The following is a 44,343-nucleotide window of genomic DNA, read 5'->3' on the forward strand; positions in this document are numbered from 1 at the left end:
TCGGGAATAGGTGGATAAGCTGCCGCCTCCGGTCGCAAACGCCCGATTCAGAGTCGCTTAACCACCCCGAATATACTATATCTAGTGTCGCCACCCGGGCCCCATACCACATGCGCCCGGTGGCGATTTTTCGAGACAACGCGCCGCGCGAAGGGGTTTCCCTCGCCCGCTGGCGCGATTCGTTGCGGCAAACACGGAATAGACGAGGACCGTCATGGGCATGAAGATCGAACGCCGGTACACGAAGGCTGGCGAGAGCGCCTACCATTCGGTCGAGTTCCGCAAGGCGACGAGCGAGATCAAGAACCCCGACGGTTCGGTGGTCTTCCGCCTCGCCGGCATCGACGTGCCGGCCCAGTTCAGCCAGGTCGCCAGCGACATCCTGGCGCAGAAATATTTCCGCAAGGCGGGCGTGCCGAAGGCGCTGAAGAAGGTCGAGGAGAACGACGTTCCCTCCTTCCTCTGGCGCTCGGTCGCCGACGAGGAGGCGCTGGCCAAGCTGCCCGAGGCCGAGCGCACCGGCTCGGAGATGGACGCGCGGCAGGTCTTCGACCGGCTCGCCGGCACCTGGACCTACTGGGGATGGAAGGGCGGCTATTTCGCCTCGGAAGAGGACGCCGCCGCCTTCAAGGACGAGCTCGCCTACATGCTCGCCACCCAGAAGGTCGCGCCGAACTCGCCGCAGTGGTTCAACACCGGCCTGCACTGGGCCTACGGCATCGACGGTCCCGGCCAGGGCCATTACTACGTCGACTACCGCACCGGCGAACTGACTCGCTCGACGTCGTCCTACGAGCATCCGCAGCCGCATGCCTGCTTCATCCAGTCCGTCGCCGACGATCTGGTCAATGACGGCGGCATCATGGATCTGTGGGTCCGCGAGGCGCGCCTGTTCAAATACGGCTCCGGCACCGGCTCCAACTTCTCCTATCTGCGCGGCGAAGGCGAAACTCTGGCCGGCGGCGGCAAGTCGTCGGGCCTGATGAGCTTCCTGAAGATCGGCGACCGTGCGGCGGGCGCCATCAAGTCGGGCGGCACCACCCGCCGCGCCGCCAAGATGGTCGTCGTCGACATCGACCATCCCGATATCGAGAACTACATCTCGTGGAAGGTCCGCGAGGAGGAGAAGGTCGCCGCGCTCGTCACCGGCTCCAAGACCGTGTCCAAGCACCTCAAGGCGATCCTGTCGGCCTGCGTGAACTGCGAGGGTCCGGACGGCGACTGCTTCGAGCCGATGAAGAACCCGGCGCTCAAGCGCGCGGTCAAGGACGCCAAGCGCGCCCAGGTTCCGGAGAACTACGTCAAGCGCGTCATCCAGTTCGCGCGGCAGGGCTACACCGACATCGAATTCCCAGTCTACGACACCGACTGGGATTCCGAAGCCTATCTCACCGTCTCCGGCCAGAACTCCAACAATTCGGTCTCGCTGAAGGACGACTTCCTGCGCGCGGTTGAGGAGGACGGCACCTGGGACCTGATCCGTCGCACCGACGGCAAGGTCGCCAAGACCCTGAAGGCACGCGAGCTTTGGGACCAGATCGGCTACGCCGCCTGGGCCTCGGCCGATCCCGGCCTGCACTACAACACTACCATGAACGACTGGCACACCTGCCCGGCGGCCGGCCCGATCCGTGCCTCCAATCCGTGCTCGGAGTACATGTTCCTCGACGACACGGCCTGTAACCTGGCGTCGCTGAACCTTATCCAGTTCCGCGAGGAAGGCCTCGACGGCCCGGAGGGCATCAAGCGCTTCGATACCGACGCCTTCGAGCATGCCACCCGCCTGTGGACCGTCGTCCTCGAGATCTCGGTGATGATGGCGCAGTTCCCGTCCAAGGAGATCGCGCGGCTGTCCTACGACTACCGCACGCTGGGCCTCGGCTTCGCCAATATCGGCGGCCTGCTGATGACCGCTGGCATCCCCTATGATTCCGACGAGGGTCGGGCGATCTGCGGCGCCATCGCGGCGCTGATGACCGGCGTCGCCTACAAGACCTCGGCCGAGATGGCCGGGCATCTGGGCGCCTTCCCGGACTACGAGCGCAATTCCGAGCACATGCTGCGCGTCATGCGCAATCATGGCCGCGCCGCCCATGGCATCGCCAATGGCTATGAGGGCCTGTCGGTCGACCCGGTCCCGCTCGACCATGCCTCGCTGCCCGACAAGCGCCTCTCCGCCCGGGCCAAGACCGCCTGGACCGATGCCGTCGAACTCGGCAAGAAGAACGGCTACCGCAACGCCCAGGTCTCGGTGATCGCGCCCACCGGCACGATCGGCCTCGTCATGGATTGCGACACCACCGGCATCGAGCCCGACTTTGCGCTGGTGAAGTTCAAGAAGCTCGCCGGCGGCGGCTACTTCAAGATCATCAACCGCGCCGCGCCGGAGGCCCTGCGCTCGCTCGGCTACACCGAGGCCCAGATCGCTGAGATGGAGGCCTATGCGGTCGGCCACGGCAATCTGAACCAGGCACCGGCGATCAATCCGGGCTCGCTCAAGGCCAAGGGCTTCACCGACGAGCACATCGCCGCGCTGAACGCCGCGCTCGGCTCGGCCTTCGACATCAAGTTCGTCTTCAACAAATGGACCCTCGGCGAGGCGTTCATGAAGGAGACGCTGGGCGTCTCCGACGAGCAGCTCGCCGACTTCGCCTTCGAGCTCCTGCCGTTCCTCGGCTTCTCGAAGAAGGACATCGACGCGGCCAACGTCCATGTCTGCGGCGCCATGACGCTCGAGGGCGCGCCGCACCTCAAGCCCGAGCACTTGGCGGTGTTCGACTGCGCGACCCCCTGTGGACGCATCGGCAAGCGCTACCTGTCGGTGGAATCCCACATCCGCATGATGGCGGCGGCGCAGCCCTTCATCTCGGGCGCCATCTCCAAGACCATCAACATGCCGAACGAGGCGACGGTCGAGGATTGCAACGCGGCCTACATGCTGTCGTGGAAGCTGGCCCTGAAGGCGAACGCCCTCTACCGCGACGGCTCCAAGCTGTCGCAGCCGCTCAACGCCTCGCTGATCGCCGACGAGGACGACGAGGACGAGGACGCCGTCGAGATGGCGACCGCGGCGCTCGCCTCCGCGACCAAGCCGGCCCAGGCCGCGGAAGTCGCCGAGCGCATCGTCGAGCGGATCGTCGAGAAGGTCGTCCGGGACCGCGAGAAGCTGCCGAACCGGCGCAAGGGCTACACCCAGAAGGCCATCGTCGGCGGCCACAAGGTGTATCTGCGCACCGGCGAGTTCGATGACGGCCGCATCGGCGAGATCTTCATCGACATGCACAAGGAGGGCGCGGCCTTCCGGGCGATGATGAACAATTTCGCCATCGCCATCTCGCTGGGCCTGCAGTTCGGCGTGCCGCTGGACGAATATGTCGAGGCCTTCACCTTCACCCGCTTCGAGCCGGCGGGCATGGTGCAGGGCAACGAGGCGATCAAGAACGCCACGTCGATCCTCGACTACGTCTTCCGCGAGCTGGCGGTCTCCTATCTGGACCGGCACGATCTCGCCCATGTCCAGCCGGAGGATTTCGGCGCCTCGACCCTCGGTCGCGGTGTCGAGGGCGACAAGCCGCAGCCGCTGCCGGTCTCCCACGGCATGGTCCGCGGGCAGACGTCGAAATTCCGGCTGATCTCCTCGGCCGAGCCCCAGGGCAACGCAGCCAACGCCCCGGCCGGCACCAAGCCGGTGACCACGGCCGCGCGGACGGCGGCCAACACCGCCGGCGGATCCCCTGCCCGCGTCACCGCTCGTCCGGCAACGGCTGCCGCCACGGCCACGGCTTTGTCGCCGACGGCGCTCGGCACGCCGGCGGCCGCCTTCAAGCGCGATTACGAGCAGGCGCCGCTTGCCGATCCGGCCCCGACGTCGGACACGACGCCGGCCCAGGGCCTGTTCGATCAGCCGCTGGCCTATGAGGCGAGCGCGAAGGACACCGCCAATGTGGCGGCGGCACCGTCGACCGCCGAACGGCGCTCCATCGCCATGATGAAGGGCTACACCGGCGACAGCTGCACCGAATGCGGCAACTACTCGATGGTCCGCAATGGCACCTGCCTGAAATGCGACACCTGCGGCTCGACCAGCGGCTGCAGCTGATCCGATCCGATAGATGTTGGGAATACCAAATTTGTGGAATCGGAAGCAAAGTTGTGAGCGCCTTCGACAAGGTAGGAACTGAAACCTAGGTTCGCGACGTCCTGAAAACGACGCCAATAGAATGACTTAACCTGCGCGGCACCGCCGCGCAGGAATGCAAGCAGGAACAAACAGGGATCACGGAAGCGCTGTCGGGGGACCGGCGCCCTGATGCGTCACCGGATCTCGCTCAGCGTCGCATAGGTTCGCTCGTGATCGCATGAAGCCCGCTCACCCCGCCGCCGCGGGGTGAGCAGTCGAGCATTACCGTCGGAAAATCCGGTTCTTCTCGACCATCGAACTTGTCAACACGCTCGAACAGGAGAAGGCCAAGGGCAAGGCCGGCTAACTGTCCGAGACCCTTGCCCGTCTCAACCTCGTGATCCCCGACGAGATTGGATACCTGCCGGAAGTGCCTCCGAAGGCGCGCTGCTCTTCCATCTGCTGAGCATTCCGGTTCGGGCCGAAAGCCAACCGGCAGCTTTCTGGACGGTATGGCCGATAGCTGTCGTACCGCTCGCGACCCGTTGCTGTCGACAGGGCAGACTTGCCTCGTACCCATAAGCGAACGCGGCCCTAACTGTCACCGGATCATCTCAGAACGGGCGGGAGGCCGTATGTTCGAAGGCTTCGAGCTGGAGCGGATCCAGCTTTCTAATGCGACACTAAGAGTTCGCATGGGTGGCAGTGGTCCGCCGCTCCTCTTGCTTCATGGTCATCCGCGCACCCATGCAACATGGCATCGGGTCGCCCCAGTCCTGTCCGATCGCTTCACGGTGGTTTGCCCCGATCTCCGTGGGTTTGGCCAATCCTCAAAGCCACGGGACACGCCCGATCATTCCGGCTCTTCCAAACGGGCCAAAGCACAAGACTGCGTGGAACTCATGCACCACCTAGGCTTTGATCACTTCGGGCTCGTCGGCCACGACCGAGGCTCCTACACGGCGTTCCGCACAGCAATGGACCATCCCAACGTCGTCAGCCGTCTTGCGATCCTGGACGGCGTCCCCATTGCGGAAGCGCTCCATCGCTGCGACGCACGTTTTGCCACCGCCTGGTATCACTGGTTCTTCTTCGCGCAGCCCGAGAAGCCCGAACGCGCGATCCTGGCCGACCCGGACGCTTGGTATGGCGGGACTCCGACTGCTATGGGCGAACAAGCCTACGCGGACTTCCATGCAGCGATCCACGATCCTGCAACCGTTCACGGAATGATTGAGGACTACCGAGCTGGACTTGGTATTGACCGGGCTCATGACGAGGCCGATCAGACGGCGGGCCGCAGGCTGGCCTGTCCGCTTCTGGTTCTCTGGTCAGCACGCGATGACCTCGAAGAACTTCACGGCGACATTTTGGGCATCTGGCGAGGTTGGGCCGACGACGTGATGGGTCGCAGCCTCGACTGCGGCCACCACATGGCCGAGGAAGCGCCGGAGGAACTGGCTGTCGAGTTGGGAGCGTTTTTCAGCCACACGTAGCCGTGTCCGCTTTGGCTCTTTAGCGTCGTCAACCGGACTGGCAGCAGCCCACCCGGGTCGGAAATGATTTCCGATTCCGGTTCGGGCCGAAAGCCGACCGGCGGCTTTCTGGACGGTATGGCCTGTAGCTGTCGTACCGCTCACGACCCACGTCAGGCACTTAAGCTATCGCTGCAAAATCCCGATTGCTTTCATTTAATTCGGCCATCGTCATCTCGTTTGCGGTCTCCGGTGACATCCCAACAGCGGGGGCGACGTTACCGAATGCACCTAGGCTGATCAGGACGAGCGAACGGAGCATGCGGTCGATCAGAAGCCCTGACATATGTGCCGACAAGGGCTGGGAGCCCAAGCCCAAGAGTAGCAGATCGACTTGGTCATCCAGCCCGCCGTCGGCGGCAAACGAGGCTTTTTAGTTCAGAGGTGTAGGCTGTCATCCAGGCTAAGATAACCATGAGGATAGTTGGAATCCCCGGTGTCCGAACACGTGCCCGTGCGCATAAGGGAGCGGTTCCAGTCCAAGATCCTCGGGCAGCATAGCTGTAATGGCAACAGGCTCGTTATGCGGAATACATGGCACCCAAGGCTTCATAACAGCCCTCCTATATTCAGCGCACGCCAGTCACATGTACGATCTGACATTACCGCAGTAGCTTCCCGATCTCAGCCGCTAGCTGCGCTTGGGTATACGGCTTCCCGAGCCTCGGCAGCTCGATTTCAGAACCGGACGGCATCTCTGCGAATCCTGTGGCCAGAAGCATCGGCAGGCTTGGACGAAGCTCATGAACCGCACGGGCAAGCTGACCGCCGTTCATCCTCGGCATCGAAAAGTCCGTGATCATCAGGTCAAACTGCTCACCGGCGTTCAGAATCTCAAGCGCTTTCGCTCCAGAACCCGCCTCGACGACTTCGTGACCGAGATCTTCGAGCATGTCGACAGTGCTCATCAAAATCAGCGGATCGTCATCTACTATCAGGATCCGGGAACTGACGGTCACCGCCGAAATTTCGAGATCTGGCTCGGCAGCCTGTACTTCGCCTGCGCCGGCGGCGACCGGAAGCCAGAGCTCCGCACGCGTCCCTATGCCAACCGTGCTTGTCAGCCGCAGCGATCCCCCGAGTTGTTCGGCAAGACCCTGAATCATCGACAGCCCGAGACCGGTTCCCTTGCCGACGCCCTTTGTTGAATAGAAAGGCTCGGTCGCCCGCTTCAGCGTCTCCTCGCTCATACCAGAGCCAGTATCGGAGACTGAAAGTCGCACGTAGGTGCCCGATGGCAGCACCATCGCTTCGAACGTATCCGGCACGTCCACCTCGATCGTTAGGCTGCCGCCGTCCGGCATTGCATCACGTGCATTCACTGCGAGATTGAGCAGAGCCAGCTCGAGCTGATTGCCGTCGACGAAAGCCAGAGGCATGCCTTCTGGAAGTACGACATGCTGCTCGATTGTCGAGCCGAGAGATCGGTCCAAGAGGTCCGCCATTCCCCTCACGAGCTCGGAGAGGTTCGTCGGAGCGAGGGTGAGCTCCTGCCTTCTCGCGAATGCCAGAAGTCTCTGGGTGAGTGCGGCGCCACGCTGCGCGCCCTTCACAGCTCCGTCGACCAAGCGTTCAGCCTTCGCATCGAGCGTCATATGACGATGCAGAAGTTCGAGGTTTCCCAGGACCGCCATGAGCAAATTGTTGAAGTCGTGCGCGATGCCGCCCGTAAGCTGACCGATCATCTCCATCTTCTGCGCCTGCCTCAGAAGAATTTCCGTCCGCTCCCGCTGCTCAACCTCCATCACCAGTTTTTCGTGAGCCAACTGCATTTCCGCCGTCCGCTCGGCGACACGCGTCTCCAAAGTCTCGTTTGCCTGCCTGAGCTGATCGTCGCGCTCGTGCAATTCGACGATACGGGCACGAGCCTCGAACTGCCTTTCACGACTTCTCGAAGCGGTCTTCGCAAGACTGATGAACGTCGAGGGATGGAATGGACGCTCGAGGAAAGTCACGTTCCGCAGAAGTTCGGCAAGCTGCGTCGTCGCAGGATTTCGCTGCGAACTTTCCGAACGCCGCGTCAGAATGATGAAGGGGTAGTCCGACCACGCATTCTGTGTAGTAAGGCGGTCGTGCAATGGCTTGAGATCGACGCCCCGAAAGGATTCCTCGGTCACGATCGCGAAGCCGCTGCCGTCGCCGATCCGGCAGATCAGTTCCTGGCAGCTCTCACATACGACCGGCTGAAGGCCGACATCCTCTATGATTCGCGCGGCAATGGCAGCGTCCCTGCCGCCGGGCGACAAGATGAGGGCAATCAGTGCCGACATCCCTACAGCATGCCCTCTGGAACAGACCTCGGTCCGCCTTCCGAGGTGCCGATGAAAGTAGGTACACCGCGAAGCACGCCTTGGAACTCCTTCAGCGGCTGTCCGAGGACCAGGCCAGTCACTCCGATCTTGTACTCACGGATGGTATCCTCATGTAGACCCGTTCTCTTCTTGATTACGGAGACCGCCCGACGGACATTGCCGAGAGCTTCAAAATATCGGAGTAGGATGACGGTGTCCGCGATGTACGTCAGATCTACAGGGGACTTCATGTCGCCGACGAGACCATGCTGCGCGACCGTCAGGAAGGTGGTTGCCCCACGCCGGTTCAGGTATTGGAGCAACTCGTGGATGTGCAGCGTCAGGGAACCTTCAGCCGGCATCGCTGCTTGATATCCGTTGAGGCTGTCAATGACGACGGTTTTTGCATTCGAACTGTCGACGCGATCCCGGACACGGTGAGCAAATTCGCCAGGGGAAAGCTCTGCCGCATCGACCTGCTCGATCAGCAGCAGCCCTGCATCCCTCATCGCCTCGAGGTCCATCCCCAAGGCCTTCGTCCGGTCGAACAACAGGCCGAGCTCTTCATCGAAGATGAACATCGCCACCCTCTCGCCTCTCGCGACGGCCGCGACGGCGAACTGGAAGCAGAAGGTGCTCTTTCCGGTACCGGCAGGGCCGAGGACCAATGTGCTAGAACCCTGCTCTAGCCCGCCGCCGACCAACGCGTCGAGTTCCGCAATCCCGCTCGTCAACTGCGTCCGGGTAAAAGGAATACGGTGCTCGGACGCGACAAGCCGTGGAAATACCTGCACGCCGCCATTCTTGATGACCATGTCGTGGTAGCCTCCACGAAAAGACTGACCGCGATACTTCATGACGCGAAGCCTTCGGCGTTCCGAACCGTATTCTGGCGCAAGTTCCTCCAGTTTGATCACGCCATGCGCAATCGAATGGACAGTCTTGTCCATCGTGTCAGTCGTAAGGTCGTCAAGCAGGAGGACGGTGACGTTCTTCGTGGCGAAGAAATGCTTCAGTGCCAAGATCTGCCGGCGGTAGCGAAGTGAACTCTGTGCGAGCAGGCGTATCTCGGAAAGGCTGTCGAGGACGACACGGGAAGGCTGGATGCGCTCGAAGGCGTCGAAGATTGCCTTCGTCGTCTCGCCCAACTCCAGGTCCGAAGAATACAAAAGGCTCTGCTGGGAATCCGGATCTAACAGGCTTTCGGGAGGGACGAGCTCGCTTACCTCGATCGTATCGCCGAGGTCCCAGCCATGCGATCTCGCGCCGGCCCGCAGTTCCTTCTCCGTCTCCGACAGTGTGATGTAGAGGCCCCTCTCACCGATCTCAGCACCGCTCATGAGGAAGCTGAGAGCAATAGTGGTCTTACCGGTGCCAGGACTGCCTTCCATCAGGAAGACGTGGCCGGGAGCCAAGCCACCGACGAGGATGTCGTCAAGACCCGCTACGCCCGTCTTCGCTTTGATAACTGCAGTTTCCATAAGAGCTCCATGCAGGGTATGGGCAATGCAGTTTCCAATCCGCATGGTTGATCGGTAGCCGCAGCTACGGATGCTGGCAATCGGTAAACCTGCGATGAAGCGAACTTGGACGCAAATCGACCGCGGGCTTCATATGTCGCGTGCAAGGCGGCCATTTCGTAACCGGGAGACGGTGTTCGCTACACGCTCGACGGCACAATCTGATCACGATCCGTCATCTCCGATGATCACCAATAATCGTCAGGGGCCTCACTTGGCAAAATGCCGCCTGATCAGAACAGCTTGAACGTGCAACTGGCAGGTTGAGACTATACCGGCCGCATAGCGTACGGATGGCTTCCACCCGGGTCGGAAATGAATTCCGAATCCGGGTCATGGTGGCGAATGAACCTCCTTCGCATCCGATGGCGGGGATCGGCGCGGCGGTGACTTGACTTTGACGGCCGCCCTGGCTGAATGCCGGAATGGGGATTGCGATCACCCCACGAGGCCCCGGCCGAAGCATCGCGTCCACTCATCCATTCATGGAAGGACGCGTCATGGCTTCTACGATCGCCATCACACACGCCAAGCTTGCACGCCTCGTCGGCACCCCGAAATGTCCGTTCGTCGTCGATGTGCGGACGGAGGAAGACTTCGCCGCCGACCCGCGGCTGGTGCCGGGCGCGGTGCGCAGGGATCATGCGACGGTCGCGACCTGGGCGGCGGACTTTCGCGCCAGAGCGGTCGTCGTTGTCTGCCATGCCGGCGCCAAGCTCAGCCACGGCGTCGCCGCCTGGCTGCGCCATGAAGGTGTCGCCGCCGAAGCGCTGGAGGGTGGCCACGAAGCCTGGTCTTCTGCGGGCCTGCCGGTCGTGCCGGAAGCCTCGCTTCCCCGTCGGGACGGCCAGGGTCGGACCGTCTGGGTCACCCGGGCCCGGCCGAAGGTTGACCGGATCGCCTGTCCCTGGCTGATCCGACGCTTCGTCGATCCGTTCGCGGTGTTCCTATTCGTCCAGCCATCCGAGGTCCAGGCGGTCGGCGAGCGCTTCGGGGCCGCGCCGTTCGACGTCGAGAACGTCTTCTGGAGCCACCGCGGGGAGCGCTGCACGTTCGACACGATGGTCGAGGAGCTCGATCTCGCGACGCCGCCGCTGCTCCGGCTTGCGACCCTGGTTCGCGGTGCCGACACCGCCCGACCGGACCTCGCCCCGGAAGCAGCCGGATTGCTAGCTGCATCGCTCGGCCTTTCGCGGATGTACGCGAACGACCTCGAGCAACTGGAGGCCGGACTGCTCCTCTACGACGCGTTTTACCGCTGGTGCCGCGACGCGACGGACGAGACGCACAACTGGCCCGTTCGGAAGGCAGGATTGTGAGATGACCGACTTGCCCGCCTCCCGCCATGACGCGTCCGGATCCGCCCGCACCCCAGACCATGGGATTCCCTTCAGTGAAGCGGTCCGCGTCTGGGCGAAGATCGCCTGCCTATCCTTCGGCGGTCCGGCGGGTCAGATCGCCGTAATGCACCGCATCCTCGTCGACGAGAAGCGATGGATCGGCGAGGAGCGGTTCCTGCATGCCCTGAACTACTGCATGCTCCTCCCCGGGCCCGAGGCCCAGCAACTCGCCACCTATCTCGGTTGGCTCCTGCATCGCACGAAGGGCGGCCTCGTCGCCGGGGCCTTGTTCGTCCTACCGGGCCTTGTCGCCATCATGGCGCTGTCGTGGGTCTATGTCGCCTTCGGCAATGTCGGCATCGTCGCCGGCCTGTTCTTCGGACTGAAGGCCGCGGTCCTCGCGATCGTGCTGGAAGCGGTCAACCGGATCGGCCGACGGGCGCTGCGCAACGGCATCATGGTCGCGATAGCCGGTGCGGCCTTCGCCGCGATCTTCCTCTTCGACGTGCCGTTCCCGGCGATCATCCTTGCCGCAGGGACCATTGGATACGTCGCCGCCCGTGCAGGACTTCCGGCCTTCTCAGGCAACGGCGGTCACGGACCATCGAAGGGAGCGACAGTGTCCGACGCCGACTCCGCGCTGGGCCAAGCGGTGCCGGATCACGCCCAGCCGAATGTTGCCTGGGCGCTGCGCATCTCGGGGGTGTTCCTGGCGCTCTGGCTGATCCCCGTCGCCCTGCTTTTGATCGTGTTCGGCACCGGCAATGCCTTCGCCGACATCGCGGTGTTCTTCAGCCAGATGGCCGTGGTCACCTTCGGCGGCGCCTACGCCGTTCTCGCCTATGTCGCGCAGCAGGCCGTCGAGCAATATGGCTGGCTCGGACCCGGCGAGATGCTGGACGGGCTGGGCCTCGCGGAGACGACGCCGGGGCCGCTGATCATGGTCACCCAGTTCGTCGGCTTCCTCGCCGCCTTCCGGGACCCGGGAAGCATGAACCCCTACCTCGCCGGTACCCTCGGCGGGTTGCTCACGACCTGGGTGACGTTCACGCCGTGCTTCCTGTGGATATTCCTCGGCGCGCCCTACATCGAGCGGTTGCGCGGCAACCGCGCGCTCTCCGGCGCACTCGCGGCGATCACCGCGGCGGTGGTCGGGGTGATCCTGAACCTGGGCGTCTGGTTTGGGATGCACGTCCTCTTCCGACAGGTTGATGAAGCCCAAATGGGTCTGCTTTCCCTCGATGTTCCGGTCCCTTCGAGCGTTGACCCAATGGCCCTACTGCTTTTTGCCGCAGCCGCTCTGGCGTTATTCCGACTTAACATCGGCATCCTGCCGACTCTCCTGGGAGCCGCGGGTGCGGGAGCACTCTGGCATCTAGCAGGAGGGTTGATCTGAGACGGCCCAGAAGCTCAACATGCGTCCGCTTTTCTCTCATCGACGCTGGAGAACTGCCTGGCCGCTTTCCACCCGGGTCGGAAATGATTTCCGGTTCAGCATTGGGCCGTAAAGAGACCGTCCACTTAGGTACGCAGATATGAGAGTTGTTGTTCAGCAGAGCCCGTGGCCCTCGCGCTCTGCCATTTGTTGCCAAACCAGTCCCGGACTTGGGAATTGGGCGCGCGAGCGAAGCGGGTCACGCTCATTAAGACCCAAATCCTCAGGATACTCGGAATCGGTTTCTGACGATTCGGACGGTGGATTACATCAGCAGATCGCATCCAACGGTGTAGCGGCGTCACGAGCTATTCGCGGAGCAGATGCAGCAGATCGCGCGCCTCAACGACGTCCCTCAGATTGTCACCCTCGATTACTGAGTCGAGGGCACTCACGAGCGCTGACAATGACACTCCCGAATTGTCGCCCCTCGCCATGCGGAGCGCGGCGAGGTCGCGGGCCGCTCGTAGCTTGAACCAGTGGGCGCCTTGCCAGTCCGCCGTAGCGCAAGCGCGGCCGAGGGCCTCTTCTGCGGCATCGACGTCGCCCTCATGGAGAAGCCTGCACCCATGAAGACGTTGAATTTCGGATAGCATGAACTCCTCACCTGCGTGCGCGGTGCAGGCAAACGCCTCTTCGACCAGTTCCACAGCGTCCGCCGTGCATCCCAGATGGAGCGCCGCGTCGGCGGCGACCGCATCCCAGGTCGCGACATGCAAGCGCGCGCCCGTCCGCTTCCACCTTTCGATGCCGTCGCGTGACTGTTTGAGGGCTGACACGCCTCCGCCCAGCAGCACTTTTGCCCAACCGATGAAGATGTTGTCGTGCGCGGCCCAGAAGACAAAGCCGTGCTTCTCGCTCAGCCGCAGGTTCTTCTCTGCCTGTTCCAGACAGCTTTCTGCATCCCGCCGCAAGAAGAGAACCAAGCTGCGAATGGCACCAGCGAAAACACTGGCGATCGGGAATTCCAGCGCATCGGCATCGCCGATGGCCGCCTCGATCCGGGCAAGGCCGGTGGCTGGCATGCCTTCGACCGTATCGATCCACCCGAGATAGAGATGTGCGATCAATTCCGGATTCTCGCCGTGGTCGAAGAGAGATTGCTCCGGCGACCATGGCGTGGGGTCAGAGAGCACGGCCTCCAACGCCGCACGCGCCTCCGGCAAACGACCTTCCGACTTGCAGTTGGAGCCGCGGGCGCGTCGGGCAAGCCGCAACCAGTCTCCCCGACCGCAGGTTTCGGCCAGATCGATGAGCTGATCGGCGAGCGCGGCGCTGCGCGTCAACTCCCCCTGATCGTAGACGCAGTTCCAGAGCGCGCGCAGCACCGTGAAGCGGCACGCATCGTCCCGAAGTTGCTCAGCGAGCGCGACGGCAGGCGTCAAGGCCGCCTCGACATCCGGCGAGGCATAGCCCCGCACCGCGATGAGCGGCACACTGAGGGCAACACGTGCGTCCAGTTCTCGCGTCGCGCGATCGGGTCCCTCGGGAAGTCTCTCCGTGAGGGCGAGTGCGTTGGAAATGGCGCTCACCGCCTCCTCATTGGCGCTGCGATGGGTGGCGGCACGGCCGGCGGCCACGAAGCGATCGATAGCTTGTGGCAGATCGCCAGCTTCGGCCGCATGGTAGGCGATCAGACTGTGGGGCGCCCCGTCGGGACGCGCGGTGAGCGCGGCCGCGATGACTCCGTGAATAGTTCGGCGGCGCGAATGCAACAGGCTGGCATAGGCGGCGTCACGGACCAGTGCGTGTTTGAAGACATGGTGAACGGCGGGAGCGGCGCCGCGGCGGAAGACCAACTGGGCTTCGGCCAGCCGATCGAGCGCCTCGTCGATTTGCGCCCCGGGCAGGCCGGCCACGGCCGCGAGCAGCGCGTAATCGAACTCGCGGCCGATGCACGCGGCGATCTGCGCGACTTCGCGAACGCCCGGCAGTCGATCGAGGCGGGCCATGAGGCTGTCGTGCAAAGAAGCGGGGATGGCGGCGAGCGAGGGGCCCTGGCTGCCGGACTCGATGACGGCTCTGGTCAGTTCCTCCATGAAAAGCGGCACGCCGTCGGTGCGGGCTATGATCTCTTCCAGGATCTCGCTCGACGTCGCGGTATCACTCATCAGTTCCCTGATCAGCTCTTGCGCGGCGGCACGGCTCAGCCGATTGAGCGCGAGCCGGGTGACATGGGGATGGGCCGTCAGCCGCGGCCCACCCTCTGGACGGCTGGTCATAAGGATCATCACTGGCCGGTCGCCGATCGCGTCGAGAACGAGGCCGTAGAGTTCCAGCGTGGAGGGATCGGCCCAATGCGCGTCCTCCAGCACCATGAGGACCGGACGGGCGCGAGAAAGGCCCACAGGTTGGGCAGCAAGCGCCTGCAGCGTAATCACACGGCGTTGCTGCGGACCGAATCGCTCGAAAATTTCGGAGTCTGGCGGGACCAGACCAACGGCGTCGGCCAGCGCCGGCAGCGCGCCGATCGTCTCCTCATCGCCCTTCGCCAGCAGTGCAGTCAGACGATTAAGGTTCTCTGGATTTCCGACATCGGGGTCGAGCCCAGCCGCGTGCCGTAGTTGCTGGACCACCGGCCAGAGCGGTGTATCGGCGTAGTAGGGCGAGCATTGCTGGCGAATCCGGAAGTGATGCGTGCCTTCCAGACGACGCAGCAATTCCGCCGTGATCCGCGACTTGCCGATGCCGGCCTCCCCGGTCAGGAGTACGCACTGCCCCTCGCCGCCCCTCGCCAGCTCCCAGCGCTCAAGCAGGAGCGACAACTCAATCGCGCGGCCGCAAAGCGGCAGCAGGCGATGACCCTCCCGCGCCTCGAAGCGGCTTACGAGCATCTTTTCGCGCAGGACGCGGAAGGCCTCGACCGGCCGGAGGTAGCCACGCAGCCTCAGCGCCGGCAAGGGCTCGACCTCGAAGTGTTCGCCTGCGAGATGACGCGTCATCGCCGAGATCACCATGGCGGAGGGGGCCGCGATCGATTGCAGCCGCGCGGCGAGGTTCGGCGTATCGCCGACGACGGTGCGCTCGCGCGCCTCGTTGTCGCCGATGAGGTCGCCGACCACGACGGGACCACTTGCGCAACCGACGCGAACGGCGAGCGGGATATCCGTAGGGGAAGCGAGGCGCCCGGCCGCCTCGACGACCGAAAGGCCGGCGCGCAACGCCATTTCGACCTCGTCCTCGCGCACGCGCGGCCAGCCGAAATAGGCTAGCACGCCATCCCCCATGAACTTGGCGACATGGCCGCCGAACCGAGCGATCTCGCCCGCGACCGTGTCCTGGAACCGACGGATCAGGGTCGCCATCTCCTCTGGGTCCAGACGCGCGCCGAGTTCGGTGGAGCCGACGAGGTCAACGAACATGACGGTGATCTGCCGCCGTTCGGCTGCACCGTCTGACGGCGGTTCGGCGTCGACAGGCCGCGCCGGCGTCGCCTCGTGCAGCGCCTTTAGCAAGCGCCGGCGCTGTCCGAGCGTCAGGCCGAGTTCCTGCAGGTCGGATTCGTCGAGCTCACGCAAGAGCTCCAGATCCAGATCCTCCTCAATCAGGCGCGGTGCCAGAGCTTCTAGGCCGGCCAGGCGCAACCAGGACTCGAGCCCTTCGGGACGGTCGTGGTCGGTCTCCGCACCATGATCGGTTCTTCGTTCCAAGTTCCCGCCATCCGAGCCTAGCCCCACGTCAGGCTAGCACGTTTGGGGCGGCCGTGCGGGTACGGCATGGTATGGCACCGCTGCAGGAGAGGAAGTTGACAATAGCGCTATGTGGCTTCACCCACTTCCAGCAGGAGTTGTATTTTAGCTGCCTGCAAATAGCGTCTTAGAAATCTGCCGACGCATACGATAATTCATAACGCTCTCGTCGCATGGGCCAATTTCAGTTCGCGTTCCATCGGCGGGATACTGTAGGCAAACTCGTTTAGCTTGCGCACCCACCGCTGACGAGATCAGCCGTTGAAGCCACTCGATGTCAGCTATAGACGATCGCGGAACTGGCTCTTATGCCTGAATTGGGCGCAACTAAGCCGTTGGCAGGGCTCGGCGGCAAGTTCCCCGGCTCCCTTGAACGTCCACGCAGAAGCTGTCCGTCGAAACATTCTGCTGCTCTGCGGGCCGACGTCCTCGATCCTTCGCCGCCCTCGTTCACAGAATCGTCGCGTGAGTGTCACTGCGGCTTCTCACCAGAGCGATAGACGCCCTTTGTCAGTAGGACTTAGGAGCGAACATGTTCGACAGGACGATCACAGCTTGCCTTGCTGCGGGGCTTGCCATGGGCGGTCTCGGCGCAATGCCGGCGCAAGCTGCCGACAGACCCGACATCGTCGTCGCCGTCGCAGACAATCCGCCGACGCTGGAGCCAGGCAAGGAACTCTCCAATGTCGGCACCCGGATCACCTACTCGGTATTCGACACCCTGATCCGCCGGGACTTCCTCTCGGGTGAAGGCGGCGGCGGCGCCAAGCTCGTTCCATCGCTCGCGAAGAGTTGGGAGCGGATCGACGACACAACACTCGAAGTGAAGCTCCGCGAGGGCGTCACGTTCCACAACGGCGCCGCGTTCAATGCCGACGACGTGGTCTTCACCTTTTCGCCCGAGCGCCTGATCGGTGAGGACTCGCCGCTGCCACAAGGTCGGGCCTATTTCGGCGTACTCGACCGGGTCGAGAAGCTCGACGACTACACCGTGCGCTTCGTCACCAAGGCGCCGGACCCGCTTCTCGAGCAGCGCCTCGCCTCCTGGGCCTCCTGGATCGTCGACAAGGACGACTGGCTGGAGAAAGCCGAAGGCAAGAGCTTCGCCCAGTTTCCAGTCGGCACCGGTCCCTACATGCTCGACGAGTACCGGGCCGATCAGTACATCCGGCTCGACGCGTTCGACCAGTATTGGGACGGCGAGCCGACCGCGGCGACCGTGACCTTCCGCAGGGTGCCGGAGCCGGCCGCCCGCATCGCCGGTCTCGTCAGCGGCGAGTTCGACATCGTGACCAATGTGGCGCCGGACCAGATCGCCCAGATCGACGCCTATGACGACATCGAGACGCGCAGCGTTGTCCTCGCGAACTCGCACGTCCTTGTCTACAACACCGACCATCCCGTGCTGGCCGACAAGCGCATTCGCCAGGCGATGAACCTGGCAATCGATCGCAAGCTGCTCGTTGATGCGCTCTGGAATGGCGATGCCGTGGTGCCGAACGGTCACCAATATCCAGAATATGGCGACATGTACCAGGCCGAACGCCCCGGTTTCGGCTACGATCCGGACAAGGCCCGTCAGCTCCTCGAAGAGGCCGGCTACAACGGCGAGGCGATCATCTACTCCACAGAGCCGCAATACTACCTGAACGCCTTGCCGGCCGCCCAGGCGATCCTGGAGATGTGGAAGGCTGTCGGCTTCAATGCCGAGCTAAACGTGATGGAGGATCTCGACTCCCTCTCGAACGACGAGTTGATGGTCCGCAACTGGTCGAATTCCACCCGCTATCCCGACCCGGTCGGCGGCTTGTGGAACACCTGGGGCCCCTATGGCTCGGCCCAGAAGACCTGGGAAAGCTGGACGCCCGACACGTTCAACCAGATTGGTCAGGAGCTTGAGACGACGCTCGACCACGACAAGCGTTTTGACCTCGCCGTCGATCTGATGGACACCTGGGAGGACGATGCGCCCGGCACGATCCTGTACCAGCCGCTGGAGACCTACGGCGTACGCAAGTCTCTGAAATGGCAGCCTTACACCTTCTATTACATGGACCTGCGGCCCTTCAATCTGGAGGACGGGGCCAAGGGCTCGTGAACCTCTCCCTCCCGCCAACGGGAGGCGCCGGCTTTGCCGGCGCCTCCCCCGTTTCGGATGTCTCGATCGCTCCTGCCGATACTGCGGCTCCGGTCCTTTCGATCGAGGGGATGACCATCGGCACGGATACGGTGGATCTCGTTCTTGACGCCTCGCTTCATGTCGCCGCCGGAGAAACGCTGTGCCTTGTTGGTGAAAGTGGCTGCGGCAAGAGCCTGACCTGCCTCGCCACGATGGGCCTGCTGGCGGATCCCGTGCACCTGAAGGCCGGTCGCGTCAGCCTTCTCGGCAACGATCTGACCGGCCTCGACGAGCGGACACTGCGGCATTTGCGCGGGCGCGACATCGCGATGATTTTCCAGGATCCAGCCGCCTCGCTGAACCCGGTGCAGCGGGTCGGCCGCCAGGTCGCCGAGGCATTGGTGGTCCACGAGGGGGCTTCGTGGAAAGTCGCGATGCGCCGGGCGGTCGAACTTCTTGACAAGGTCGGAATTCAGAACCCGCAAGCGCGCGCCGGTGCCTATCCGCATCAATTGTCGGGCGGCATGTGCCAACGGGTAATGATCGCCATGGCACTCGCCTGCAGCCCGCGGCTGCTCGTCTCCGACGAAGCAACCACGGCGCTCGACGTCACCACCCAAGCGCAGATCCTGAAGCTGATGAAGGCTCTGCAAGACGAGACGGGAACGGCGATGATCTTCGTCACTCACGACCTGTCCGTCGTCGCCGAGATCGCCGACCGCGTCGCGGTGATGTATTCTGGCCGGATCGTCGAGACGGGCACGGTCGACGACATTTTCGACCACCCTGCCCACCCCTATACGCAGGGCCTGATGAACTGCCGCCTGCATGCGCTGTCGGCGACGGACGGACGGCTCGCGGCTATCGGTGGAACGGTGCCGCGGCCGGCGGCGCGCCCCACCGGCTGCGCGTTTCGTCCGCGTTGCGACAAGCAAGCCGATCCATGCGCGACCTGCCCGCCTCCACGGCCCTATGCCGGGTCGCAGACCGTCGCATGCCACTTTCCGGGCCAGAGCTGATGAGCGACCCCATGCTCGCACTTCAGGCCGTGAGCCGGCGCTATGGCGGCAAGCACGTCTTGCTCCGCCGCGGCGATCCGGTCAGCGCCGTCAAGGACGTCACCCTGACGCTCTGCCCGGGCGAGACGCTCGGGATCGTTGGCGAGAGCGGCAGCGGCAAGTCGACGCTCGGCCGCATCGCGGCGGGCATCGAGGCGCCCAGCGAGGGCCGGGTCACCTTCGACGGCGAGCCCTATGCGGCTATCGACACGGCAGCATGGCGCCGGCAGCGCAAGACCGTCCAAGTCGTCTTCCAGAACCCGTCCCAGGCCCTCGATCCACGGCTGGCAATTGCCGCGCAGATCCACGGCGCCATGGCCGCTCATCGGATCGACGCGGTGGTGAACGGCGAGGACAAGACGCAGACCCTGCTCGCCCGTGTCGGCCTTGCCGGGCTCGGATCGCGTTTTCCGCACCAGTTGTCCGGCGGCCAGTTGCAGCGCGCGGTGATCGCCCGGGCGCTCGCTCTGTCGCCGCGGCTGATCGTCTGCGACGAAGCCGTCAGCGCACTCGACGTTTCGGTGCAGGCGCAGATCCTCAACCTGTTGAAAGACCTCCAGGTCGAGTTCGGCGTCGCTTACCTCTTCATTTCCCATGATCTCGGCGTGGTGCGCCACATCAGCCATCGCATCGCGGTGATGCAGCGCGGACGGATCGTCGAGACAGGGCTGGCGAGCGAGGTCTTCGCCCGCCCGGAAGATCCTTACACGCAATCGCTGATCGCGGCGCTGCCGGCGGCCTCTCCCGCCATGCGCCGAGCCCGCGAAGCGGCGGCCCAAGCCGCCTAGGAATCCTACCCATGCCTTTCTCCGTCATGAACAGACCGGCGATCGTCGCCCATCGCGGCTTTTCGGCCGCGCACCGTGAAAACTCGCCCGATGCCTGGAGGGCCGCATACGAGGCCGGCGCCGACTTCGTCGAGGCCGACATCCGCATGACCCGCGACGGGACGCTCGTGTGCTGCCACGACGGCGATCTTACTCGGCTTGCGGGCCGTCACGACACGATCGCGGATATCGACGTGGCAACCCTTGCCGCAATCGCTGCCAACGGTGCGGCGGCAGCACCGCCTCTGGCGCTGCTGTTCAGCGTTCTGCCGGCCGGGCAAGCCATCCTTTTCGACATCAAGGACGAGCGGCCCGAAGCACTCGATCGCATCGTCGCGGTGTCAGAGGCTTGCGGTCGTGACAGACCTGTCTTCGGTCTCCATGACATCGCCTCGGTGCGCCACGTCAGAGCCCGGACGAGCGCCGCCATATTGGGCCTTCTGAAGGACCCTGACGAAGAAGAGGCGTTCTTCGCGGCCGGCGGCACCATCCTGCGCCTGTGGGAGTGCGACGCGAGCCCGGAGCGCCTCGATGCCGTCAATGGCCGGAACCGCCGGGTCTGGGTCACCACGGGTCATCACCACACCGGCCGCGACGTCGGCGACTTCGTGCCTGAGGCCCTGCGCCGCATGGCCGCCAACGGCGTTGCCGGTTTCCTCGTCAACGATCCCGCCGCAGCGCGCGATGCCCTTGCCGGCCATCAGCCGGAGGCCCGCGCATGAACCAAGGCTCGACCCTTCTCGTCTGCTTCGACGGACTGCGGCGCGACCGGGCCACGGCCGAACGAATGCCGAATCTGGCCCGGTTCATCGCAGGCGGCGTCGACATGACCCATTCGCGCAGCGTCTTTCCGAGCGAGACCCGCGTTGCCTCGACCAGCACGGTCACCGGCTGCGCTCCGGGCCAGCACGGGCTCGTCGCCAACCAGTTCATCCATCCGGAGGTCTCGGCGGCGGGTCTCTTCAACACGGCGAAGCGTGACAATCTCCTGCGAGCCGACGCGCTCGGCGTCCTCGTCGATCGCGAGAGCCTCGGCCATCGGCTTGCGCGCGCAGGCAAGCGCTTCGCCGTCGTCAGCACGGCCACGCCCGGCGCTACCTTCATGATGAGCTACGGCGCGGGCAGTCTCGGACAGCCGGTGTTCTCGGTGCATGAGGGGGTCGGAACGCCGGACGTCATGCGGCAGGCTGAGGACCGGTTCGGTACAGTACCAGAAGGCGCAACGCCCAACTCGGCAAGGATTGACTATGCGACGCGAGTCCTGACCGACCTCGTCTATCCTGCGTATGGTCCGGATCTGGCAATCTTCTGGATGTCGGATCCGGACATCACCTCGCACGGGTTTGGGATCGACGGGCTCGAGACGATCGCCGCGCAGCGGGGCTGCGACGACGCCTTCGGGCGCCTTCTCGATTGGTGGGAGGCCGGCGACGGGCCGGAAAACATCATGGTCATGTCTGACCATGGCCAGATCACCGGCACGCGCCGGGTCGATCTGAGGGCAGCCCTGCCCGACCATGTGGACCATCTGGCGCCCGGTTATTTTTCCGGCCTCTATCTCCCCGAACCATCCCGCGAGACGATCGCCGCGACCGTCGAAAGACTGGCGGCCGAGCCGTGGTGCGGGCTGGTCTTCGTCAACCTTCCCGGCGAGCCGCAGGCCGCCGTGCCGGGCGCGATCGCGGCCTCGGCCATGGGCGGCGGCCATCGTCGCTCTGCGCCCGTCTCTTTCACGCTCCGAGCTTCGACGGGCCCCGAGCCCGGCTCGCCGGAAACCTGCCTGTTCGTCGGCGGGATCGATCCCGGCGGCGGCATGCATGGCGGCCTCGCCCGAGGCGAGCTCTCGACCGTTCTCGCTGCGGCCGGGCCGGCATTCCATCGCGGCGTGCGATCGGCGACACCATGCTGGCTGCCCGACATCGCGCCGACGCTACTGGCGGTCCTCGGTCTTGCAAGCGACGGAACCAGCGGCCGCATCATGCATGAGGTCCTGGCAAATCAGGACGGCGGCGCTGCGCGCGTCGAGCGCCGCAGCCTCATGGCCGCGGTCGGCGACCACCAACAGATCGTCGAGCAGTGGCTCGTCGACGGCCGGGCAATCACCGATTACGGCTGGTCGAACGGACCGGGAGACCTGCTGCAATGAGCCCGCGTTTCGTCCTCACGAAGCTGCTGCGCGCGTGTCTGACGCTCGTTCTGGCGGTGACCTTCGTCTTCGTCGTCCTGCGCATGTCCGGCGATCCGGTCACGCAGATGCTCCCCGACGACACGCCGGCGGCCGTGATCACGCAGTACCGCACGATGTGGGGTCTCGACCGTCCGCTCCCGGAACAATATCTGCGCTACGTCGCGGGCCTCGTCCGCGGAGATTTCGGCTTTTCGTTCCGCGACGACCGGCCGGCGCTCGAAATCGTCCTAGAGCGCGTGCCCCTGACGCTTGAACTAGGTCTCGCGGCGCTTGCCCTCACGCTGCTTCTCGGGCTCGGAGCGGGTATCCTGGCGTCCCTGAACCGTGGGAACGCGATCGATCACGCGACCATGGCCTTCACCATCTTCGGCCATTCGATGCCGAACTTCTTCCTTGGCATTCTGATGATCCTGCTCTTCGCAATGACTTGGCGGGTCCTGCCCAGTTCGGGTGCCGGCAGTATCGAGCACCTGATCATGCCGGCGGTGACGCTCGGCACCAGCTACGCCGCCACGGTCGGACGCTTTACCCGCTCGTCGCTGCTGGAAGTCTTGCATCAACCCTTCATGCGGACAGCCAGGGCCAAGGGCGTGCCGTTCGGGCGTCGGATCATGGGCCACGCACTGCCGAATGCCGGCATCCCGATCGTCACGGTCATCGGTCTTCGCATAGGGGCGCTGATCGGCGGTGCGGTGGTGGTCGAGTCAGTCTTCGCATGGCCGGGCGTCGGCCAGCTTCTCGTCAATGCCGTCGCCTTCCGCGATCTCGCCGTCGTCCAGACGGTCGTGCTGCTGATCGCCTTCACCATGGTCGTCGTGAACTTCCTCGTCGACATCCTCTATGGTTGGCTCGACCCACGCATCGGCGCTGGCCGACGGGAGGCGCAGGCATGAGCACCTCCGTCGATCCGATCCTCACCGAACCAGAGACGCAATCAACGCGGCGACAGCGCCGCCTGCCGGTGGTCGTCAGCCTGTGCAGCGCCTGGCTCTTCCTCGTTCTTATCACGGCCATCGGCGCAGACCTGATCGCGCCTTACGGCTACGCCGAGCAGAGCCTGCTCAATCGCCTTAAGCCACCAGCCTTTCTCGGCGGCGACCCGGCCTATATTCTGGGTACTGACGGGCTAGGTCGCGACGTCTTCTCGCGGCTCCTGTACGCCCTGCGCACAAGCGTCCTCATCGCGTTTTGCGGCACGCTGATCGGTTCCGTGATCGGCACAATGCTCGGCTTTCTCGCCGCCCATTTCCGCGGTTGGGTCGACGAAGTCGTCATGCTGCTGGTCGATTTCCAGGCGTCGATGCCGTTCCTGATCATCGCGCTGGCGATCCTCGCCTTCTTCGGCAACAGCTTCGAACTGTTCCTCATCGTGGTCGGTTTCTATGGTTGGGAAGTCTATGCGCGCCTGACGCGCGGGCTGGTCCTGCAGGCGAACGCGCAGGGCTACGCCTTCGCCGTCCGCACGCTCGGCGTCCACCCGTTCCGCATCTACGTCCGCCACGTACTGCCCAACATTCTCAGCGTCCTCGTGGTGCAGGTCACCTTGAACTTTCCGGAACTGATTCTCTTGGAGACCTCGCTGAGCTTTCTCGGGCTTGGCGTCCAGCCACCGAAAACGAGCCTGGGGTTGATGCTCGGCGAAGGGCGGAACTACATCGCGACGGCCTGGTGGATGGCAATCCCAGCCGGCGTCGTAATCTTCCTGACGACGCTGTCGGTAAGCCTGCTCGGTGACTGGCTGCGTGACCGTCTCGATCCAACCCTGCGTGACGCGGATTAGGCCACTGACTCATTAGCTGCGATCCATAGTCGGACGGCGGCGAGTTTGACGAGTGCGAGATAGCGTCGTGCTTTTCGTAGCGGGTCGTGATGGCGCGGCAGTGTTTGATGCGGTTGAAGAACCGCTCGACCACGTTCCGGAAGCGATAGAGATAGCGGCTGAAGGGGGGCTTTTCGCGTCGGTTGGGCATCGGCTTTGCACAAGCCCAGCCGCCTTGCGCCTTCATTTGGCGACGCAAAGCGTCGCTGTCGTAAGCTGCATCGGCAAGCAGGGCCTGCCCCGGGCCGATTGTGTCGGGCATGCCAATGGCCGAGCGCCCGTCATGGGCCTGCCCGGCGGTGAGAGCCAGCTTCACAGGTAGCCCGTCGGCATCGACAAGGGCATGGATCTTCGTCGTCAATCCGCCCCGCGAGCGCCCCATACAGAGGGCGACGGATCGTGCCAGGCTGGCGGCTTCGGCGCCCCCTTTTTTGCCGCCTGACGTTGCTGGCATGCTGGTGAACCCTGATCGAGGAGGAGTCGGTCGACTGCAGATAACCATCGTAGGCCACCGAAACGGCATCGAAGATGCGGTCCCACACACCGACCTTGCGCCACCGCACAAAGCGATTGTAGCAGGTCGTCGCCGAACCGTAGCGCTCCGGAATGTCGGCCCATGGCGACCCAATGCGAAGCCGCCAATAGATGCCGTTCAGGACCTTGCGGTCATCGGCACGTGGAACCCCGCGCGGCTTCTTCGGCAAAAGTGGCTCGATGATCGACCATTCGAAATCGGTCAGCTCGTAGCGGCGCTGCGACATTGCAAACTCCTTTCGGAGCTTGAATCATCCCGCAGCCAAATCCGCTACCCGTTTATGAGTTCGTGACCTAGTGGCCGCGAGCGCTCCCTGCGATTTAGCTTTGCGCATTCCGATCCCGCTCGCTCTGCCCTGCCCCGGCACCTCCGGGAAGCCACCTCTCGCGATGGACGATCCAGCTCTCGTACGTGGGCGCCAGATCCGTCGGCGCGGCGTCGAGGCACCCGCGGCGGACCTTGAGCTCTCCGTTGCCCTCGACGCTGAAGAGCCACGAGCCGCGGGTCGGGCAGAAGTGACGGTGGACGAAGTCCCGCCCATCCCCGGGTATCGCCGGTGACGGTGACGACCGCTTCTGCAAAGACGGCGAACGCCAGGTAGGGTCCGCCTGTCTTCTTCCGACAGACGGTGCGGTGGCAGAGGCCGACGCGGATCGGGTCGCCGCGCATCTCGAGGCGGACCGCGCCGCAGTTGCATCCACATGTCCTGACCGTCATGCCGCCTCCCTAAGCAGCCTCTTCGTTCATTCCCTTTGGCACACGACCTCGATGTTATTGCCATCGAGGTCGTGGACGTAGGCGGCATAGTAGGACGGATGATATCGGGCGCGGATGCCGGGCCGACCATTGTCCCGGCCGCCGGCGGACATGGCCGCCGCGTAGAAGGCATCCACCGTGGCACGGTCGGGCGCGGCGAAAGCGAGATGAACACCACCAGGCGCGGGCTCGCCGTCGTGAATCCACAGGCGCGGGTATCCGTCGCTTCCCAGGCCATGCCGCTTGGTGCCGCTCGCCGAATGATCCGGCGAAACCGACACGATGCAGGCCACGCCGAGGGGTCCGAGCGCCGCCTCGTAGAACGCCCTGGCCGCATCCGCGTCGGAGACCGGGATCTCGACATGGTCGATCAGCATGGGACTTCCTCCGTCGCGCAGAGAACGACCTTTCCCGTGAGGCGGCCGGATTCAAGGTAGCGGTGCGCGGCCTGGACCTCAGTCAGTGGAAAGGTGCGGTCGATGACCGGCCGCAGCGCGCCTCGGCGAACAGCCTCGCGGATGTAATCTCTAGCGGCGGCGAAGCGCTCGGCATTCTCCGTCACCTCGAACAGTTCCGAGAAGGTCAGCGTCCTGCGATCGAGCGCGATCAGGGGCAGATTGACCCGGGCGGCCTTGAAGTCCGGAGAGCTCTGCGCGCCATAGGAGATGATGTGGGCGCCTTCAGCGGTAGCGCCGATGCATTCGGCGAGCGTGTCGCCACCCACCGCTTCGATGACCAGACCGACTCCGGCTCCCCCGGTGATCTCCTCGACGCCCTTAGCCAGATCACCGGCCGAGCGCGTGACGATGACCGCGGCGGCGCCGGTGGCCAACAGCGAAGTCTCTGCGTCCTTGCGGCGGGTGGTGGCAATGGCGCGGAGCCCCAGATCGCGCGCCATCTGCAAGGCCATCAATCCCACTGCCGAAGTGGCGGCCGTTACCAGAACCCATGTTCCTGCTGGTAGGTCGTGGCGAGCCATCATGTTCCATGCCTGCAAGGCTGCCATCCAAAGGCCCGCCTCCTCCGCCGACGTCAGTTCCGCGATGGCGGACGCGACCGCGTGAGCGGGAACATTGGCATCGGTCGCATAGGTCCCCGTCCCCATGATGGGCGAGACGACCGGGAGAACCGCGACCCGGTCGCCCGGCGCAACATGACTGACGTCGGCACCGACGGCGTTCACCACGCCGACAGCTTCGTTGCCCATCGCTGAAGGAAAGGCGGGCGCGATCACGTAATGGTCGCGCCGCATCAACGCGTCGAACCGATTGGTGCCGACGGCAAGGATCCGCAACTGGACTTCGCCTCGGCCCGGCTCCGGGAGATCGAGGGGTTCGAGCTTCAGGACTTCGGGACCGCCGAGTTCACGATAGACAACGCGTTGGGCAGTGGACATGGAAACCTCTAATGGAGTGAAGCCGACGCAGATCGTTTGGCGCGGCAAGATTGGAAAGGGATAGTGGGGGACGTCAGGTCCCCGGGGCTGCTTGAACCGAGCTACGCCGAGGAAGCTGGTGGTCGGTTCGTCGGCTCCGATCTTTGCCGGACAGACATCCTTGCGGCGAGCTCGGCGGGCCTCAGACCTGCGAGGCGCCGCCGTCGGCAAAGAGCTCGGCGCCGTTGACGTAGCTGGCCGCGTCGCTGGCGAGGAAAGCCACCGCGCGTCCGATCTCCTCCGGCTCGCCGATGCGACCGATGGTACTCTGGCCGTTGAGGAAGGCGATCGCGGTTTCGGCCTCTTCGGGCGTCGGAAACATGTTCCGAAGAGATGGGGTGTTCACCGGGCCCGGGCTGAGGAGGTTGATGCGGATGCCGCTTCCCTTGATGTCAAGGACCCAGGCTCGGACGAGCGCGCGAAGGGCGGCCTTTGTTGCACCGTAGACGCTGAGCCCCGGGCCCGGACTGATCGATGCGGTCGAGCCGACGATGACGATCGAGCCGCCCGGGCGCATCAGAGGCAATGCGTGCTGGACGGTGAACACCACGCCCTTGACGTTGGTGTCGAAGATCCGGTCGAACGATCCTTCAGTGATCGATCCCAAAGGCTCCAGCTCTCCCTTGCCAGCGTTCGCGACCAGGACGTCGGCGCGACCATGCTCGGCGCCGACCTGCGAGAACAGTCGGCTCAGGTCCTCCAGCTTCGAGACGTCCGCCTGCACCGCGGCGCTCATCTCGCCAAGCATGGCGACGGCTTCGTCGAGCTCCTTCTGGCGCCGACCCGTCACCACGACGCGGGCGCCCTGGCTCACCAGCTCCTTTGCAATGGCGAAGCCGAGGCCCGTCGCCCCGCCCGTCACGACGGCAATCTTTCCTGCGAATGTCATAAGCTCGTTCCCGGTACCGGAGGCATCATCGCCACCATTCATGTAGCGGACGCTATATGCACGACAATGCGCTGGCAAGCGTTTTATATACCATTCACTACATACAAGAGATGGTGTCGGCTTGTGCGTCGGTGTAGCGACCGTTATATCATGGGTCGAAACGGAGGGTTTGATGGAGGCACAGAAGCGCAAGCGGCGGCCGGCGTTCGATCGCGAGGAGGGTGTTGCCAAGGCGCAGGCACTCTTCCACCGACATGGCTACGACGCCGTCAGCATCGCCGATCTGACCAAGGAGCTCGAGATCAACCCGCCGAGCCTCTACGCTGCCTATGGCAGCAAGGCCGAACTCTTCGAGCGCGCGATGAAGCGTTACTCGTCGTTGCACGCGTTGCCGCTCGACAAGCTGCTCGCTCCTGGACGTCCTCCTGCCGAGGCGTTGAACGCGCTTCTTGTTGCCAGCGCCCGTCAGTATGGCGGCGACGCGGAACTCAAGGGTTGCCTCGTCACGGAGGGGATGCGGGCAGACGACGAGACCGCGCGGCGGATGGCCATGGAGCTAGGGCGGGGCGCCATGGATGCCATCCATGCCTATGTGGCGCTCCATCATCCGACCCGCGCCCGGGAAATCTCCGACTACGTCCTCGTGACCATGCGCGGCCTGTCGTCCTTCGCGTGCCTTGGCATGTCGCAGAAACGATTGGTCGAGGTTGCGCGGATGGCAGGCCGCACGCTGGAGGGCGAGTTCCAGAACGTTGGCGTACCGCCAGACGCCGCTTAAGTGCTCACCGTCAGAGGTCGGTGATCGTCGTCCCTGAGATTGTCTCGGCAAAGCCTGCTCCGAACACCCTGACCGGGGTCTGGAAGCCGGGTTCGTGTTCGCCCGCCAGCACCCGCCGCGCGGCTTCGACGGCAGCCAACGGCGTGTAGGAGTAGCCGTTCACGGTTTCGATAACGGAGCGGGCGGCCGTCCCGTCGGCCCCGGTGACCTCGGCCACCGCTCGTGCGCGGTGCGCATCGCGCTCCTCGGCGCTGGGTCCGTCCGGCAACGTCGATAGGTCGCCCTCGGGGAAAGCGTCACCAGATACGTGGACGAACATCTCGATGTTCGGGATCTCGGTGGAACGCCAGGCGGTCACCAGATCGCCGAACGACAGCGGCGCACAATCGACCGCGCCGTCGCCGAAGTTGAAGGATGCGAAGCTCGTGTCGGACTTGGTCACAAGGGCTCCGTCGACACGAGCCATCAACCCCGCACCGATGATCTCTCCCGCGCTGACTGCCGAACCTCGGGACATTGATCCGGCGACCTGGAGGGCGATCCGTAGCCGTCTCGGATCCTTCACCCGGCTCATCACGTGGGCGGCCAGGCAGTCCGTCGGCACCACGTCCCAGCCAACGCCCGGGAGCAGCATCGTTCCCGCGGCTTCGGCCTCACCGCCCAAGGCTTCGGCCCGGCGATAGACGTTGATCTCGGCGGTAATGTCGAGGTAGTGGGCACCGACCTTCATGCAGGCCCGCATCAGCGGCTCCGCGGTCTTGGCGAATGGACCCGCGCAGTTGAGCAGTACCGAACATCCGGCTAAGTGTTTGGGAAGTTCGCCTGCGTCATCGAGCGAGAAGACACGATGGGCAACACCCAGCTCGACCGATGCCGCGTCCAGCTTGGGGGCATCCCGCCCGGCGATCTCGAAGTCGAGCCCGACAGCCTTCGCCCGGTCCGCCGCCAGCCGACCCGTGTACCCGGTGGCGCCGTAGATCAGTAGTTTCGTCATGGTTTATTCCTTTCCGACGCACCGAGGGTCGGCGTTCGTGCGGGTGTAAGGTTCAGGTGTCGCCAAGCGTGGACTCGAGGCTGCGGCGCTCAGGCCGACGTCACTCGAGATCAGCGTCGATGCGAACGATGAACCCATCCTGATCGACCGAGACATCCAGCAGTCCGACCTCATGGCCGAAGTCGCCGGTGAAATCGGCCCGCACCCGGGTACGGTCCGTGGCCACTGCCTCGATCGACAGAAGACGCGTGACGGAGTGGTAGCCGACGAAGAACTGCGTGACGTAATCTCGGATACCGGGGTGGCCGTCGAAGCGCTGGCCTGTCGAGGGATCGTCGATCACCGCTTCCGGCCTGAAGAGTGCAACGGCCGCGTCAACGTCGAAGGCGTTGCACGCCGCGATCAAAGCCTCGGCCGCGCGATGCATCTTGCCTTGATCGGACATGGCATCAGCTCCCTTGCTGCCAGCTCTTGTGCACGAACTCGAGGCTGTAGCCGTCGGGGTCGAGGACGTTGGCGGCGTAGTAGCGTGGGTCGTAATAAAGCCGGGCCGAGGGCTTGCCGTTGTCGGTCGCCCCGGCCGCCATCGCCGCGGCATAGGCGGCATCGACCGCGGCGTTGGATTTTGCGACGAAGCCGACATGGGCGGCCCGCCCCTCGACTATCCCTGGGCGCAGCCAGAAGAAAATGCGGCCGTCGCAGCCGAACCCCTTCAGGTCGGGATGCCCGGGTGGACCGTCAGCGCCGTCGTAGTCGACGCGGTCCGTAATGCCGAGCGGCGCGAGGGTCGCGGTGTAGAAGGCGATCGAGCGGTCGAGATCGCTGACCGAGATGAAGACGTGGTCGAGCACGGGACTCTCCTGCGGCTGAGTTTGGACGGGTGGTTCAGATGACGTAGCCGCCGGCGACCTCGATGGTCTGGGCGTTCACCCAGGCATTGTCGTCCGAGAGGAGGCCGGCGATCATCCGACCGACGTCGTCGGGCTCGCCAACGCGGCCGAGTGCGGTTTGTCCGGCGAGGAGCGCCTCGAACTCGTCGTTCAAGCCGCCACCGAGGTTGGTGCGGATGGCGCCGGGCGCGACAGCGTTGGCCCGGATGCCGCGGTCGCCGAACTCCTTGGCCATGTAGCGGGTCAGCACCTCGAGCCCGCCCTTGAAGGCGGCATAGGGCGCGACGCCGGCGGTGGCGACGCGAGTGGTGGCGCTGGTCAGGTTGATGATCTGCCCGCCGCGCGCCATCAGCGGCAGCAGCGCCTGTGTCAGGAAGAAGGGCCCCTTCAGGTGCACGTTGAACAGGTCGTCGAAGTCGGCCTCGGTGACGGTCTCGATTGGGTTGCAGAGGCCGTAGCCCGCGTTGTTGACCAAATGATCGAAGTCGGCTCGGTCCCACGTCGCCGACAGTGTCTCGGCTACCTGGTCCCGGAAGGCAGGAAACGAAGCGGTGTCGGAGACGTCGAGCTTCAGCGCCACGGCCTTGCCGCCCTCGGCTTCGATCGCCCGGACCACCTCCTCGGCGCCGTCGGGATGGCTGTTGTAGGTAACGATGACACCCGCACCGCGCCGGGCGCAGTTGAGTGCGGTGCTCCGGCCGAGGCCGCGGCTGGAGCCGGTGATGATGGCAATCTTCATTGGTGTTCTCCGCGTTGTCCGTGGCTCTTTTCTACCGCCGCCACGGACAGGAGGTCGGGCCCGATCCTGTCCGGTTCTTGCCTATTCCTGCTTTCCGGCTTGCGCGCCCGGTCGCCGACTGCAAGCCTCGAGGTATGGAAGATCGCCTGAACGAACTGCGCGCGTTGGCCTCGCATGCCGAGAACAGAAGAACCGACACGGGTATCCCGCGCGTCGCCATGGTGCAGGGAAAGATTCCCGAGCACGAGCTCTCCGCCGTCTACGACCCGATGATCAACCTCATCCTCCAGGGGCGGAAATCGATGACGATCGGCGACCGCACGCTGGACTATGATCCCGCGAGCTACTTCGTCATGTCCATCGATCTGCCGGCGGTGGGGTCCATCCACGCGGCGGCGACGGGCGAGCCCTACCTTGCGGTCAGCCTGACGATCGATCCGCACGTTGTCGCAGGCATGCTGGCGGATGCACCGCCCCTATCCCATGCCAACCTGCACGTCGGCGGCTTCTCCGTTGCCTCGGTAACGCCCGACCTGCTGGACGCCTGGGTGCGAATGCTGCGCCTGATGAGGGTTCCGGGCGACATCCCGGTTCTCGCCCCTGCCTACGAGCGGGAGATTCTGTACCGGGTCCTGCAAGGGCCGCACGGGGCGATGCTGCGCGACATTGCCATGCCGGACACCGCCCTGTCCCGCATGCGCCTCGCGATCCAGTGGATCCGAGGCAACTTCCGCAGCCCGATGCGCGTCGAGGCATTGGCAGACATGGTGGCGATGAGTGCTTCCGCCTTCCATCGGCACTTCAAGGCGGCGACCGCGATGAGCCCGCTCCAGTTTCAGAAGCAGATCCGGCTGCTCCATGCCCGAACCCTGCTTATCGGCGGGGCCGAAAGCGCCGCCGCTGTTGCCTTCGAGGTCGGTTACGAGAGCGCCTCGCAGTTCAGCCGAGAGTACGCGCGGTTCTTCGGCCTTCCGCCGTCCCGTGACGCCGCCAAGGTTCAGAGCGAACTCGGACGCCCTTCCTGACGTCCAAGCTGCGGGGCGCCGTCCTGACCGCTTGTCCTCGACTCTGTAAGGCGCGGCGGCGAGCTTGTTATGCATCAGCGTCGGAAAGTTCGGTTCTTCTCGACCATCGAACTCGTCAACACGCTCGAACAGGAGAAGGCCAAGGCCGGCTAGTTGTCCGAGACCCTTGCGCGTCTCGACCTCGTGGTCTTAGACCAGCTTCGATGCCTGCCATTCAGTGCCTCCTGCGGCGCGCTGCTCTTCCATCTGCTGAGCAAGCTCTACGAGCGCACCAGCGTTGTCATCACGGCGAATCTGAGCTTCAGCGAATGGGCCACCGTCTTCTGCGACGCCAAGATAACCACCGCCCTACTCGATCGACGCATCCATCGCTGCCACATTCTCGAAATCGGAAATGACAGCTTCCGCTTCAGGGCGAGCACCGCGGCCACCAACCGCAAGAGGAAGGAAGGCGAACATACCTTGACCCAGACATGACCATCTCAACTCAACTCGAAGCCGGATTACTCCTCGATGGACAACCCGGGTCAGTTCCGCGTGGGAATCAACACTTCTGTCGGTCAAGTGAGAACCAAAAGGACGCAGTAGGCTCGAGAAGCCGGCAAGCAAGTTCGGAGCGGAGATCGTACTCGCCGATCGGGCCCAGTTTAGATGCAGGCACCAGGACGGCAGGACACCGACCGGGCCCTTCGACGCACGAGTTGGGAGAGTTCGCGAGTTCAGGCAGCAAGGGTAAATACCCCGACCAGGAACCATCTCTGACTGCGGAAACCGGGCCGAAAGAAGACCGTCCGCTTCTGGAGCGTTGTCGCAAATAGCCGTCATTCCGCTCACGACCCAGAAGAGCCGCTCGTGGTGCTGCCTCCCTTTGCACTACACAGACATCCGTCGTGCAAACCAGAAATGGGAAAACTCGCCTCATCAACTGGCCAGCAACGGTTCCGCCGCCGCTGCCACACGCTCCCTCGCCTCTGTCCCAAGCCGCTGGATCGGTCGCGGCAGCTCCATTTTTCCGAGACCTAGTAGATCAAGGAGCACGTACATGACGCGTAGGCTTCCGAAGATCTGGAAGACCTCCCAAAGCGGCGACAGCTCGGCATCGATGCGACGTAAGTCCTCGGCATTGCCCGCCCGCGCAGCGCGCGCGAGGGCAACGACCGGACCGGGCAGTGCGCCGCCGAGGACGCTGTAGAAGGCATCCGCCCCCGCCAGTAACGCATCCGCAGTGCCCCAGTCGCCGCTGTAGCCGACCGCAAGCTCCGTCCGGTTGCGCAGGGTGGCGAGCTCGCCAGCGTAGTCGCCGTCCGAGGGCAAGGGCATCTTCACGGCCCGGATCGTCGGGAGGCCGGAGAGCCGCTCCAGGAGATCGAAGCCGAAGGTGAAGTGGGTGGTGCCGGGATTGTTGTAGAGGCAGATCGGCAATCCGGAAACATCCGTCACGGCCCCGTAGTGCTCGAAGGCTTCGTCCTGCGTCAGTGGCGTGTAGGAGACCGGTGCCATGAGCAGCGCGTCGGCGCCTGCGGCCTCGGCGTCCCGTGCAAGATCCTGCGCCCAATCCGTGCGGAGCGCCCCGGCGCCGACGACGAGCGGTAGGCGCCCTCGTACGCACTCCACCGCGGCTTTCGCCGCTCGAAGCCGCTCTTCCCTTGTTAGGTAGGCGTAGGTGCCGGTGGAGCCAAGAAGGCCGATCGAATCGACGCCCGCTTCGCACAAGCGGTCCAGAAGCCTCGCGAGCATCTCGACATCGACGCGCCCGTGTTCGTCAGCAGGCGTGATCGGGAAGGCGCACAAGCCGTGGAAGGGAGAAGGACCGGACATCGTCAGCTCCGTTGCGATTGGCACACGCCGCGCATCAACTCATTAGCGCGGCTTCTAGCTCTTATCGGTTTCAGGGGTCTAAAGGCGAGGATGCGGAAAGGGTAACGGTCAGGCGAACCTTGAAAAGGACCGCCTGTTGATCCCCACAAGACCCCAAGCCGCCCTGGTCTTCGTCGTCACGGCCGCCATTACCACGATAGCGGCGGGGTGGCAGGTCCATGCCGAGCCCAATCGCGTGCAGTTCCCGGCACTGGAGGCGCTTGTGCACTACACGACCGTGCGCCGCGGCGACGTCACCGAACACATCATGACGACGCCGATGGCGATCGAGGCGGTTAAGCAAGGTGAGGCCATCCCTTCCGGCACCCAGTTCGTCCTGGTCGATTATCGCGACGACGAGCTCTACCGCTACTTCGTGATGGAGAAGGGCGACGGTTGGGGCGCCGACTACGACGAAGGCCGGCGCACCGACGACTGGCAATTCCAGTGGTTCTGGCCGGACCGCTCCATCAACACGGACGAGAACACGGCGCGCTGCCAGTCCTGCCACAGCAGCCAGGCTGACGCCGACTATCTGTTCACGGGTTACCGGATCCCGCGCTTCGACGGCACCCCGGTCGAGTGAGGGTTCTATGACCAGCATCCTCCGCCTGCGCCTCGTCCTCGACCTTCTTGCCTTCGGCCTGCTGCTGTTCGGCCTTTCCTACTGGTGGCTCGGCAACATCGCTCACGAGGTGGCGGGGACCGCGTTCTTTCTCCTCCTGATCGTCCACAACGCCTTCAACCGCCGCTGGTACGGTAGAGCCGCGCGCCCTCAGCGCGACATGCGTTCGACCCTGAACGTCCCGGCCACGCTCGCGCTTCTCCTCGTCATGCTGGCCCTCTTGGCGACGAGCATCCTGATCTCCAATGCCCTGTCTCCGGTGATGTCGGCCTACGGCGGCTTCACAGTCCGCCAGATCCACACGCTGGCGGCCTATTGGGCGCTGGTGATCGTCGCGGTCCACCTCGGCTTTCGTTGGACGATGATCATGGGCATGGCGCGCAGCCTGTTCGGCATCACCGGTCGAAGCATGCTGCGGGCGACCGTTCTTCGCCTTGTCACGCTGGCAATAGCCGTGCAGGGCGTCGCCAGCTCGCTGGCGCTCGGCCTCGGCGGCAAACTGACGATGCAGGTGAGTCTCGACTGGTGGAACTTCGAGGAGTCGGTGCTCGGCTTCTTCGGCCACGCGGGAGCCATCGTCGGCCTTTGCATCGCCCTGACGCATTACGGCCTAAAGCTCGTGGAAGCCGGACGATCCGCCGTGCGCAGGCCCGCCTAGCTGCGGTAGCGCAGAGCCTCCACCAGGACGGAAAAGGCCGGCGAGGCGTGCTTTCGGCTCGGATAATAGAGGTGGTAGCCGGGAAACGGCGGGCACCAGTCCTCCAATACGCGGACGAGCCGCCCGGCGGCGACGTGCGGCAGCACTTGGTCCTCCGGCATGTAGGCGACGCCGAGCCCATCGATGGCCGAGAGAAGGCGCATGGCGAGGTTGTTGAAGACGAGTTGACCCTCGCCCCGAACCTTGATCTCCCGGCCGTCCTTCTCAAGGCCCCAGGGGAACAGTCCGCCGTAGGTCGGCAGCCGCGTGTTGATGCAACGATGGGCGGTCAAGTCCTCAGGTGACAGGGGAACCCCATGCTCCGCGAAGTAGCCCGGCGACGCCACCACGGCCATCCGCATCTCCGGGCCGATCTTCATGGCGATCATGTCGTTGGCGATCTGCTCGCCCATCCGGACCCCGGCGTCAAATCCCTCGGCGACGATGTCGGTCAGGCCGTAGTCGACGATGATCTCGATCTTTATGTCGGGATGCTCGGGAAGGAAACGAGCAAGGGCGGGTTGCAGGATTGAGATCGCCGGATGCTCACCGGCTGTGATGCGAACGGTCCCCGCGGGTTTGTCCCGCAGGACGCTCAATGCCGCGAGCTCGTGATCGATCTCCTGAAAGCGCGGCGCGACAGTCTGCAACAGGCGCTCGCCCGCCTCGGTCGGAGCGACGCTACGGGTCGTCCGGGTCAGGAGACGCATTCCGAGCCGGGCCTCGAGACCTTTGATCGTTTGGCTCAGTGCCGATTGCGAGATGCCGAGCTGGGCCGCTGCCCGGGTGAAGCTCCGCTCCCTCGCCACGATCGCAAACGCGGCAAGCTCGTTGTAGTTCTCGAGCGCCATTGATTAGCGTTCCTTCTGAGGCTTTGCCGATTACGCCTCTAACAGAGGCGTTCAGCCAGCGCTACGGTTCGGGCGTCGCTCATCTTCGTCACGGACATCAACGATGAACTGGTCCAGCACCGCTTCCGCCGTCTGCCTGACCGTTGCCTCGCTCGCCCTGGTGGGGGCCACATCCGCTGACTCCCCCGTCGACGGGGACGAAGGCACCACAGAAGTCGAGACGATCGCCGCGCCGACGAGCGACCATCTGTCGGCCGACGACACCATCGGCGACCTGCTGTCGCACCCGGCATTCGAAGGCTTCGCGCCATCGATCCTGCCGTGGGACGGCCGCCCGTACGATCCCTCCATGAGCCTGCGGGGGATGCGGTCGCTGATGCCCTACCACAGTGAGGTCGATCCCGAGGGTGCCGTCGCGGCGCTCAACCGCATGATCGACGACGTGAACGACGGAAACCGGGTGTTCTACGATTTTTACGAAGGAACCCGGCCGAAGAACGGCCCGACGGTCGATAGCACCGGCCTGTTCTACTTCCGCAGCGTGCCGGGAGCACCTTTCGCCATTGTGGCGCCCGGAGGCGGATTCTCCTATGTCGGCTCGTTGCACGAAGGCTTTCCCTACGCACAGGAGATCAGCCGACAGGGGTACAACGCCTTTGTCCTGCGATACCGGGCCGGTTTGGGCGGCAGGCTCGCCACCGAAGACCTCGCGGCTGCCCTGTCCTGGATCGTCGACCACGCAGAGGAACTTGGGGTCGCAAGGAAGGGATACGCGCTGTGGGGCAGCTCCGCCGGCGCGCGCATGGCGGCCTCGATCGGATCGCACGGCGCCGCAGCGTTCGGCGGCCAGGATCTGCCGAAGCCATCGGCGGTGGTCATGGCCTACACGGGCCATTCGGACCACGCGGCCGATGAGCCTCCGACATTCGTTGTCGTCGGTGAAGCCGACGGCGTCGCTCCCCTTTCGAGAATGCTTGAGCGGGTCACCGCCCTGCGCGAGTTGGGCGCCGAAGTCGTTTACCGGGAATACCCGGGTCTCGGCCATGGCTTTGGTCTCGGCACGGGAACGCGGGCGGCGGCCTGGATCGACGAGGCGATCGGGTTCTGGGAGCGCTTCGTGGAGCCGAACCGACGTCCGTCGAGAAGGGCTGCGACGCCCGTTGACTGATTAGGGCTGCTTCTAAGCGTTAGAACATTCTTCCGGCTAATCCGCTGTCCGCCGCGGGCCTACATCACCCCCAACACCAACACGGACTTCACCCTGCGGGTCGCGGTCGGCGGCTTCGATGCGCGTGCTCGCGGTGAACCAGAAGGAGATCCGCCATGCGGAAGCGTCAGTTGGGAACGAGCAGCCTGGAAGTATCCGCGATCGGATACGGCTGCATGGGCTTTGCGCCGGTCTACGGCACCGCTCCCGATGCGAAGGTGGGCGTCGACCTCATCAGGCAGGCCGTCGATCTCGGCGTCACGTTCTTCGACACCGCGGAGGTCTACGGGCCCTTCACCAACGAGGAGATGGTCGGCGAGGCACTGGCCCCCGTTCGCGATCGCGTGGTGATCGCCACGAAGTTCGGCTTCACGTTCGGCGAGGACGGCAGGCAGCAGATCCTCAACAGCCAGCCCGACCACATCCGCTCGGTCGTGGACGCCTCGTTGAAGCGCCTGCGGACCGACCACATCGACCTTCTCTACCAGCATCGTGTCGATCCCGACGTGCCGATCGAGGACGTCGCCGGGACGGTCCGGGACCTGATCGCCGCCGGCAAGGTGGGCCATTTCGGTCTGTCCGAGGCGAGGGCAGAGACAATCCGCCGGGCCCACGCGGTCCAACCGGTAACCGCCCTCCAGAGCGAGTACTCGGTGTGGTGGCGCGAGCCGGAAGCGGAGATCCTGCCGATGCTCGAGGAGCTCGGCATCGGCTTCGTGCCGTTCGCGCCGCTCGGAAAGGGCTTCCTGACGGGCGCGGTCGACCGGGACACTAAGTTCACCGAAGGCGACTTCCGGGCCAGCGTGCCGCGCTTCTCCGACGACGTTCGCGAAGCGAACCTCGCAGTCGTCGACCTCCTGAAGGAGATCGCCGCCGCCAAGGCGGCGACGCCCGCCCAGATCGCCCTGGCCTGGCTCCTCGCGCAGAAGCCATGGATCGTCCCTATCCCCGGCACGACCAAATCGCATCGCCTGAAGGAAAACATCGGCGCCGATGCCGTGCTGCTGTCCGCCGACGACCTCGCCCGCATCGACGGAGCGATGTCGCGGATCGCGGTACAGGGCGACCGTTACCCGGAGCACCTTCGCGCCCGCGTCGGTCGCTGAGGCTGGAGGCCATCATATGAGCTCGACCCGTTTATCCCGCCGAAGCCTGCTGGCCGCGTCGACCCTGCTGGCGCTTCCAACGTTGGTCGCGACAAGTCCCGGAAGCGGCGCACGCGCACAGGGGTCGGCCTCGCGGGTTCTCGTCGCGTACTTCTCCCGCTCCGGCAACACGCGGGTGATCGCGGGCCAGATCCGCCGGGCAACCGAAGCAGATGAATTCGAGATCCGCCCCCGTCAGCCCTATCCGGCCGACTACGAGGAGACCGTCGCACAGTCGCATCGGGAGCGGGACGCCGGTTTTGAGCCGGAGCTGGAGAGCTCGGTATCGGACCTGTCACGATACGAAACCATCTATCTCGGCTTTCCGATCTGGAGCGGCACCGCCCCGCCGGTGATCCGCTCGTTCCTCTCGCAGCACGACCTGTCCGGCAAAACCGTCCTGCCGTTCATCACGCATGGTGGCTATGGCCTCGGCAACAGCGAGGAACTCCTCGCCGAGCGCGCCGAAGGTTCGCGCCTGGCGAGAGCCTTCGCGCTCGAGGCCGACCAGGAACGTCGCACCCTCGAGGAGGTCACTGACTGGCTCGAACGGTCGCCGCCGGTTCGCTGACACGCCTTTCCGCTCTCGAACTTGGAGAGCCTCCTTTCAACGCATTCGGAAGCAAGACCATGACGATCAAGCATCGCACGCTGGGCAATGGACTGGAGGTCTCCGCCCTGGGCCTCGGCTGCATGAGCATGACCAGCCTGTACGGCCCGGCTGCCGACAAGACGGAGATGATCAGCCTGATCCGCGCGGCTCATGACGAGGGTGTCACGCTGTTCGACACGGCCGAGTCCTACGGTCCGTTCAAGAACGAGCGCCTGCTCGGCGAGGCGCTTGCGCCGATCCGGGACCGCGTCGTGATCGCGACCAAGTTCGGCTTCGACATCGATCTCGAGACGGGCCAGCGGACCGGCGGAACCAACAGCCGTCCCGACCACATCAAGGCAGTCGTCGACGCCATGTTGAAGCGGCTGCGGACCGACCGCATTGACCTCCTGTACCAGCACCGGGTCGACCCGGTGGTCCCCATTGAGGACGTCGCCGGGGCCGTCAAGGAACTGATTGCCGCAGGCAAGGTCGGACACTTCGGCCTGTCGGAGGCGGGCGTTCCGACGATCCGCCGCGCTCACGCGGTCCAGCCTCTCACGGCCGTCCAGAGCGAGTACTCGCTGTTCTGGCGTGGCCCGGAAAGCGAACTGCTGCCGGCGCTGGAGGAACTCGGGATCGGGTTCGTTCCCTTCAGCCCGCTCGGCGCCGGCTTCCTGACGGGCAAGATCGACGAGGCCACGCAGTTCGATCCGACCGACTTCCGCAACAACGTTCCGCGTTTCTCGCCAGAGGCACGCAGGGCCAACCTTGTCCTCGTTGAACTGCTGCGCTCGGTGGCGGATCGCCGGGGAGCGACGCCGGCTCAGGTGGCGTTGGCGTGGTTGCTCGCCCAGCGGCCCTGGATCGTCCCGATCCCCGGCACGACCAAGCCGCACCGGCTTCGGGAAAACCTCGGGGCGACCGAGGTGGATCTCACCGAGGCGGATCTGTCCGAGATCGAAAGCCGCGCCGCCCAGCTCGACCTTCAGGGTGAACGCTTGCCGGAAGCCGCGCTGCGGATGACCGGACTCTAGCAACGCGCCCAGAGGCGCCGGCACGACCGGCCCCTGGCATCCGACCGCGCAGGCGGAACACGGCGCAACCACACGAACTCTCACGAAAGGATCTGACATGACGAACAAGCGAGGACTTCAAATTGGCCGCCGCGGCCTCCTTCTTGCGGCAGGAGCCGCCGCCGCCGCGCCGCTTATCGGACGCGCCCATGCGCAGGCTTCCGTCGAAAGTGGCGGCGGCAACGGCGGCGCTGCATCGACGGCCGAAGTAGCGGGGCGCAGGCGGCTGGGCTCGCTGGAGGTCTCCAGCATTGGCCTCGGTGTCCAGAACATGCACCGGACCTACACGACGCTGGTCCCGTATCGGCCGGAGATGCTGAACATCATCCGCGCCGCCTACGATCACGGCGTGACCTTCTTTGACACGGCCGAGGCGTATGGCCCGCATGAGGATGAACGGATCCTCGGCGAGGCGATCGAGTCGTTTCGCGACAAGGTGGTGATCACCTCCAAGTTCGGCTGGGATGTCGATCTTGAGACCGGCGAGCGGCGTCCGGGGCTGGTCAGCAAACCGGCGCGCATCAAGCAGGCCGTGGAAGGCATGCTCAGACGCCTTCGCACCGACCGCATCGATCTTCTCTACCAGCATCGCGTTGACCCGGACGTGCCGATCGAGGACGTCGCGGGGGCGGTCAAGGACCTCATGGACGAGGGCAAGGTCCTCCACTGGGGCCTCTCCGAAATGGGTTTGGACACGCTGAGGCGGGCGCACGCCGCCTTACCCGTCACCGCCGTTCAGAACGAGTACTCGATGCTGTGGCGCGGGCCGGAAGACGAGGTGATCCCGCTATGTGAAGAACTCGGCATCGGCTTCGTGCCGTGGAGTCCGCTCAGTGTCGGCTTCCTGACGGGGGCCATCGACGAGCGAACGCGCTTTGCCGAGGGTGACATCCGTGGGATCGAGCCCCGGTTCTCGCCGGAAAACCTGCCTCACAACCTTGCGCTCGTCGAACTCGTGAAGAGCTGGGCGGAGCGGAAGGAAGCCGCCCCGGGGCAGATCGCCCTGACATGGCTGATGGCGCAGAAGCCTTGGATCGTCCCCATCCCGGGCACGACGCAGATGGCGCACATGCTCCAGAACGTCGGCGCGACGGCAATCGGGTTCACGCCGCAGGAGTTGGAGGAACTGAATGCCGCGGTCGCGGCCATTGAGGTTCGGGGCGCGCGGCTTCCCGAAGCAGTGCTCGCCTTCTCAGGCGTCGAGGCGCCGCCGAAAACCTGATTCTGGACCAGGAGCTCCCTTCAGCGGGTCGGAGCCTCCTGACTTAGCGATCCTGACGGAACGTCCGCAGCCAACTTGACTGCGGACGTTTTTGGGTTTGGGCGCGCGAGTCCGCGAGATGTAGCGCCCCGTGATGGACCACTCAGTCGGGATACTGATCGTTAGTAACGAGTTCGAGCCACTCGACTGTCGAGCCGTCGACACTTTCGGAAAACGCGATATGGCTCGTCGCGTTATCGGGTGAGGCACCGTGCCAGTGCTTGACCCCGGCGGGATTCAAACGGTGTCACCCGCCCGGATTTCCTGAACCGGTCCCTCCCAACGCTGGACCAGGCCGACACCTGAAAGGACGATCAGGGTCTGGCCGAGAGGGTGTGTGTGCCAAGCTGACCACCGCGAGCGAATTGTGGGGATAGTCCCGTGGCGCACTATTGCGCTACACGAGTCTCACTCGATGATGTTGTCCCACCATGGTTTCAGACCGCCTGTCTCCCAATCTCGGTCGACCCTCCTCGCCGTTGCCCACCGGGGTGTCCTGATGGGGCAGCTTCCTCCGGCGGCGGCAGGGAGGCAGGCCGACTTGTTCGCGGAGACCGCAGCGAACGACGACGCAGTCGCCCCGCCCCTGCCCTACCCTTCCACTCGCCGTCCCCAGGTGGCCGCCTTCCCCGCGGACGAGGAGATGGCCAGCCGCCTTGAAGAGACCGGCCGCTACCGTGTCCTCCGGCAACTTGTACCGCGACCCGTCGAGCCGATGCCGTGCCCGTGGCCGAACGGCTTGAAGCTCGGCGTCCTCCTCGATACGGAAACGACCGGACTGAACCACGCGACGCACGAAATCATCGAACTCGGTATGGTAGCCTTCACCTACGACGACGGAGGAATCCGTGACGTCGTCGGCGTGTTCTCTGGCTTGCGCCAACCGAGTCAGCCCATCACCGCCGAGATCACCCGGATCACCGGCATCACGGACGAGATGGTCCGCGGGCAGGTCATCGACCTCGACGTTGTGGAGCGCTTCATTGAGCCCGCCGACTTGATGATCGCGCACAACGCGCGCTTCGACCGTCCGTTCTGCGAAAAGCTCGCGTGCGGCTTCGATGTGAAACCGTGGGCATGCTCGGTGTCCGAGATCGACTGGACGTCACTCGGGTTCGAGGGAACCAAGCTCGGCTACCTCGTCGGGCAAGTCGGGCTCTTCCACAACGGCCACCGTGCCGTCGACGACTGCCACGCGCTGCTCGAGGTCCTAGCGGGCCCGTCGCGGGTCGACGGTGCCGTTGCCCCCTTCGCGCAGTTGCTGGTATCAGCCGGGCGCGCGAGGCTGCGCGTCCATGCGGTCGCCTCGCCCTTCCACACGAAGGATGTCCTGAAGGCGCGCGGCTACCGCTGGGCGGACGGTTCGGACGGTCGCCCCAAGTGCTGGTGGCGGGAGGTCGACGAGGACGCCTTCGACGACGAGGACTTGTTCCTGCGCGAAGAAGTCTACGGCGGGCACTCGGAGGCGATTGTCCAGCGGCTGACGGCTTGCGAGCGTTTCAAAGCCTGAACTGTCTTAGCCATAAGCCGACCGTCATCACCGCCTCCGTCGGGCACGAGCGAAATCGGACACTCAGGTCGCCCCCGTTCCATAGGTTTCTGCATAGTCTGCCACCGCCGACCTGATCAGGGGGCGCATGACGGTGACATAGCTGTCCACGCGTTCAGCGAGCCAACTGAACGCGCGTGCCTTGTTATCGGGGTGTGAGAGCGGTCCGAAGGATGCATGCTCGCCGATGCGGTTTCTGCCGTACGTATCCTTGGTCACTTCGGCCGCTCCACCGAGTTGCGGACCCACGGCAGCGAAATCTTCGACCAATCTGTCGGAAGCGTATTCCCCCGCGCTGTTGCGGGTCGCTGACAGGAACAGCCCGACCTCGTTCTTCCGCATGTCACGGTAGACGGTCAGCCAACTGCTTCCACCGGGCGCGGGCATCATGACATTCAGGTATCCCTGCCTGGGGGCCCGTGGGATCGGCTGTTCTGGATCACGAATACGAAGGACAGGGAGGAACTCCTTCCAGAACGCCTGCTGTATATCACCGAGGGCTTGGCGGTCGGGATCGACCTCGTGGCTTTCCCCGTCCGAGGCGACGTCCTGTACGACGTGACCGTCGGGTACCCCAACAACATTGCGCGTCACAATCGCCGTCCGGACGAGCACGCGCGGAACGACCAACTTGTCGCCGTTCGGCATTACATAGACGGGCATCTCCACAAGACCGAGTGAGAAATGGAGGCCCGCGTGGCGTTGTAGGTATTCGGCGATAGCCTCGACCCCCTCGCGAATCCCATCGCCGACGATGAGGAGGAGGAACCGCCCGCGGCGTAGGTTAAGGGAAAGGGCGTCGTTGAACTCTATCTCGTCGACGGACGCGTCCGCCGACCGCACAAGATCGAGAACGGCGTTGCCCTCTCTACCAAGCCGACGCCCTACCTCACGCTGGAGATCGGCAGACGTCCAGCGGCTGAGCTCCTTGGCATAGTCTAGGATTTGTCCGACGACCTCGCGACGTCCTTCCGGATTTCGCCAGAGTTTGCATTCCACGAGGATCGGCAACCCGGACGGGGTAACCAACAAGTTGTCGATCGCGCCCGCAGGAGTCACCAACTCTCGGCAAATGGAGACCGCACCCGCGAACATCGGGTCGATCTCCGCTGTCATTCGGCGTGCAATTTTGGGTCTGACGCACTTTCGATGACGATCAGGCGGCGCCGAGCAAGCGGGCCTCAAGAAGATCAAGCTTGGCGCGCCCGTACATTTGCCGCTTCACGAGCTTGAGCTTGTTCACCTGGCCTTCCGTCTGGCCGTTCGACCACGGTTCGGTAATCGCACCCTGCACTGCGGATGCATCCTTACTGATGCCGCGAGCGAAGGACGCCAACAAACTTCCCTCGGCATCGTGAATCCAGGACGAAAGATCCCCGACTTCTCGACTGCGGATCATGGCATGAAACCGGTCGATCAACTCTCTCGCCTTGGCTAGGTTGGGCACTCCGGCTTCGATCGCGGCGACCGTGACCGTCTCGGTCTTCGTCAAATGATCTCG

Annotated in this window: 36 protein-coding genes and 4 pseudogenes; 23 read left to right on the forward strand and 17 right to left on the reverse strand. The window is 64.5% G+C overall.

The features are described 5' to 3' along the window. Positions 1-220 precede the first annotated feature (220 nt). The 3 genes and pseudogenes from H536_RS0118055 (at position 221) to H536_RS0118060 (ending at position 5,616) form a co-directional block, all read left to right on the forward strand. Positions 221-4,099 carry a vitamin B12-dependent ribonucleotide reductase gene (locus H536_RS0118055; RefSeq protein WP_024351782.1) on the forward strand — a complete coding sequence of 1,293 codons (3,879 nt, stop codon included), beginning with the start codon at positions 221-223 and terminating at the stop codon, positions 4,097-4,099. A gap of 292 nt (positions 4,100-4,391) precedes the next feature. After that, positions 4,392-4,588: pseudogene (locus H536_RS23850) on the forward strand (ATP-binding protein); the annotation flags it as partial. A gap of 167 nt (positions 4,589-4,755) precedes the next feature. After that, the gene (locus H536_RS0118060) at positions 4,756-5,616 is read left to right on the forward strand and encodes an alpha/beta fold hydrolase (RefSeq protein WP_024351783.1); all 861 of its coding nucleotides are present in this window, start codon (positions 4,756-4,758) and stop codon (positions 5,614-5,616) included. A gap of 641 nt (positions 5,617-6,257) precedes the next feature. Here the strand turns inward: H536_RS0118060 and H536_RS0118065 are convergent. Next, positions 6,258-7,925 (reverse strand): ATP-binding protein, encoded by a 1,668-nt coding sequence (locus tag H536_RS0118065; RefSeq protein ID WP_024351784.1) that lies wholly within the window; start codon positions 7,923-7,925, stop codon positions 6,258-6,260. Positions 7,926-7,927: 2 nt separating this feature from the next. Then, on the reverse strand, positions 7,928-9,427 hold the full coding sequence (locus H536_RS0118070; protein WP_024351785.1) for an ATPase domain-containing protein: 1,500 nt from the start codon (positions 9,425-9,427) through the stop codon (positions 7,928-7,930). A 539-nt stretch (positions 9,428-9,966) separates the two neighbouring features. Here H536_RS0118070 and H536_RS0118075 point away from each other — a divergent pair. After that, complete coding sequence (locus H536_RS0118075; protein ID WP_024351786.1) at positions 9,967-10,785, forward strand: chromate resistance protein ChrB domain-containing protein; 819 nt, start codon at positions 9,967-9,969, stop codon at positions 10,783-10,785. Between the two features lies 1 nt (position 10,786). After that, complete coding sequence (chrA, locus tag H536_RS0118080) at positions 10,787-12,202, forward strand: chromate efflux transporter (RefSeq protein ID WP_024351787.1); 1,416 nt, start codon at positions 10,787-10,789, stop codon at positions 12,200-12,202. A 347-nt stretch (positions 12,203-12,549) separates the two neighbouring features. On the opposite strand, the gene H536_RS0118085 is transcribed toward chrA, so the two are convergent. Next, positions 12,550-15,891: an AAA family ATPase gene (locus tag H536_RS0118085; protein WP_024351788.1), complete on the reverse strand. Its 3,342-nt coding sequence runs from the start codon at positions 15,889-15,891 to the stop codon at positions 12,550-12,552. Between the two features lie 571 nt (positions 15,892-16,462). Here H536_RS0118085 and H536_RS0118090 point away from each other — a divergent pair. The 7 genes from H536_RS0118090 (at position 16,463) to H536_RS0118120 (ending at position 23,902) form a co-directional block, all read left to right on the forward strand. Beyond that, on the forward strand, positions 16,463-18,028 hold the full coding sequence (locus H536_RS0118090) for an ABC transporter substrate-binding protein (RefSeq protein ID WP_024351789.1): 1,566 nt from the start codon (positions 16,463-16,465) through the stop codon (positions 18,026-18,028). Between the two features lie 110 nt (positions 18,029-18,138). Next, entirely contained in the window at positions 18,139-19,068 is a 930-nt protein-coding gene (locus tag H536_RS0118095; RefSeq protein ID WP_024351790.1) for an ABC transporter ATP-binding protein, read from the forward strand. A gap of 11 nt (positions 19,069-19,079) precedes the next feature. Beyond that, positions 19,080-19,895 (forward strand): ATP-binding cassette domain-containing protein, encoded by an 816-nt coding sequence (locus H536_RS0118100; RefSeq protein WP_051141644.1) that lies wholly within the window; start codon positions 19,080-19,082, stop codon positions 19,893-19,895. A gap of 26 nt (positions 19,896-19,921) precedes the next feature. Then, positions 19,922-20,656: a glycerophosphodiester phosphodiesterase gene (locus H536_RS0118105; protein ID WP_024351792.1), complete on the forward strand. Its 735-nt coding sequence runs from the start codon at positions 19,922-19,924 to the stop codon at positions 20,654-20,656. Further along, on the forward strand, positions 20,653-22,080 hold the full coding sequence (locus H536_RS0118110; RefSeq protein ID WP_024351793.1) for an alkaline phosphatase family protein: 1,428 nt from the start codon (positions 20,653-20,655) through the stop codon (positions 22,078-22,080). The genes H536_RS0118105 and H536_RS0118110 overlap by 4 nt, the downstream gene beginning before the upstream one ends. Then, entirely contained in the window at positions 22,077-23,015 is a 939-nt protein-coding gene (locus H536_RS0118115; protein ID WP_024351794.1) for an ABC transporter permease, read from the forward strand. Before H536_RS0118110 ends, H536_RS0118115 begins: the two co-directional genes overlap by 4 nt. Further along, positions 23,012-23,902, forward strand: coding sequence for an ABC transporter permease (locus H536_RS0118120; protein ID WP_024351795.1), 891 nt, complete (start codon positions 23,012-23,014; stop codon positions 23,900-23,902). The genes H536_RS0118115 and H536_RS0118120 overlap by 4 nt, the downstream gene beginning before the upstream one ends. Here the strand turns inward: H536_RS0118120 and H536_RS23855 are convergent. The 5 genes and pseudogenes from H536_RS23855 to H536_RS0118135 all read right to left on the reverse strand — a co-directional run bounded on the left by H536_RS23855 (position 23,899) and on the right by H536_RS0118135 (position 27,598). Beyond that, a pseudogene (locus H536_RS23855) lies at positions 23,899-24,702 on the reverse strand (IS5 family transposase). The gene H536_RS0118120 and the pseudogene H536_RS23855 sit on opposite strands and share 4 nt — an antisense overlap. 44 nt (positions 24,703-24,746) lie before the next feature. Further along, positions 24,747-25,193 (reverse strand): GFA family protein, encoded by a 447-nt coding sequence (locus H536_RS25580; RefSeq protein ID WP_444541709.1) that lies wholly within the window; start codon positions 25,191-25,193, stop codon positions 24,747-24,749. A gap of 26 nt (positions 25,194-25,219) precedes the next feature. After that, positions 25,220-25,609 (reverse strand): VOC family protein, encoded by a 390-nt coding sequence (locus H536_RS0118125; protein WP_029703588.1) that lies wholly within the window; start codon positions 25,607-25,609, stop codon positions 25,220-25,222. Beyond that, positions 25,603-26,628: a zinc-dependent alcohol dehydrogenase family protein gene (locus H536_RS0118130; RefSeq protein WP_024351797.1), complete on the reverse strand. Its 1,026-nt coding sequence runs from the start codon at positions 26,626-26,628 to the stop codon at positions 25,603-25,605. The genes H536_RS0118125 and H536_RS0118130 overlap by 7 nt, the downstream gene beginning before the upstream one ends. 181 nt (positions 26,629-26,809) lie before the next feature. Next, complete coding sequence (locus H536_RS0118135; protein ID WP_244877520.1) at positions 26,810-27,598, reverse strand: SDR family NAD(P)-dependent oxidoreductase; 789 nt, start codon at positions 27,596-27,598, stop codon at positions 26,810-26,812. A 130-nt stretch (positions 27,599-27,728) separates the two neighbouring features. Here H536_RS0118135 and H536_RS0118140 point away from each other — a divergent pair, with 130 nt between their 5' ends. After that, entirely contained in the window at positions 27,729-28,334 is a 606-nt protein-coding gene (locus H536_RS0118140; RefSeq protein ID WP_024351799.1) for a TetR/AcrR family transcriptional regulator, read from the forward strand. 10 nt (positions 28,335-28,344) lie between these two features. On the opposite strand, the gene H536_RS0118145 is transcribed toward H536_RS0118140, so the two are convergent. From H536_RS0118145 to H536_RS0118160, 4 genes are all read right to left on the reverse strand, one after another. Next, entirely contained in the window at positions 28,345-29,328 is a 984-nt protein-coding gene (locus H536_RS0118145) for a saccharopine dehydrogenase family protein (RefSeq protein WP_024351800.1), read from the reverse strand. Positions 29,329-29,428: 100 nt separating this feature from the next. Beyond that, a complete protein-coding gene (locus tag H536_RS0118150; RefSeq protein ID WP_081651978.1) occupies positions 29,429-29,773 on the reverse strand; it encodes a nuclear transport factor 2 family protein in 345 nt (114 codons plus the stop codon). A 4-nt stretch (positions 29,774-29,777) separates the two neighbouring features. Beyond that, positions 29,778-30,179, reverse strand: a complete 402-nt coding sequence (locus H536_RS0118155; RefSeq protein WP_024351802.1) for a VOC family protein — start codon at positions 30,177-30,179, stop codon at positions 29,778-29,780. Positions 30,180-30,213: 34 nt separating this feature from the next. Then, the gene (locus tag H536_RS0118160; RefSeq protein ID WP_024351803.1) at positions 30,214-30,957 is read right to left on the reverse strand and encodes an SDR family NAD(P)-dependent oxidoreductase; all 744 of its coding nucleotides are present in this window, start codon (positions 30,955-30,957) and stop codon (positions 30,214-30,216) included. 134 nt (positions 30,958-31,091) lie between these two features. On the opposite strand from H536_RS0118160, the gene H536_RS0118165 reads away from it, so the two are divergent. Together H536_RS0118165 and H536_RS22775 are read left to right on the forward strand one after the other, a co-directional pair. Continuing rightward, entirely contained in the window at positions 31,092-31,982 is an 891-nt protein-coding gene (locus H536_RS0118165) for an AraC family transcriptional regulator (RefSeq protein WP_024351804.1), read from the forward strand. 54 nt (positions 31,983-32,036) lie between these two features. Next, positions 32,037-32,459: pseudogene (locus H536_RS22775) on the forward strand (ATP-binding protein); the annotation flags it as partial. A 444-nt stretch (positions 32,460-32,903) separates the two neighbouring features. Here H536_RS22775 and H536_RS0118175 read toward each other — a convergent pair. Next, positions 32,904-33,800, reverse strand: a complete 897-nt coding sequence (locus H536_RS0118175; protein ID WP_024351805.1) for a dihydrodipicolinate synthase family protein — start codon at positions 33,798-33,800, stop codon at positions 32,904-32,906. Between the two features lie 163 nt (positions 33,801-33,963). On the opposite strand from H536_RS0118175, the gene H536_RS0118180 reads away from it, so the two are divergent. Both H536_RS0118180 and H536_RS0118185 read left to right on the forward strand, forming a co-directional pair. After that, positions 33,964-34,425: a cytochrome P460 family protein gene (locus tag H536_RS0118180; RefSeq protein ID WP_029703591.1), complete on the forward strand. Its 462-nt coding sequence runs from the start codon at positions 33,964-33,966 to the stop codon at positions 34,423-34,425. Positions 34,426-34,432: 7 nt separating this feature from the next. Then, positions 34,433-35,122: a DUF4405 domain-containing protein gene (locus H536_RS0118185; protein ID WP_024351807.1), complete on the forward strand. Its 690-nt coding sequence runs from the start codon at positions 34,433-34,435 to the stop codon at positions 35,120-35,122. On the opposite strand, the gene H536_RS0118190 is transcribed toward H536_RS0118185, so the two are convergent. Further along, positions 35,119-36,012: a LysR family transcriptional regulator gene (locus H536_RS0118190; RefSeq protein ID WP_024351808.1), complete on the reverse strand. Its 894-nt coding sequence runs from the start codon at positions 36,010-36,012 to the stop codon at positions 35,119-35,121. The two genes, H536_RS0118185 and H536_RS0118190, sit on opposite strands and share 4 nt — an antisense overlap. Before the next feature lie 103 nt (positions 36,013-36,115). On the opposite strand from H536_RS0118190, the gene H536_RS22780 reads away from it, so the two are divergent. The 5 genes from H536_RS22780 to H536_RS0118215 all read left to right on the forward strand — a co-directional run bounded on the left by H536_RS22780 (position 36,116) and on the right by H536_RS0118215 (position 41,254). Next, entirely contained in the window at positions 36,116-37,180 is a 1,065-nt protein-coding gene (locus tag H536_RS22780; protein WP_024351809.1) for an alpha/beta hydrolase, read from the forward strand. A 155-nt stretch (positions 37,181-37,335) separates the two neighbouring features. After that, complete coding sequence (locus H536_RS0118200; protein ID WP_024351810.1) at positions 37,336-38,325, forward strand: aldo/keto reductase; 990 nt, start codon at positions 37,336-37,338, stop codon at positions 38,323-38,325. Between the two features lie 16 nt (positions 38,326-38,341). Continuing rightward, a complete protein-coding gene (locus tag H536_RS0118205; protein ID WP_024351811.1) occupies positions 38,342-38,935 on the forward strand; it encodes a flavodoxin in 594 nt (197 codons plus the stop codon). 65 nt (positions 38,936-39,000) lie between these two features. Beyond that, positions 39,001-39,993, forward strand: a complete 993-nt coding sequence (locus tag H536_RS0118210) for an aldo/keto reductase (RefSeq protein WP_024351812.1) — start codon at positions 39,001-39,003, stop codon at positions 39,991-39,993. Positions 39,994-40,090: 97 nt separating this feature from the next. Next, the gene (locus H536_RS0118215) at positions 40,091-41,254 is read left to right on the forward strand and encodes an aldo/keto reductase (protein ID WP_024351813.1); all 1,164 of its coding nucleotides are present in this window, start codon (positions 40,091-40,093) and stop codon (positions 41,252-41,254) included. Positions 41,255-41,396: 142 nt separating this feature from the next. Here the strand turns inward: H536_RS0118215 and H536_RS25210 are convergent. Then, a pseudogene (locus H536_RS25210) lies at positions 41,397-41,644 on the reverse strand (cupin domain-containing protein); the annotation flags it as partial. Positions 41,645-41,792: 148 nt separating this feature from the next. Between H536_RS25210 and H536_RS0118220 the strand changes: the two are divergent. Next, complete coding sequence (locus H536_RS0118220) at positions 41,793-42,803, forward strand: 3'-5' exonuclease (RefSeq protein WP_029703596.1); 1,011 nt, start codon at positions 41,793-41,795, stop codon at positions 42,801-42,803. A 63-nt stretch (positions 42,804-42,866) separates the two neighbouring features. Here the strand turns inward: H536_RS0118220 and H536_RS0118225 are convergent, their stop codons facing one another. Both H536_RS0118225 and H536_RS0118230 read right to left on the reverse strand, forming a co-directional pair. Next, positions 42,867-43,958, reverse strand: coding sequence for a hypothetical protein (locus tag H536_RS0118225; protein ID WP_024351815.1), 1,092 nt, complete (start codon positions 43,956-43,958; stop codon positions 42,867-42,869). Between the two features lie 40 nt (positions 43,959-43,998). After that, a partial coding sequence (locus tag H536_RS0118230) for a transposase (protein WP_024351816.1) occupies positions 43,999-44,343 on the reverse strand: 345 nt, incomplete at its 5' end.

It is taken from the genome of Aurantimonas coralicida DSM 14790 (genome assembly GCF_000421645.1).
Lineage (GTDB): Bacteria > Pseudomonadota > Alphaproteobacteria > Rhizobiales > Rhizobiaceae > Aurantimonas > Aurantimonas coralicida.

Excerpts from the sequence above, each read along its gene's own strand:
- H536_RS0118175 (WP_024351805.1), bottom strand. The coding sequence starts at position 33,800 with ATGTCCGGTCCTTCTCCCTTCCACGGCTTGTGCGCCTTCCCGATCACG.
- H536_RS0118200 (WP_024351810.1), top strand. The coding sequence starts at position 37,336 with ATGCGGAAGCGTCAGTTGGGAACGAGCAGCCTGGAAGTATCCGCGATC.
- H536_RS0118090 (WP_024351789.1), top strand. The coding sequence starts at position 16,463 with ATGTTCGACAGGACGATCACAGCTTGCCTTGCTGCGGGGCTTGCCATG.
- H536_RS0118070 (WP_024351785.1), bottom strand. The coding sequence starts at position 9,427 with ATGGAAACTGCAGTTATCAAAGCGAAGACGGGCGTAGCGGGTCTTGAC.
- H536_RS0118145 (WP_024351800.1), bottom strand. The coding sequence starts at position 29,328 with ATGACGAAACTACTGATCTACGGCGCCACCGGGTACACGGGTCGGCTG.
- H536_RS0118095 (WP_024351790.1), top strand. The coding sequence starts at position 18,139 with ATGACCATCGGCACGGATACGGTGGATCTCGTTCTTGACGCCTCGCTT.
- H536_RS0118140 (WP_024351799.1), top strand. The coding sequence starts at position 27,729 with ATGGAGGCACAGAAGCGCAAGCGGCGGCCGGCGTTCGATCGCGAGGAG.
- H536_RS22780 (WP_024351809.1), top strand. The coding sequence starts at position 36,116 with ATGAACTGGTCCAGCACCGCTTCCGCCGTCTGCCTGACCGTTGCCTCG.
- H536_RS0118100 (WP_051141644.1), top strand. The coding sequence starts at position 19,080 with ATGCTCGCACTTCAGGCCGTGAGCCGGCGCTATGGCGGCAAGCACGTC.
- chrA (WP_024351787.1), top strand. The coding sequence starts at position 10,787 with ATGACCGACTTGCCCGCCTCCCGCCATGACGCGTCCGGATCCGCCCGC.
- H536_RS0118185 (WP_024351807.1), top strand. The coding sequence starts at position 34,433 with ATGACCAGCATCCTCCGCCTGCGCCTCGTCCTCGACCTTCTTGCCTTC.
- H536_RS25580 (WP_444541709.1), bottom strand. The coding sequence starts at position 25,193 with ATGACGGTCAGGACATGTGGATGCAACTGCGGCGCGGTCCGCCTCGAG.
- H536_RS0118135 (WP_244877520.1), bottom strand. The coding sequence starts at position 27,598 with ATGAATGGTGGCGATGATGCCTCCGGTACCGGGAACGAGCTTATGACA.
- H536_RS0118115 (WP_024351794.1), top strand. The coding sequence starts at position 22,077 with ATGAGCCCGCGTTTCGTCCTCACGAAGCTGCTGCGCGCGTGTCTGACG.
- H536_RS0118160 (WP_024351803.1), bottom strand. The coding sequence starts at position 30,957 with ATGAAGATTGCCATCATCACCGGCTCCAGCCGCGGCCTCGGCCGGAGC.
- H536_RS0118125 (WP_029703588.1), bottom strand. The coding sequence starts at position 25,609 with ATGCTGATCGACCATGTCGAGATCCCGGTCTCCGACGCGGATGCGGCC.
- H536_RS0118190 (WP_024351808.1), bottom strand. The coding sequence starts at position 36,012 with ATGGCGCTCGAGAACTACAACGAGCTTGCCGCGTTTGCGATCGTGGCG.
- H536_RS0118060 (WP_024351783.1), top strand. The coding sequence starts at position 4,756 with ATGTTCGAAGGCTTCGAGCTGGAGCGGATCCAGCTTTCTAATGCGACA.
- H536_RS0118165 (WP_024351804.1), top strand. The coding sequence starts at position 31,092 with ATGGAAGATCGCCTGAACGAACTGCGCGCGTTGGCCTCGCATGCCGAG.
- H536_RS0118065 (WP_024351784.1), bottom strand. The coding sequence starts at position 7,925 with ATGTCGGCACTGATTGCCCTCATCTTGTCGCCCGGCGGCAGGGACGCT.
- H536_RS0118075 (WP_024351786.1), top strand. The coding sequence starts at position 9,967 with ATGGCTTCTACGATCGCCATCACACACGCCAAGCTTGCACGCCTCGTC.
- H536_RS0118120 (WP_024351795.1), top strand. The coding sequence starts at position 23,012 with ATGAGCACCTCCGTCGATCCGATCCTCACCGAACCAGAGACGCAATCA.
- H536_RS0118105 (WP_024351792.1), top strand. The coding sequence starts at position 19,922 with ATGAACAGACCGGCGATCGTCGCCCATCGCGGCTTTTCGGCCGCGCAC.
- H536_RS0118220 (WP_029703596.1), top strand. The coding sequence starts at position 41,793 with ATGGGGCAGCTTCCTCCGGCGGCGGCAGGGAGGCAGGCCGACTTGTTC.
- H536_RS0118205 (WP_024351811.1), top strand. The coding sequence starts at position 38,342 with ATGAGCTCGACCCGTTTATCCCGCCGAAGCCTGCTGGCCGCGTCGACC.
- H536_RS0118215 (WP_024351813.1), top strand. The coding sequence starts at position 40,091 with ATGACGAACAAGCGAGGACTTCAAATTGGCCGCCGCGGCCTCCTTCTT.
- H536_RS0118055 (WP_024351782.1), top strand. The coding sequence starts at position 221 with ATGAAGATCGAACGCCGGTACACGAAGGCTGGCGAGAGCGCCTACCAT.
- H536_RS0118130 (WP_024351797.1), bottom strand. The coding sequence starts at position 26,628 with ATGTCCACTGCCCAACGCGTTGTCTATCGTGAACTCGGCGGTCCCGAA.
- H536_RS0118225 (WP_024351815.1), bottom strand. The coding sequence starts at position 43,958 with ATGACAGCGGAGATCGACCCGATGTTCGCGGGTGCGGTCTCCATTTGC.
- H536_RS0118110 (WP_024351793.1), top strand. The coding sequence starts at position 20,653 with ATGAACCAAGGCTCGACCCTTCTCGTCTGCTTCGACGGACTGCGGCGC.
- H536_RS0118150 (WP_081651978.1), bottom strand. The coding sequence starts at position 29,773 with ATGTCCGATCAAGGCAAGATGCATCGCGCGGCCGAGGCTTTGATCGCG.